This window comes from Streptomyces panaciradicis, assembly GCF_023516615.1.
GTDB lineage: Bacteria > Actinomycetota > Actinomycetes > Streptomycetales > Streptomycetaceae > Streptomyces > Streptomyces panaciradicis.
Map to the genome: position 1 here is coordinate 1 of NZ_JAMGBF010000102.1, position 57063 is coordinate 57063.

The following is a 57063-nucleotide window of genomic DNA, read 5'->3' on the forward strand; positions in this document are numbered from 1 at the left end:
GCATCCGACCCCGCGCCCGCGCGCAAGCGCCCGCCGGTCCAGCGGCGCACGCCCGCGCAGGAAGCGGCCGCAGCGCGCGCCCGGCGCACGAAGGTTCTCGCGCGCCGCCGGCGCACCACCGTGGTGCTCTTCATCGCCTTCACGCTGGGCGCGATCGTCGCCGCCGTCGGCGGCCTCGCCTTCCTCTGGGCGCCCGGCGTCCCCGCCGTGCTCCTCAGCGCGTACATCGCCTACCTGCGCTCCCAGGAGCGCCGTCGCTTCGCCTTTCAGATGGACCGGCGTCGTGCCGAGGCCGCCGCGCAGCGGCTCAGGGAGCGGGCGCGGCAGCCGCGCCGGCGCGTGACGCACGAGCTCGACGCCGACGAACCGGACGAGGGACCAGAGACCCGAACCGACACCGAGACCGATACCGACACCGGGCTGTCCGCGCTCGCCGCGGACCGGCGGGCGCTCGTGGAGCAGACCGACCACGCCGAGTGGGTCGACCAGCAGCGTGAGCGGCAGCGGCGGCCCGGGCACGGGGACAGCTGGGACCCGGTGCCGGTGCCGTTGCCGACGTACGTGACCGCGCCGGTCGCGCCGCGGGCCACCGCGGACGTGGACCTCGGGGCGCCGGACGCGTGGAGTTCGGCGCGGTCGAGTTCCGTGGCCCCCGAGCAGGAGGCGCAGGCCGGCTCCCGGGCCGAGCGGCGGGAGCCGGCGGTGACGGACGAGGAAGCTTCCGGCGAGGACGCCGCGGAGGCGAGGGCGGACGACGACGGGCGCTGTGACGCCCGCCGGGCGGCTTCCGCGCGGCGGGCCAGGGAGCGGGGGCGTACGCCGTTGTTCGACCAGTACGAGGACGGCGAGCGGCCGCGCGCCGCCAACGAGTAGCGCGCCCGGCCGCCCCACCTGTGGTGCTGCCGTCCGGCGGGCCCGGAACGGATTTCCAAGCACGCGGATCGGGGTGCTAGAGTTTCACTCGTTGCAAGGGCCTGTGGCGCAGTCCGGTAGCGCACCTCGTTCGCATCGAGGGGGCCAGGGGTTCAAATCCCCTCAGGTCCACGCAGCATGGAGCCCCTGTCGGTGATAGCCGACAGGGGCTCCTGCACGTCGTGCGGCGGACGCCGCGGGCGAACGTGCGAAGTACGCACGCCCGCCCGGGCAGTTGAGCACCTACAGCGCCCAGAGCACCCGCAGCGCCCCCATCGCCTACAGCGGCTTCGCGAAGCAGCGGCTCTCCTCGTAGTGCCGGTAGTAGCCGAACTTCCCGCAGGGTTCGTAGCCGCTGGAGGTGTACAGGGCGATGGCCTCCGGCTGCTTGGTGCCGGTCTCCAGGACCATCCGGGCCCGTCCCGCCGCGCGGGCGTCCTCCTCCAGCGCGGCCAGGATGCGCCGGGCCACGCCCCGGCCCCGCATCTGCTCCACCACGAACATGCGCTTGAGCTCGGCGTCGCCGTCCAGGTTGCCCTCGCCGTTGGAGTCCTGAGTGCGCCAGCCGCCGGTGGCCACGGGGGCGCCGTCGACGTCGTAGGCGATCAGGTAGACGCCGTTCGGCGGCTCGAAGTCGGCCGGGTCGAGGAAGGTGGCGTCGCCGCCGTCGCCGTAGCGGACGTGGTATTCGGCCTGGACCTCGTCGTTGAGCTTGACGGCGTCGGGGTGGTCGAAGGAGACCCGGCGAATGTTCATTCTGTGGACCGTACACCTATGCGAAGAGGGGAGATGGACGTCGTCCAGTGTGCCGGTATCGTTCCCGCGTGCCCACTGTGACCTCGGACAACCTGTCCAGCCGCCGAGGTCGGCCATGAGGTCGAGGAGAGTGTTGTGACGACGGTGACCTCCGTCAACGTCAACGGACTGCGTGCCGCCGCGAAGAAGGGCTTCGTGGAGTGGCTCGCGGCGACCGACGCCGACGTGCTGTGCCTGCAGGAGGTGCGCGCGGAGCCGCAGCAGCTGCCGGAGCAGGTCCGCACCCCGGACGGCTGGCACGTCGTGCACGCGCCCGCCGCCGCCAAGGGCCGGGCCGGCGTCTCCCTCTACTCCCGCCGCGAACCCGACCGCGTCCAGGTCGGCTTCGGCTCGGCCGAGTTCGACACCAGCGGGCGCTACGTCGAGGCGGACCTGCCCGGCCTCACCGTCGCCTCCCTCTATCTGCCCTCCGGCGAGGTCGGCACCGAGCGCCAGGACGAGAAGGTCCGCTTCATGGGCGAATTCCTCGCCTATCTGAAGGGGCTGCGCGAGCGGGCCGCCGCCGACGGCCGCGAGGTCGTCGTCTGCGGCGACTGGAACATCGCCCACCGGCCGGCCGACCTGAAGAACTGGCGCGCCAACCAGAAGAACTCCGGGTTCCTGCCGGAGGAGCGGGAATGGCTCTCCCGGGTCCTGGACCCCGCGGACGGCGGGTACGTCGACGTCGTGCGGGCGCTGCATCCCGAGGCGGAGGGGCCGTACTCCTGGTGGTCGTACCGGGGGCGGGCCTTCGACAACGACAGCGGCTGGCGCATCGACTACCACCTCGCCACGCCCGGGCTCGCGGCCAGGGCGGTCAAGGGGTACGTGGAGCGGGCGGCCACGCACGCCGAGCGGTGGTCGGACCACGCGCCGGTGACCGTCGTCTACGAGTGAGGCCTCCGGGGAGCGCGTGAAGAGGGGTGTTCGTCACCCCGCGGAGTCGCGCCGGCCCTTCGACTGTCCAAGCCGTCGGTCCAGCGCCAGGGACAGTTCCGCCTCCACCACGCTCCGGGCCAGCGGGCGCAGCCGGTGCAGGTCCTCCTCGGGGCCGTGAGCCAGGACCAGTTCCGCGAACATCTCGGCCAGGGCGTCGGCGTGCTCGCGGACGCGGGCGCCCGCCTGGAGGACCTCGGCGAGCGGGATGCCCTCGCGGACCAGCGCGGAGGAGACGTCGAGGAGACGCCGGCTGATGTGGACGATCTCGCCGCCGTCGGTGCCGAGGTAGCCGAGGTCGAGGGCGGCGGCGAGGTTCTCCGTGGTGACCTGGCCCTCGAAGCGGGCGGCGAGTTCCTCGGGGGTGAGCCGGACCGGCTCCTCCTCCGTCGGCTCGACGCCCAGCAGGTCGGCGACGTCACGGCCGTGGTCGAGGGCCTCGGCCAGTTCCGCGATGCCGGTGAGGGTGTGGCCGCGCTCCAGGAGCGCCGCGATGGTGCGCAGACGGGCCAGGTGGTCGTCGTTGTACCAGGCGATACGGCCCTCGCGGCGGGGTGGCGGGATCAGCTTGCGTTCGCGGTAGAAGCGCAGGGTGCGCACCGTGATGCCGGCCAGGCGGGCCAGTTCCTCCATGCGGTACTCACGCTTGTCTGCCACGCCCGAACCCTACGTTGTACCCGCGGTAACTTTCCTGGCTCCGCCCCCTACCCATCGGTACGGAGCTGCTCTACCCTCCCCATTGTGCCAGTGTTCACTGGCGCGGTCGCGTGAGGAAGGGCGTCGGCATGGCTGAGCGGGAGCATGTGCGGGTGGCGGTGATCGGGTCCGGGTTCGGCGGGCTCGGGGCCGCCGTACGGCTGCGGCGCGAGGGCGTCACGGACTTCGTGGTGCTGGAGCGGGCGAGCAGCGTCGGCGGCACCTGGCGCGACAACAGCTATCCCGGGTGTGCCTGCGACGTGCCGTCGCACCTGTACTCCTTCTCCTTCGCCCCCAACCCCGACTGGCCGCGCACCTTCTCCGGGCAGCAGCACATCCGCGCCTACCTGGAGCACGTCACGGACGTCTTCGGGTTGCGCCCGCACCTCCGCTTCGACTCCGAGGTGAAGCGGATGACCTGGGACGGCGAGAAGCTGCGCTGGGACATCGAGACGGCCGCCGGAAACCTCTCCGCCGACTTCGTCGTCTCCGCCACCGGCCCGCTGTCCGACCCCAAGATCCCCGAGATCCCGGGGCTGGACTCCTTCCCCGGCAAGGTCTTCCACTCCGCCCGCTGGGACCACGACTACGACCTGCGCGGCAAGCGCGTCGCCATGGTCGGGACGGGCGCCTCGGCCATCCAGATCGTGCCGAGCATCCAGCCCGAGGTCTCCCGCCTCACCCTCTTCCAGCGCACCCCGCCGTGGGTCATGCCCCGCGTCGACCGGGCCATCAGCGGCGCCGAGCGGGCCCTGCACCGGGCGCTGCCCTTCACTGCGCAGGCTCGTCGCGGACTGCTGTGGGGCATCCGGGAGTTGCAGGTCCAGGCGTTCACCAAGCACCCGAACGAGCTCGGTTTCGTGGAGCAGTTGGCCAAGCGGAACATGGCCCGGGCCATCAAGGACCCGGCCCTGCGCGCCAAGCTGACCCCCGACTACCGCATCGGCTGCAAGCGGATCCTGCTGAGCAGTGCGTACTACCCGGCGCTCGCCAAGCCCAACGTGGACGTCGTCGCCGGCGGGCTGAGCGAGGTCCGCGGGTCCACCCTCGTGGCCGCCGACGGCACCGAGGCCGAGGTCGACGCGATCGTCTTCGGCACCGGTTTCCACGTCACCGACATGCCGATCGCGGAGCGGGTCGTGGGCGCGGACGGCCGGACCCTCGCCGAGACCTGGAAGGGCGGCATGGAGGCGCTGCGCGGGGCGTCCGTGCCGGGCTTCCCCAACTGGATGACCGTCATCGGGCCCAACACCGGGCTCGGCAACTCCTCGATGATCCTGATGATCGAGTCGCAGCTCAACTACATGGTCGACTTCCTGCGGCAGCTGGACGTCCTGGGCGGGCGCGCGGCCCTCGACGCCCGGCCGGGCGCCGTCGACGCCTGGACGCGGCGGGTGCAGGAGCGCATGAAGCGCACGGTCTGGGACACCGGCGGCTGCACCAGCTGGTACATGGACGCCAATGGCCGCAACACCACCATCTGGCCCGGTACGACGACCGAGTTCCGGCGGGCGACGCGGCGGGTGGACCTCGCCGAGTACGAGCTCGTGCGCGAGCCGGCGGCGAAGGGGACGGCCGGGGACACGGCGAAGAAGGAGGTGTCCGCGTGAGCCGCCTCATGCACGTCTCCTCCGGGCCGTACGCCCCGCCCGAGCCGGTCCGCGTGCTCACCGCCACCTCCGCCGACGGCGCCACTCTCCACGTCGAGGTGCACGGACCCGAGGACGCGCCCGCCGTCGTCCTCGCCCACGGCTGGACCTGCTCCACCGCCTTCTGGGCCGCGCAGATCCGGGACCTCGCCGCCGACCACCGCGTCATCGCCTACGACCAGCGCGGCCACGGACGCAGCCCGGCGAGCCCCGCCTGCACCATCGACGGCCTCGCCGACGACCTCGAAGCCGTGCTGAAGGCGACCCTCGCGCCCGGCGAGAAGGCCGTGATCGCCGGTCACTCCATGGGCGGCATGACGGTGATGGCGTCCGCGACCCGGCCCGCCTTCCGGGAGCACGCGGCGGCCGTGCTGCTGTGCAGCACCGGCTCCTCCCGGCTGGTCGCCGAGTCGACCGTCGTACCGCTGCGGCCCGGCCGGCTGCGGACCTGGCTGACCCGCAACATCCTCGGGGCGCGCGCCCCGCTCGGGCCGGTGACGCCGCTCGCCCGGCGGATCCTCAAGTACGCGACGATGGGACCGGGTTCGGCACCGCACATGGTGGAGGCGTGCGCCCGGATCGTGCACGCCTGCCCGCGCAAGGTGCGCCACGCCTGGTCGAACGTGCTCGACCTGCTCGATCTCGACCACGGCGTACGGGAGTTGAGGGTGCCGACGGTCGTCGTCGTCGGGACCGCCGACCGGCTCACCCCACCCGTGCACGCGCGGTCGCTGGTGGCCGCGCTGCCGAACTGCGTGGACTCCACCGAGCTGCCGGGGCTCGGCCACATGACGCCGGTCGAGGCGCCCGACCTGGTCACCGGCCGGATCCGGGACCTCGTGACGACGTACGCAACGATCAAGGAGGGTGCATGAGCAGGGTCAGCCTCGAAGGACAGGTCGCCGTCGTCACGGGGGCCGCGCGCGGGGTGGGCGAACTGCTCGCCCGCAAGCTGTCGGCGCGCGGTGCCAAGGTGGCGCTGGTGGGCCTGGAGCCGGACGCCCTCAAGCAGGTCTCCGAACGGCTGCACAGCGAGAGCGACCACTGGTACGCCGACGTCACCGACCACGAGGCGATGGCCCGGGTCGCGCAGGAGGTCAAGGAGCGGTTCGGGAAGGCCGACATCGTGGTCGCCAACGCGGGCGTGGCGACCGGCGGGCCCTTCGTGGACTCCGACCCCGACGCGTGGCGGCGGGTCATCGAGGTGAACCTCATCGGGTCGGCGGTGACCGCCCGCGCGTTCCTGCCCGTTCTCATGGAGAGCCGCGGCTACCTGCTGCAGATCGCCTCCCTCGCCGCCATCACCCCGGCACCGATGATGACCGCGTACTGCGCCTCCAAGTCCGGTGTGGAGGCGTACGCGCACAGCCTGCGGGCCGAGGTCGGCTACAAGGGCGTGCGCGTCGGCGTCGGCTACCTGTCCTGGACCGACACGGACATGGTGCGCGGCGCCGACCAGGACGAGGTCATGCGGGAGTTGCGGCAGCGGCTGCCGTGGCCGTCCAACAAGACCTATCCGCTGGGCCCGGCCGTCGACCGCCTCGTGGCCGGCATCGAGCGGCGCTCCAGTCACGTCTACGGGCAGTGGTGGCTGCGCGGCATGCAGGGCGTGCGCGGCCACCTGCCGGGGATCATCGGGTCGGTCGGGCAGCGGGAGATGAAGCGGTTCGCGCCCCGGTTGGCGGGGATGCGGCAGGGGCTCGTCGGCGCAGGTGGGGCGGCCGACGAGGAGGCCCGCGCTACGCACCGTGACTGATCGAAATGCGCACCGTGTCCGCCCGTGTGAATCTGAGGAAGGCCCCGCTCAGGGGCTCTTCCCCCACTCGATACGGGAGTGAACCCACATGGGTATGAAGGACAAGTTCCAGGACCAGTCGGAGCAGTGGCAGCAGCAGGCCAAGCAGAAGGCCCAGGAGGCCAGGGAGCAGGGCCAGCAGCGTGGCCGGCAGGACCGGGACCGTATGCGTGACGAGCAGCCGGAGCGGATGCGCGAGGAGCAGGACAGGCTCGAGGAAGACTTCGACGCCTAGTCGCTGCGCTGGCGTTCGCCGGTGAGGTTGGAGTGGGGTGCCCTGCGTTTGCGGGGTGCCCCACTTCGCCGTTCTGTGCGCGGTTCCCCGCGCCCCTTCAAGACGCCGTACGAGGCGGGAGCTTGGGGCGGGAGCGGTCCGGGACGGCTGAATAGTCCGGCGGGGTTGCCGGGGGGTTGGACTCCAGGAGTTCTACGGCCAGTCGGACCGCGTCGTCCAGTTGGGCGTGGCGGCCCTCCGCCCAGTCCAGGGGGGTGCGCAGGATCTCCAGGTCCGGGGTGACGCCCCGGTTCTCCACGCCCCAGCCGTAGGCGTCGAACCAGGCCGCGTTCATCGGGACCGTGATCACCGTGCCGTCGCCCAGTTCGTGGCGGCCGGTCATGCCGACGACGCCGCCCCAGGTGCGCTGGCCGATGACGGGGCCGAGCTTCAGGAGCTTGAAGGCCGCCGTGATCATGTCGCCGTCGGAGGACGTCGCCTCGTCGGCGAGGGCGACGACCGGGCCGCGCGGGGCGTTGGAGGCGTACGACACCGGCTGGGCGTTGCGCGTCAGGTCCCAGCCGATGATCGTGCGGGTCAGCTTCTCCACGACCAGTTCGCTGATGTGGCCGCCCGCGTTGCCGCGCACGTCGACGATGAGGGCGGGGCGGGACACCTCCATCCGCAGGTCGCGGTTGAACTGGGCCCAGCCCGAACCGCCCATGTCCGGGATGTGCAGGTAGCCGCAGCGGCCGCCGCTCAACTCCCGTACCACCGCGCGGCGTTTGGCGACCCAGTCCTGATAGCGCAGGGGGCGTTCGTCGACCAGGGGGACCACGGCGACCCGGCGTGAGCGGCCCGCCTCGCCCTCGGCGGGCGTGAAGGTGAGCTCGACGGTCGTGCCGCCCGCGCCCGCCAGCAGCGGATACGGCCCCGTCAGCGGGTCCACCGGGCGGCCGTCGACGTGGGTGAGGACGGCGCCCTCGCGGATGCCCGTGCCCGCCAGCGGGGAGCGCGCCTTGGAGTCGGAGGAGTCGCCGGGCAGAATCCGCCTGACCACCCAGCCCTCGTCGCGGCGGACGAAGTTGGCGCCCAGCAGGCCCTGGCGGCGCTGGTAGTGGGGCGGTCCCTCGTTGCGGCGGGCGGCGGTGACGTAGGCGTGGGAGGTGCCCAGTTCGCCCAGTACCTCGCGCAGCAGGTCGGCGAACTCGTCCGGGGACGCGACGCGTTCGACCAGCGGACGGTACTGGTCGAGCACGCCGTCCCAGTCGACGCCGCACATCCCCGGGTCCCAGAAGTAGGCCCGGATCAGCCGGCCCGCCTCCTCGTAGGACTGGCGCCACTCGGCCGCCGGGTCGACCTCGTGCAGGATGCGGCGCAGGTCGATCCAGACCGTCGAGTCGCCGTCGCCCGACTCGCCGGCGGGGACCGCGCGCAGGTCGCCCTCGTCGACCACCACCAGGCGGGTGCCGTCGCCGCTCACCGCGAACCAGTCGAGGTGGTCGACCAGTTCGGTCTTCTTCGCCTTGCTGATGGTGAAGTGCTCCAGCGTCGGCCGGCCGCTGGTGTCGTCCGGGTTGACGAACGTCTCGCCGAGGGCGCCGGAGATCGGCCAGCGCAGCCAGACCAGCCCGCCGCCCGCCACCGGATACAGCGCCGAGTACTTCGAGGCGGCGACCGGGAAGGGCGTGACCCGGCTCTCCAGCCCCTCGACCTCGACGGTCACCGTGCCGTCGCCCTCCTCGTCGTCGACGGGGTCCAGCCCGCCCGCGGCCGGCCGGCCCTCCGGGTTCAGGGCGAAGGGAGAGGGGGTCGCGGAGGACAGCGGGACCAGGTAGGGACGGCAGCCGAGCGGGAAGGACAGGTCGCCGGTGTGGACGTCGTAGACCGGGTCGAAGCCGCGCCAGGACAGGAACGCCAGATAGCGGCCGTCCCTGGTGAAGACCGGGTTCTCGTCCTCGAAGCGGCCGTTGGTCACGTCCACGACCAGCCGCTCGCCCCGGCCCTTGGGGGCGACGCGGGCCATCTTGATCTGCCGCAGGGTCCGGCCGATCCCCGGGTGCGACCAGGTCAGCCACCCCCCGTCCGGCGAGAAGGCGAGGTCCCGGACGGGGCCGTTGGCCGACCGGATCAGTTCGGTCACCTCGCCGCCCGAGTCCTCGGTCGCGTCGATCAGCAGCAGGCGCCCGTCGTGCGAGGCGAGGGCGAGGCGCTCGCCCTGCGGGTCGGAGACCAGCTCCAGGACCCGGCCCAGCTCCCCGGAGGCCAGCCGGCGCGGCTCCCGGTCGCCGGTGGCGCGCGGCAGCTGGGCGATCTCGACGGCGTCCTCGCCCTCGGCGTCGGTCACGTAGGCGACCTGCCCGGTCGAGCCCAGCATCTCCGGGAGGCGGACCCGCACGCCGGGGGTGTCCGTGATGGTGCGGGCGGGGCCGTCACGGTGGGTCAGCCAGTACAGGCTGCCGCGGACGACGACGGCGCTCGCCCGGCCCGTCTCGTCGACGGAGAGACCGTTGACGTGCTGCCCGGCCGGCACCTGGTAGGTGCGGCGGCCCGCGCGCGGGCCGCTCAGCCGGACGTCGAGCCGGCGCGGCTCGCTCGCGAGGTCGTCGACGATCCACAGGTCCCCGGCGCACTGGTAGACCACCCGGGTGCCGTCGCTGGAGGCGTGCCGGGCGTAGAAGGCGTCGTGGTCGGTGTGGCGGCGCAGGCCGGAGCCGTCGTAGGCGCACGAGTACAGGTTGCCGACGCCCTCGTGGTCGGAGAGGAAGGCGATGCGGCCGCCGACGAACATGGGGGAGTGGAGGTGGCCCTCCAGGCCGTCGAGCAGCCGTTCGCCGTGGAACCACAGCCGGCCCGTCGCGCCGCCCCGGTACCGCTTCCAGGCGGCCGGCTCGTGCGGCGGGGTGCCGGTGAGCAGCAGGGTCTTGCGTTCGCCGTCGATCTCGGCGACCTGGATGTCGGAGACCGGCCCCCAGGGGAGCTTGCGGCCGGGGTCGCCGTCGGGGGAGACCTTGTAGGCCCAGGTGAAGTAGGAGAAGGGCTCGCCGTGGGAGGCGACGGCCAGGATGGTGCCCTGCGGGGTCCAGCCGCACACCTGGGTGTCGGCCGACCCCCAGTGGGTGAGCTGTCTGCCGGGTCCGCCGCCGTCCACCGGCACCACGTGGATCTCCGGCGCCAGGCTGCGCCAGCTCGTGTACGCGATGGCGGCGCCGTCCGGCGAGAAGCGCGGATGGCCGGTCTTCGTGCGGTCGACGGTGAGGCGCCAGGCGCGACCGGGGCCGTCGAGGGGGGCCAGCCAGAGGTCGTCCTCGGCCACGAAGCACAACAGGTCGCCGCTCACGTGCGGCAGGCGCAGATAGCTCACGTCCTCATGCTTTTCCGGCAATTCGGGCCGGGCAACTTATGCGCCCTTCATGTTCGTGAGCCACGACACGTACGAAACGGTTTCGTTTCGCTTGGCTGGGGGGTATCTTCATGAACGTACAAAGAAACGAACGTCCCGAGCGGGAAGGCGAGTGGCATGACCGAGGTGACAACCGCGCGTCGCAGTCGCATCACGCCCGAGCGCGAGGCCGAGTTGTACGAGGCCGTGCTCGACCTGCTCAGGGAGGTCGGCTACGACGCCCTCACCATGGACGCCGTGGCGGCCCGCACCAAGTCCAGCAAGGCGACGCTCTACCGCCAGTGGGGCGGCAAGGCCGAGCTGGTCGCGAAGGCGGTGCGGTACAACAAGCCGGGCGGCCTCGGTCTCGGCGAGATCGACACCGGGTCGCTCAGGGGCGACCTGCACGCCCTGACCATGCGTTCGGACGACTGCGAGATGGAGCAGAACTCCGCGCTGATGCGAGGTCTGGCCATGGCCATCCATGGCAACCCCGACCTGCTGAAGGCGTTCCGGGAGTATCTGATCGAGCCCGAGATGGCGGAGTTCCGCCGGGTGGTGCAGCGGGCGATCGACCGGGGCGAGGTCCGTGCGGACAACCCGGCCGTCGACTACGTGATGCACATGATGATCGGCGGGTTCGCCGCCCGCACGATGATCGACGAGCAGCCGCCGACGCAGGCGTTCCTTCTGTCGTACATCGATGCCGTGGTCCTTCCGGCCCTCGGCGTCTGACCCCTCCCCACCCCCTCCCCACCACCTGACGTCACCGCTCAAGTCGTCGGGACGGTCACCCATGCCTCCCCGCCGGGTGATCACCCCTGCTCCGAAACACCCCACGACCTGACCGGGAGTACGCCCACGTGGCCACGTTCCTCTATCGGCTCGGCCGGTTCGCCTTCCGGCGACGGCACTTCGTCGCACTGTTCTGGGTGGCGCTGCTGACGCTCGCCGGCGTCGCCGCCGCCAATGCGCCCGCCGCCGGCTCCACCTCCTTCTCCATCCCCGGCACGGAGGCGCAGAAGGCCTTCGACCTGCTGGACCAGCGCTTCCCCGGCTCCAGCTCCGGCGGTGCCACCGCCCGCGTCGTCTTCAAGGCGCCCAGTGGCGAGACGATGACCGACGCCGCCCACAAGGCGACCGTCGAGAAGACGGTGAAGGAGCTGGCCGACGGCTCCGAGGTGACCTCCGTCGCCGACCCGTACACCGCGCACGCCGTCAGCAAGGACGGCACGGTGGCGTACGCGTCCGTGCGCTACGACAAGCCCGGCATGGAGCTCAAGGACGCCTCCCGCAGCGCCCTCAAGGACACCGCCCGGCAGGCGCGGGACGCCGGGCTCACCGTCGAGATCGGCGGCGACGCGCTGCAGGCGGGCGCCGAACCGGGCGCGGCCGGCGAGGTCGTCGGCCTCGCCATCGCCGCCGTCGTCCTCGTCGTCACCCTCGGCTCACTCGTCGCAGCCGGACTGCCCCTGCTCACGGCGATCATCGGCGTCGGCATCGGCGTCTCCACCATCACCGCCCTCGCCAAGGCGCTCGACCTCGGCGACACGACGTCCACCCTCGCCCTGATGATCGGCCTCGCGGTCGGCATCGACTACGCGCTGTTCATCGTCTCCCGCTACCGCGGCGAACTCGCCGAGGGCCGTAGCCGCGAGGAGGCGGTCGGCCGGGCTGCGGGCACGGCCGGGTCCGCGGTGGTCTTCGCCGGCCTGACGGTCATGATCGCCCTGGCGGGTCTGTCGGTCGTCGGCGTCCCGATGCTGACCAAGATGGGCCTCGCGGCGGCCGGCACCGTCCTGGTCGCCGTCCTCATCGCGCTCACCATGATCCCGGCGCTGCTCGGCTACGCGGGCCGCAGGGTCCGGCCGGCGGGCGAGAAGCGCCGCAAGAGCGAGGGCGCCCGCTCCACCAGGCCCGGCCTGGGCGAGCGCTGGGCCAGCTTCGTCGTACGGCGCCCCGCCGCAGTCCTGCTGCTCGGCGTGGTCGGCCTCGGCGCGGTCGCCGTCCCGGCCACCCAGCTCGAACTGGGCCTGCCCGACGACGGCTCGCAGCCGACGTCCACCACCCAGCGGCGCGCCTACGACCTGCTGTCGGACGGCTTCGGGCCCGGCTTCAACGGCCCCCTGATGATCGTCGTCGACGCCAAGGGCAGCGACGACCCCAAGGCGGCGGCGACCCGCGTCGGCGACGGCATCAAGGGCCTGAACGACGTCGCGACGGTCACCCCGGCGATGTTCAACAAGGCCGGCGACACCGCGATGATCACCGTGGTCCCCGGCTCCAAGCCGTCCTCCGTACAGACCGAGAACCTGGTGCACGCGATCCGCGGCAAGGGCGCGGACGTCCGGGCCGACACCGGCGCCAAGGTCCTGGTCACCGGCACCACGGCCATGAACATCGACTTCTCGCAGAAGCTCAACGACGCGCTGATCCCGTACCTGGGCCTGGTGGTCGGACTCGCCTTCCTGCTGCTGATCGCGGTGTTCCGCTCGATCCTGGTCCCGCTGAAGGCGGCGCTCGGCTTCCTGCTCAGCGTGCTGGCCGCGCTCGGCGCCGTGGTCGCGGTCTTCCAGTGGGGCTGGCTCGGCGGCCTGCTCGGAGTGGAGCAGACCGGCCCGATCATGTCGATGATGCCGATCTTCATGGTGGGCGTGGTCTTCGGCCTGGCGATGGACTACGAGGTGTTCCTCGTGACCCGGATGCGCGAGGCGTACGTCCACGGCGAGACGCCCGGCCAGGCCGTCGTCACCGGATTCCGGCACAGCGCGCGGGTCGTCGCGGCCGCCGCCGTCATCATGATCGCCGTCTTCGGAGGCTTCATCACCTCCAGCGAGTCCATGATCAAGATGATCGGCTTCGGCCTGGCGATCGCCGTCTTCTTCGACGCGTTCGTCGTCCGCATGGCCATCGTCCCCGCGGTCCTGGCGCTGCTCGGCCGCAGGGCCTGGTGGCTGCCGAAGTGGCTGGACCGGGCGCTGCCCGACGTCGACGTCGAGGGTGAGGGCCTGAAGACCCTCGACACCGCCGACGGCGACCGGGATTCGGACCCGGACGAGGACAGGAAGCTGGTGAGGGCCTGAGGGTCCTCGGCGCGGCGGGCGGTCCGCCCGCCGCGCGCCGCAGACGAGGGGCCGTTGTCAGTGGCGCCGCCTAACGTGACGGCATGACCACTCTCTCCGAACGGCCCCACACCGCCCTGCTGGTGATCGACGTCCAGCAGGGCGTCGTCGCGTCCGCCCACGAGCGGGACGCCGTCGTCGCGAACATCGCCTCCCTCGTCGACAGGGCCCGCGCCGAGGACGTCCCGGTCGTCTGGGTCCAGCACTCCGACGAGGGCCTGGAGAAGGGCAGCGACGACTGGCGGTACGTCCCCGAACTGCCGCGCCGCGACTCCGAGCCGCTGGTCCACAAGAACTACGGCGACTCCTTCGAGGCCACCGACCTGGAGCGGGTCCTCGCCGAGGCGGGCGTCGGCCACCTCGTCGTCACGGGCGCGGAGACGGACGCGTGCATCCGGTCCACGATCCACGGCGCCTTCGTACGGGGCTACGACGTCACGCTCGTCGCCGACGCGCACACCGCGAACGACCAGCGGGAGTGGGGCGCCCCGCCGCCGGAGCAGGTCATCGCCCACACGAACCTGTACTGGCGCTGGCAGGGGGCGCCGGGGCGCAGGGCCGCGGTCACGGACACCAAGGACGTGCAGTTCGGCGGCTGAGACGTCGGTTTCCCGGTTCCCGCAGCTCGGAGTGACCGCTTCCGCCTACCGTGACCGATGACATTGCGTGAACGGCCGGTGACTGTCCGGCGTTTGTCTCGGACTGTCCCGGCTGTCCGCGATGCCGTTCGGGTACGGGGCGCGTTGGAGGTGGTCATGAACGAGGGCGTGGACGAGGCCGGTTGGGATGTGGAACCGGGGGACGAGATCGAGCCGATCGTGCAGGCCGTGGGACACCTGCTGAAGGTGTGCCGCGAAGGCGCGGGCATGCGGCCCGCCGAGTTCGGCGAACTCATGGGATACGGCGAGGACATGGTCCGCAAGATGGAGCGGGGCCGGCGGATTCCGCGGCCGGAGTTCCTGGACAGGGCGGACACGGTCCTCAAGGCGCAGGGTCATCTGCGGGCGTTCATGGAGGACATGCGCAGGGCGCGCTATCCGAAGAAGGTGCGGGAGCTGGCCGAGATGGAGGGCCGGGCGGTCGAGGTGCTCCTCTATCGCAATCACAACATCCACGGCCTCCTGCAGACGCCCGAGTACGCGAAGGCCCTGTTCGAGACGCACCAGCCCGCGCTCACGGCGGACGTGGTGGAGCGGGAGACGGCCGCCCGAATGTCCCGTAAGGCGATCTTCGACCGGGACCCCGCTCCGACGCTCGGATTCGTCCAGGAACAGGTGACGCTGGAGCGGCCGATCGGCGGGAGGATGGTGCTGCGTCGACAGCTCGAACACCTCCGGGAGGTGGCGCAGTTGCGGAACGTCACGTTTCAGGTCATGCCGACCGAACGCGAGGACCACGCGGGCATGCAGGGGCTGATCGACGTGATGAAGTTCGGTGACGGCACGGCCATCGGACGTTCCGACGGAGCGTTCAACGGGCGTCCCGTCTCAAGTCATCGTGATCTTCAGATCCTCGAACTGCGCTATGGGATGATCCGGGCGCAGGCTCTCACGCCGAAAGAGTCGCTGGCCTTCGTCGAACAAGTGCTGGGGAGACTATGAGCACTACGGAACTCCGCTGGTTCAAGAGCAGCTACAGCGACAGCAGTGAACCCGGCGACTGCGTCGAAGTCGCCGTCACTCCCGCCACGATCCACGTCCGCGACTCCAAGGCCCCGCGGGCCGCGCAGCTGGCCGTCGCCCCCACCACCTGGACCGTCTTCCTCACCCACGTGTCGCGCTGAACTCGGTCGCGTGGCCGGTACACCCGCCGCTAGCGTGCCGTGCATGACGAGTGCTGATGCCACCGACGGTTCCGCAGTCCACCCACGGTTCGCCGACGCCCTGCGCGGGCTGGGCCTCGACGGTCTGCACGGCCGTGTCCGCCGGTTCCCGGACGCGACGCGCACCGCGGCCGAGGCCGCGGCGGCGATCGGGTGCGAGCTGAGCCAGATCTGCAAGTCGCTGATCTTCGCGGCCGACGGCGTGCCGGTGCTGGTGCTGATGGACGGGGCGTCCCGGGTGGACGTCGAGCGGGTGCGGCACGAGCTCGGCGCGGAAAAGGTGACGCGGGCCAAGGCCGACGTCGTCAGGGAGACGACCGGGTACGCCATCGGCGGCGTACCGCCCTTCGGGCACCGTACGAGGACGCGGGTGCTCGCCGACCGGTCGCTGCTCGCGCACGAGGTGGTGTGGGCGGCCGCCGGGACGCCGTACACGGTCTTCCCCATGGAGCCCAAGGAACTGATCGCCCACGCGGGTGCGACGCTGGTGGACGTGCGCGAGCCGGCCTCGTGACCCCGCTGGTCGCCACGGCGGTCCTCTTCGCCGCGGTCACGCACGCCAGCTGGAACGCGATCGCCCACCGGATCACCGACAAGCTGGTCGGGTTCACGCTGATCGCGGGCGGCGGGATGCTGATCGGGCTGGCCATGGTGCCGTTCGTGCCGGTCCCGGCGGCGGCCGCGTGGCCGTACCTGATCTTCTCGGCCGTCATCCACGCCGTGTACTACGTGCTGCTGATGAAGTCCTTCCGGCTCGGTGACTTCGGGCAGGCGTACCCGATCGCACGCGGCACCGCGCCGCTGGTGGTCACCGTCCTCGCCGCGGCCTTCGCGCACGAGGTGCCCGACGGATGGGCGGCGGCCGGGATCGCCCTGTCCTGCGCGGGGCTGACTGGGGTCGCCCTGTGGGGGCTGCGCGGGCGCCGGCCCAACTGGGCGGCGATCGGCGCGGCTCTCGCGACGGGGCTGACCATCGCCGGGTACACGGTCGTGGACGGGCTGGGCGTGCGGGCCTCGGGGTCCTCGCTCGGGTACATCGCCTGGCTGATGGCGGTGGAGGGCGTGGCGATCCCGGCGTACGCGCTGACCCGCCTGCGCGGGGAGTTCCTCACCGTCCTGCGGCCGTTCGCCGCCGTGGGCCTGCTGGGCGCCGCCCTGTCCGTCCTGGCCTACGGGCTCGTCCTGTGGGCCCAGACCAAGGCGGAACTCGCACCGATCGCGGCCCTGCGCGAGTCGTCGATCATCGTCGGCGCGGCGATCGGCGCGGTGTTCTTCAAGGAACGCTTCGGCGCCCCCCGCATCATGGCCGCCGGCCTCCTGGTGGCGGGCATCGGGCTGATGCTGCACGCGAGTTAGGTGATGGCGGACTTCATGTCTGCCCGGCACGCATGCGCACCGCTTCCCCTCGGCCGCCGATGAGTTCCGGTGGGCCGGGCGGTCCAAGTCGGCACACCTGACAGAGGGAGAACCCGATGGCCACGTCGCGCCCGCAGCCGAGGACTCACGTCGCCCGCCGTATGTTCGAGCTCCTGGAGCCGATCTGCCTGGTCACCTATCTGGCCGACGAGTGCAACGAGGAAATGGCCGCTCTCGGCCACCGCACCTACTGGGACGGCTACTTCGCCAGTCGCGCCGCCCCCTTGGGGCGGGTGCCGGCCCAAGTCGTGCACGCGGCCTTCTACAACTTCGCCGACGGGGAGGCCGCGCGGCACATCCCCAGCGCCTGGGAGACGATTCCGCCCGAGGCCTCCGTCGCCGCGCGGGAGCGGGGCAGCGCGGCCTCCCTGCGGCGCATCCTCGGCGACGAGCTGGCCGGCTCCCCGGGCCTGGTGCGCGCCGCGGACCTCACCACCAAGGCCGCGACGAGCGCCCCCACCGAAGGCCGGGTGATGTACGCCGGGATGCGCACCCTCGAGGTACCCGGCGATCCCGTCGCCCGGCTGTGGCATTCCGCGACCATGCTGCGCGAGCACCGCGGCGACGGGCACATCGCCGCTCTCGTCGGCGCGCGCATCGGTGGCACGGAGGCCCACGTGCTCTCCGCCCTGGAACAGGGCATCCATCCCCCGGAGTCGTTCGGACGCATCCACCACCTGCCGAAGGAGCGGCTGGCCGCGGTCATGGACGGCCTGCGCGAACGCGGACTCGTCGACCCCGACGGCCACTTCACCGACGCCGGGCGCGCGGCCAAGCAACGCATCGAGACGCTCACCGACGAACTCGCCGCCCCGCCCTACGACGCCCTGTCCCCCGCCGAACTCGACGAGCTGATCACCGAACTCGGGCCCATCACCGCGACCTTGGTGGCCGCAGGCTCGCAGTGACGCCGCCCGCTCCCGCCCTTCTCCGGGACCCGGCAACGTTGTCCGGAACGTTTCGCCAAGCGTTGGCCAAGCGCGCCTCCGCATCTGGTTGTCGTGCACACGATTTGTCGATGCCTTGACGATCCGTTCCACCAACGTTCAGCCGGCCGTCTGCGCCTGGGTTGTGTGCCGTCCCTAGGGTCCCGACGGATTCCGGAAGAGGGGACTCATGGACACACGCCACGCAGTCCGGGCCCGCGCGGTCACCAAGTGCTTCGGCGAGGTCGTCGCACTCGACGCCGTCGACCTGGATGTGACGCAGGGCCGGATCCACGGCCTGGTCGGTCCGAACGGCGCCGGCAAGACGACGCTGCTCGGCCTGCTGCTGGGCCTGGCCGTCGCCGACGCGGGCGGCCTCGAGATCCTCGGAATGCCGGTCGGGCGGGCGTTCGGCGTACCCGACGGGGTCGCCGGGTTCGTGGACGGGCCCGGCCTCTACCCCTCCCTGACGGCCCGGCAGAACCTCGCCGCCCTGGCCCGGCTGCGCGGCGAGGACGCGCCGACGGCCCACGTCGAGGAAGCTCTCGACCAGGTCGGACTCACCGACGTCGCCGACGACAAGGCCCGCGGCTTCTCCCTCGGCATGCGCCAGCGGCTCGGCCTCGCCGCCGCCCTGCTCACCAGGCCCCGCCTGCTGGTCCTCGACGAGCCCGCCAACGGCCTCGATCCGGCCGGCAAGCGGCATGTGCACGGCGTCCTCGCCCGGCTCGCCGCGGACGGCACCGCCGTCGTGCTCTCCAGCCACCGTATGGACGACCTGGAGGCCCTGTGCTCCGAGGTCACCCTCCTCGCCACCGGCCGGGTCGTCTTCTCCGGCCCGCCGGCCAAGCTCGCCGCCGAGGACCGCGAACTCGACTACCGGCTGCGCACCTCCGACCAGCGGGCCGCGCGCCGGCTGGCCGCGGAGACGGCCGGCATCCGGATCGTCGACGAGCCGGGGACGCGGCAGGACACGGACGTGCTCGTCCTGCGCGCGCTCGTACCCGCCCTCGACGAACTCGTGGCCGCGGTCGTCCGCTCGGGCGTCGCGGTCCGCGAACTGGCCCCCGTTATCTCGCCGTTGGAGGCCGCCTTCCTCGCCCTCACCGACCAGCGCGAGGAGGCCGGCCGATGAGCACCGCCCTCGCCGACGACAGGGCCGTCGGCGCCCGGCCCGTCTCCCGCGGCTACCGCTTCGAACTGGTCAAACTGCTCGCGCAGTGGCGCATCCGCCTGCTGGTGCTGGCCTGCTGGATCGCGCCGGGCCTCTTCGTCGCCGGGGTCGCCCAGCAGAGCACCCTGCCCTCCGACACCCTCTTCGGCCGCTGGATGCACGCCACCGGCTGGGCCGGGCCGCTGGTGATGCTCGGCTTCGCCGGCACCTGGGCGCTGCCGCTGCTGACCTCCCTGGTCGCGGGTGACGTCTTCGCCTCCGAGGACCGGCTCGGCACCTGGCGGCACCTGCTGGTCGCCGTCCGCTCACCCCGCCGGATCTTCGTCGCGAAGACCCTGGCCAGCCTCACCGTCATCCTGGTGCTGGTCGCCGGGCTGGCCCTCTCCAGCACGGCCGGCGGGCTCGCCGCGGTCGGCGGCCGGCCCCTGGTCGGCCTCGACGGCCACCGGCTGGCGTCCGCCGACGCCGCCGTACGCGTCCTGCTCGCCTGGGCCGCCGCCCTGGCCCCCACCCTGGCCCTCGCCGCCATCGGCCTGCTCGGCTCGGTCGCGCTGGGCCGGTCCCCGACCGGCCTGCTGCTGCCCCCGCTCGTCGCCCTCGGCATGCAGGTCGCCCAGATGCTGCCGCTGCCGGTCGCCGTACGCCTCGCCCTGCCCGGCTACGCCTTCCTCTCGTGGAACGGCCTGTTCACCAGCCCGGTCCAGCTCGCCCCGCTCCTGATCGGCGTCACGGTGAGCCTCGTATGGGCGCTGCTCGCGACCGCGCTGGCGTATCTGCTGTTCCTGCGCCGGGACTTCACCAACCTCGCCTACGACGGCGCCGGGCGCCGCGCGATCACCCTCGGGCTGCTGCCCCTGGCCGGCCTGACCGCGCTCACCGTCGCCGTGGTCGCCGTGTCGACGCCGTCCACCGGCTCGGGCATCACGCGGGACAAGGTGCAGCGGTCGACGGCCACCGCCTTCGCGCACCTGTACCGCCTGCAGACCGAACAGCTCCACCGGCCCGCCGTCACCGAGGCCCGGCTGCGGACCACCGCGGCCTGCACCAAGAGCGACGGCCAGGGCGCGCAGCGCGGCGCCGGCAACGACTGGCGGTGCGTCGTCACCTGGCGTCTGCCCGGCGTGCCGGTGCCGGGCCAGGCCGTCTACCAGCTCGACGTCACCTCGGACGGGCGGTTCGTCGCCGACGGCGACGGGCCGAAGGAAGTCAACGGCTACTTCCTGCTGCGCACCCCGGCAGGCGATGCGCCGAACCCGCTGTGGCAGTTCGACGGCAACGTCGAGCTGCTCGACACCACCTCGAAGGGATAGGCCCATGCAGGTAACACGGCAGCGCCGGGTCGACGAGAAGGACCAGGTCAACCTCTTCGGCAGACGCGTCGGCCGCCGCGCCGCGCTGGTCACGGCGGGCATCGCCGTCGCCCTCGGCGTCACCGGCACGGCGGTCGCCTCGACGTGGCAGTTCGGCAGCCGGCAGGTCGCCGAGGACACCCCCGAGGGACAGGTCGTCTCCAGCGACCAGTTCCTCAAGCCGTACGGCAGCCGCACGGTGATCAACGACGGCAAGATCATGTCGTCGACGGTCAGCCCCGACGGCGGCCACCTCGCCGCCTCCGTCGCCGACGGCGACGCCTCCCTGGTCATCATGGACCTGAGCACCGGCCAGGTGATCCAGAAGGTCGGCACCAACAAGGCGGACGACCTGCGCATCAAGAGCGCCTCGGTCGGCCAGGAGGGCCCCGTCTACTCGCCCGACGGCACGCAGCTGTGGCTCGGCCAGACCGACGGCTACACCCGGTTCACCGTCGGCTCCGACGGCACCCTGTCCAACCCGGTGGCCGTCCCGATCCCGGCCGACGGCGCCAAGCACGCCCTCGTGGCCGCCGCCGTGTTCTCCGCCGACGGCTCCACCGTCTACGCGGCCGTCAACGGCCAGAACCGCGTCGTCGCCCTCGACGCGGCCACCGGAACCGTCCAGCACAGCTGGGCCGTCGGCAACGCCCCGCGCGGCCTCGCCCTGGCCGACGGCAAGCTCTACGTCAGCAACGAGGGCGGCCGCCCCGCCGAGGGCGGCGACACCACCATCAACTCGTACGGCACCGACGTACCGGCGAACCCCGACACCGGCGCCACCACCACCGGCACCGTCAGCGTCATCGACACCACCGACCCGTCCGCCGCCGTCGGCTCCATCGACGTCGGACTGCACCCCACCGCCGTCCACGCCGCGAAGGGCGCGGTGTTCGTCACCAACACCGCCGACAACAACGTCTCGGTCATCGACACCCGCAAGGACAAGGTCGTCCAGACCATCGCCACCCAGCCGTGGCCGGAGGCGAAGGTCGGCTACGAGCCGAACGCGGTCACCCTCACCGACGACGGCCGCCTGCTGGTCACCCTCGGCCGCGCGAACGCCGTCGCCGTCTACCGCTACAAGTCCCCGCAGGAACCCGCCGGTTACGTCGGCCTGCTGCCCACCGACTACTTCCCCTCCGAGATCACCACCGTCGGCGACGACGTCGTCGTCTCCAACACCCGCGGCATCGACGCCCGCCGCCCCACCACCGCCGCCGGCCACGGCACCCACGACACCACGTCCAGCATCACGCGGTTCACGCTGCCCGACGACCACGTCGTGCGGGCCCAGACCGCCAAGGTCTTCCGGCAGAACGGCTGGACGCCCGGCTCGGTCGTCACCTCGAACGGCAAGGGCCATGTGCCGGCGCTCCCCGTCCCGCTGCGCCTGGGCGACCCCTCGACGATCAAGCACGTCTTCCTGCTGGTGAAGGAGAACCGCACCTACGACCAGGTCTACGGCGACCTGCCCCAGGGCGACGGCGACTCCTCGCTGACGACGTTCGGTGAGAACGTCACCCCCAACCAGCACGCCATGGCCGACCAGTTCGGGCTCTACGACAACTTCTACGACGTCGGCACGAACTCCGCCGAGGGCCACAACTGGCTGATGCAGTCGGACAACCCGGAGTACACCGAGTCCTCCGCGGGTGAGTACCAGCGCAGCTACGACACCGAGAACGACGCCCTCGGCCACCAGAAGTCCGGCTTCATCTGGAGCGGCGCGCAGGCGGCCGGCAGGTCCGTCAAGGACTTCGGCGAGTTCCAGTCGCTGGAGAGCAAGCCGGCCGGCGCGACCTGGCAGAACCTGTACTGCGACAGCAAGAACATGGAGGCCACCGGCGCGCAGACCCAGTACCCCATCCAGACCGGCTCGGCGATCCCCTCCCTCAACAAGGTGTCCGTGCAGGGCTTCCCGATGTTCGACCTCGACGTCCCGGACATCTACAAGGAACAGATCTGGAAGCAGGACTTCGAGAAGAACGGCCCGGCGAACCTCAACATGTTCTGGTTCTCCAACGACCACACCGGCGGCCCGGCCAACGCCGCCGCCGAGGTCGCCGACAACGACCTCGCCGTCGGCCGCATGGTCGACGAGATCTCCCACAGCAGGTACTGGAAGGACTCGGCGATCTTCATCGTCGAGGACGACTCCCAGAACGGCCTCGACCACGTCGACGGCCACCGCGCCCCCGTCCAGATCATCAGCCCCTGGGCCCAGCGCGACACGGTCGACAGCCACTACTACTCGCAGATCACGATGATCCGCACGATCGAGCAGATCCTCGGGATCCACCCGATGAACCAGAAGGACAGCGCCGCCACCCCGATGTACGGCGCCTTCACCCTGAAGCCCGACGACACGCCGTTCACGGCCGTCCCCAACCGCACCTCCCTGACCCTCGGCGTCAGCCCCCAGCCGCCCTGCGGCTCCGACACCCCGGCGCCGCAGGACCCCTCGGCCGCCGCCGCCCCGACGTCCGCCGCGGTCCCGGAGGCCAAGCAGGCGCTCGCCGACGCCTGGAAGACCTGGGCCTCCCACCAGCGCCTGACCGGCCCGCACGCCGTGCCCGACTACGCCAACAACGAGCAGATGAACCGCTACACCTGGTACCAGACCCACAACTGGACCAAGCCCTACCCCGGCGACAAGAAGGTCTACACACCGAACGACGTGCCCGGCGCCTACCTCCCGTCGGCGGAGTCCGACGGCTGACCCGGCACCCCTCGCGCGAAACAGCCCCCGGGAGCACTCTGGAAGCAGGTGTTCCGGAGGTGATCGTCATGATGCACAACGCTGTGGGATGGCACGTGGAGATGGAGTTCAGCGAGGACGAGACGCACACACGCGCCGTCGCGATGGTTCGCCTGCCCGACGGGTCCGAGGTACGGGCCCACGGGCACGCGAGCCGCCACCACACCGACTCCAATCAGCCGAGGGTCGGGGAGGAGATCGCCGGCGCGCGGGCGCTGAACGAACTCGCCATGCAACTGCTCACCAAGGCGCACGGCGAGATCGACTCGGCCTCCGGCCGGACCTCCCACCCGATCCACGTCTGAGCGGCGGGCGGATCGGTACGGCCGAGCGTCAGGCGGATCCGAGGGACGCGCGCAGCGCCCGGACGAGGGCCTGCGCCCTCGGGTCCGCCGTCACGCTCTTCCTGAAGCCGTTGGTCACATAGCCGAAGGCGACGCCCGACTCGGGGTCGGCGAAGCCGAGGGCACCGCCGCGGCCCGGGTGGCCGAAGGAGGTGGGGGACAGCAGCGGGGACGCCGCTCCGTGCAGCATGTAGCCCAGGCCGTACCGGGTCGCCACGACCAGCACGCGGTCCGGCCCGGCGCTGCGCTCCGCGCGGGCCAGCTCGACCGTCTCCGGCGTGAACAGGCGGCTGCCGCCGTCCACTTCGCCGATCAGCGAGGCGTAGAAGCGGGCCAGTCCGTCCGCCGTCGCGACACCGTTGGAGGCGGGCAGGACGGCGGCCCGGTAGGCGGGGTCGTTCTCGTCGGGCAGCGGCGTGATCGCGGCGAAGGCGCGGCGGGTGAGCGAGCCGGGGTCGGCGTAGGCGTCGGAGACCTCCCGCTTGGGGCGGAGCCTGAGACCGCGCGGCTCGGCCGGGGGATCGATCTGCGCCACCCGGCCCGCGCGCGCCCGCTCACCGTCCGGCAGCCCGAGCCACAGGTCCGCGCCGAGCGGTCCCGCGATCTCAGTGGCGATCCACTCGCCGATCTCCCGCCCGGTCACCCGTCGCACCAGCTCGCCGGTCAGCCAGCTGTACGTCTGCGCGTGGTAGCCGTGGTCCGTCCCCGGCTCCCACACCGGCGCCTGTGCGGCGACCGCCTGGGCGCCGAGGAACGGGTCGGCGGCCTGCTCGGGCGTGAGCGGGGTGTCCAGCACGGGCACGCCGGCCCGGTGCGCGAGCAGGTGCCACACCCGCGTCCGCTCCTTGCCGGCGGCCTTGAACTCCGGCCAGTACGCCCCGACCGGCGCGTCCAGATCCAGCTCTCCGCGCTGGTGCAGCAGCAGGAGTACGGCGGCGGCGACGCCCTTGGTCGCCGAGCGCACGATCTGCGCGGTGCCGCGCCGCCAGGGCTCGGTGCCGTCGACGTCCTTGGTCCCGCCCCACAGGTCGACGACCTTGCGCCCGTCGCGGTAGACGGACACGGCCGCGCCCCGGTCCCCGAGCACCTCGAAGTTCCTCACGAACGCTTCCCTGACCGGCTCGAAGCCCTCGGCCACCGCACCGTTCACGTCCACGTCCGTACTCCTCCTCGCGCCGTTCCGCTCTCCTACTCAACCAAGCAGAATCGTCACGTCGATGTTCCCGCGGGTCGCGTTCGAGTACGGGCACACCTCGTGCGCCGCGTCCACCAGCTTCGCCGCGACGTCCGGGTCCAGGACCGGCAGGGAGACGCTGAGGGCGACCGCGAGGCCGTAGCCGCGGGTCTTGTTGGGGCCGATGCCCACCTTCGCTGCGACGGTCGAGCCCGTCAGGTCGTAGCCCATGCGGTTGCCGACGAGGATCAGGGCGTTGTGGAAGCAGGAGCTGTAGCCGGCCGCGAAGAGCTGCTCGGGGTTGGTGCCGTCGCCGTCGCCGCCGAGCTGCGGCGGCATCGCCACCTTGAGCTGGATGTGGCCGTCCTGGCTGGTGACGAAGCCGTTCCGGCCGCCGTGCGCGGTCGCCTCGGCGACATACATGATCTTCGTCGGACGGGTGTCCGTGCCGGTGCCGGTGTCCGTGCCGGTCTCGGTGTCGACCGTGAGGTCGTCGCTCATGGCGCTCATGGATGGCCCCCCAGAACGAGTGCGCGCGAGTACATCGTGCACAAGGTACTGGCCGGTAGGTCGGTGTGAGGGGTCGGGGGTCTGCAACCGGGGGTAACGCGAGGTGGGGGGCGTTGTGGAGGTGCGTTTCGGGGGTGCGCGGCGCGCGCCCGTCACGCGGGGCGCTCAGCCGCCCCGTGCGCCCTTTCCGTGAGCTTCCACAACTCCTCGCGCAACCGCGCGACCTCTTCGGCGCCGAGCCCCGTCGCCGTGAGCAGGGCGCCCGGCACGCACGCCGCACGCTCCCGCAGTTCCTCTCCGCGCCCCGTGCACGCGACGAGCACCGAGCGCTCGTCGTGGGCCGCGCGCTCCCGGCGCACCACCCCGGCGCTCTCCAGCCGCTTGAGCAACGGCGACACCGTGCCGTAGTCGAGCCGCAGGGCGGCGGCGAGCTCCTTCACCGTCGTCTCGCCCCGCTCCCACAGGACCAGCAGCACCAGGTACTGGGGGTAGGTGAGGCCGAGTTCCTCCAGCACCGGGCGGTAGGCGGCGGTCACCGCGCGCTGCGCCGCGTACAGCGCGAAGCAGAGCTGGTCGTCGAGCAGGGGCGAGGGCGCGGCCGGCGTGGGGTCCTCGTTCGTCACGCGCCCATTGTCACGGACGGGCCGTGCCCGCCGTCACCGAACGGGGATCGAAGCCGAAGGGAAGCTCCAGCCGGTGGGCACGCATCAGGGCGTCGTCGGAGAGGAGGTCGCCCGTCGCGCCGTCCGCGGCGATCACGCCGTCGCTGAGGATCAGGGAGCGCGGGCACAGCTCCAGCGCGTACGGCAGGTCATGGGTGACCATCAGGACCGTCACGTCCAGGGAGCGCAGGATGTCGGCCAGTTCGCGGCGCGAGGCCGGGTCGAGGTTGGAGGAGGGCTCGTCCAGGACGAGGATCTCCGGCTCCATGGCGAGGACGGTGGCGACGGCGACGCGGCGCCGCTGCCCGAAGGAGAGGTGGTGCGGGGGACGCTCCTTGAACTCCGCCATGCCGACCCGCGCGAGCGCCCGGTCGACCCGCTCCTCCAGCTCCGCGCCCCTCAGCCCGGCCGCCGCCGGCCCGAACGCCACGTCCTCGCGCACCGTCGGCATGAACAGCTGGTCGTCCGGGTCCTGGAAGACGATCCCGACCCGGCGCCGGATCTCCGCCATGTGCCGCTTGCCGACCGGCAGCCCGGCGACGGTCACCGTCCCCGCGCCGCCGGTCAGGATGCCGTTGAGGTGGAGCACGAGGGTCGTCTTGCCCGCGCCGTTCGGGCCGAGCAGCGCGACCCGTTCGCCGCGCTCGATGCGGAAGTCCACGCCGAACAGCGCCTGGTGGCCGTCCGGGTAGGCGAAGGCCAGTCCGGCCACGTCCAGGGAAGGCGTCTCGACAGTCACAGGGTCCATCCCAGCAGGCAGACGACAAGGGCGGTGAGAGGGAGGGCGAGGGCGTAGGACCACTGCGCCCGGGACGCGGTCACCTCGTCGATGACCGGCATCGAACCGGCGTACCCGCGGCTGACCATGGCCAGGTGCACGCGCTCCCCGCGCTCGTAGGAGCGGATGAACAGGGCGCCCGCGCTCTTCGCGAGCACCCCCCAGTGCCGCACGCCCCGCGCCTCGAACCCGCGCGACTCCCGCGCGATCCGCATGCGCCGCATCTCGTCGGTGATGACGTCGCCGTAGCGGATCATGAAGGAGGCGATCTGGACGAGCAGCGGCGGGAGCTTCAGCCGCTGCAGGCCAAGGAGCAGTTCGCGCAGCTCGGTGGTGGAGGCCAGCAGGACCGAGGTGGCGACGCCGAGCGTGCCCTTGGCGAGCACGTTCCACGCCCCCCACAGGCCGTTCACGCTGAGGGACACCCCCAGGACGTCGACCCGCTCGCCCTCCGCGACGAACGGCATCAGCACCGCGAACGCCACGAACGGCACCTCGATCAGCAGCCGCTTGAGGACGAAGCCGGCGGGCACGCGCGCGCGGTGCGCGACGGCGCCCAGGAGGACGGCGTACAGACCGAACGCCCACATCGCCTCCCGCGGGGTGGAGACGACGACCACCACGAAGGCGAAGGCTGCGGCGAGCTTGGTGTGCGGCGGCAGGGCGTGCACGGGGGAGTGCCCGTGCCGGTAGAGCTTGTGTGCGTGTCCCGCGCCCATGTCAGACGGCGCTCGTGCTCGTCGGCGAGACGTCCGGCGTACGCCTGCGGCGCACGACCCAGAACACCGCGCTCCCCGCGACCACCGTCACGCCGACGCCGATCACGCCCGCCAGCCCCCCGGACAGGCGGGCGTCCTCGACGTCCTTGACGCCGTAGTCGGCCAGCGGAGAGTCGGCCGAGTGGTGCCGCCGGGCCTTCTGGTCGATGCCCTTGTCGTGCGCGACCTTCTCCAGGCCGTCGGGGCTGGAGGAGGCGTAGAAGCTGACGAAGCCGGCCAGGACCAGGGAGGTCGCGAGACCGGTGATCCACAGCGCGCGGCGGGAGGTGCGCGCCGCGACGGGCGCCGTGCGCGCCCCGTCGGGCGCCGGTACGTCCACGAGCGCGCCGTTCACGCGCAGCTTCAGGCGCTGGCGCAGGCCGCGCGCGCCGTGCACGAGATCCGGGCGCACGGCGATCACCGCGCCCACCGTCAGTGCCGTGATCACCGCCTCCCCGAGCCCGATGAGCACGTGCACGCCGATCATCGCGGTGGCGACCTTGCCGAGGGAGACGTCGGTCGTCCCGCCGACGGCGTAGATGAGCGTGAACGCCACCGCCGCGGCCGGCACCGACAGCAGCGCGGCGGCGAAGGAGGCGACGGTGACCGAGCGCCGCCCGCGCGGCAGCACCTTCACCAGGAGGCGGAAGACGGCGTAGGAGACGACCGTCGTGACGATCGCCATGTCCGTGATGTTCACGCCGAGCGCGGTCAGCCCGCCGTCCGCGAACAGGATCCCCTGCATGAGCAGGACCACCGAGACGCACAGCACCCCGGTGTACGGGCCGACGAGGATCGCCGCCAGCGCCCCGCCGAGCAGGTGCCCGCTGGTACCGGCCGCGACGGGGAAGTTGAGCATCTGCACCGCGAAGATGAACGCCGCGACCAGACCGGCCAACGGGGCGGTGCGCTCGTCCAGTTCGCGTCGCGCGCCGCGCAGGCTCACGGCGACGGCGGCGGCGGCGACCACGCCGGTCGCGGCCGAGGTGGGCGCGTTGATGAATCCGTCAGGCACATGCACCGTTCGATGATAATGCCTTGTTGCGAACCTCTTGCAAGAGCGAATCAGTCGTGTGTCAGCCCGATGCTCATCCGTCAAGAGGCGTGAATCAGAAAATATGGGACATTGGAAAGGGGTGGACCCACAGATTCCACACAGGTCACGCAGCGTGAGAGGGCATCACGATGTCTGTAGTCGAACAGTACGCGCGAGCCCACATCGTCTCCGACGACGCGATACCGATCGACGAGGCGGTCCCCGTCGTCCTGCGCTACGACCCCGAGACGGACCCGCGCTCGGTGCGCTTCGACCTGCCGGGCACCCGTGAATGGACCTGCTCCCGCTCACTCCTCGAACAGGGCCTGCGCGCCCCCGTCGGCACCGGACCGGTCCGCGTGTGGCCGTGCGGCCGCGTGCAGGCGGTCGTCGAGTTCCACTCCGCGCAGGGCGTCTCGGTCGTGCAGTTCGAGACGAAGGCACTGCTCAGGTTCCTGCGCCGCACGTACATGGCGGCGGCGCCCGTCAGCCGCTGACCGGCACCGCCCGCGCCCCCGGCGCCCGGAACGCCGTCGCTCAGCCCATCTTCAGCAGCGCCGCCACGATCGGACCGGCCGTGTCGCCTCCGTGGCCGCCCGCCTGGACCACACCGGCCGCCGCGAGGTCGCCCCGGTAGGCGGTGAACCAGCCGTTCGGCTTCTTCTGGCCGTCGACCTCCGCCGAGCCCGTCTTCGCGCCGACGTCACCGCTCACCCCGGACATCGCCTTGGCCGCCGTACCGTAGCCCGCCGTGTACCGCATGACCTCCTTCAGCCAGCCCTGCGTCTGCGACGACATCGTCCGGGAGGCCTTCGCCAGGGTGCGGTGGTCCACGTCGGGCGAGACCAGGTACGGCTGGCGGAAGACGCCGGACTCCACGGTCGCCGACACCGACGCCATGTTCAGCGGGTTCATGCGCACCCCGCCCTGGCCGATCAGCGAGGCACCCATCTGCGCGCCGCTCTGCACCGGGACCGAGCCGTCGAAGGTCGGGACGCCGATGGCCCAGTTGTTCATGCCGAGGCCGTAGACCTGCTGCGCCTCCGTCGTCAGGTCGCTGTTCTTCAGCTTCGGGGCGAAGTTGATGAAGGCGTTGTTGCAGGAGGCGCCGAAGGCCAGCTTGAAGCTGCCCTGCTTGATCTCGGAGTTGTCGTCGTTGTGGAAGGTCCAGCCCGCGAGCTTGTACTTCTTCGGGCAGGGGTGCGACTGGTCCGGTTTGACGAGCCCCTTCTCGAACAGCATCGTCGACGTCACGACCTTCATCGTGGAGCCGGGGGCCAGGGAACCCTGGAAGGCCACGTTGAAGCCGGGGTTGTGGTTCGCCACGGCCAGGATCTCGCCCGTCGACGGACGCACGACCACGACCGAGGACCGGTCCTTCGCGGCGACCTGCCGCTCGGCCGCCGCCTGGAAGGCGGGGTTCAGCGTCGTCGTCACCTTGCCCGGAGTGCCCTTGGTCAGCGTCAGCAGGGTCTTGTCGGACAGCTTGGCCTTCTGCGAGGCCTTGCCGCGCACGACGTCCAGCTCGATCCCCGCCTTGCCGCCGGCGATCTTGCCGTACTTCTCGCGCAGGCCGTCCAGGACCGGGCCCAGGGACGGGTACTTGGCGGTCGTCAGCTCGCCGCCGTCACGGTCGTAGGCCTTGACCGGGGGTGTGCCCGCCTCGCCGGTGACCAGCTTGTCGCCGTCCTTCAGATCCGGGTGGACGACGGAGGAGTGCCAGTCGACCAGCGGCTTGCCGGTCTCCTTGTCGCGTACGACCGTCAGCGAACTGGCGTACGTCAGCGAGGTGCTGATGCCCTTGTAGGCGACGGTGCCCTTGACCGAGAAGGGGACCTTGTCGCCGGTCCGGGTGCCCGGGGTGAGGGCGACGCCGGTGATGTGGGCGTCCTTGGTGTAGCCGGTGAGCAGGGCGCCGGCCGCCGTCGGGTCGTTCGTGACGGCGGCGGCCTGAGCGGCCTTGCCCGCCTTCCAGGACGTCAGGAACGTCGTCGCGGTGGTCTGCACCTCGGTGGCCGACAGCGGGCCGGTCTTGACGTGCTTGTGGTCGCCCGCGGACGCCGAGGTGCTCCCGTCGTCGGCCGAGGCCCCGTGGCCGTAGAGCGCGTAGGCGCCGAGGCCGGCGCCGCCGACGACCACGGCGATCATCCCGCCGATGACGGCGGGCCCGGTCTTCCGTCGCTCGGCGACGCGCCTTCTGTTGCCCACAGTTCCCGTTCCTCCGCTACTTCCCCAGGGTCCCCGTTGCCCTCATCCATCCCAACGACTGCAACAGCCTAGAGTCCCCGAGCGGAGGGGAAACTTCAGCCCGCCGTCCGTAGCACAGCTGCGACAATCGGGCCCGCCGCCGTGCCGCCGTGGCCGCCCTCCTCGGTCATGGCCGCGGCCGCCATGTCGTTGCGGAAACCGGTGAACCAGCTGTTGGACACGGCCTGCCCGTCGACCTCCGCCGAACCGGTCTTGGCGCCGACGTCCCCGCGCAGCCCGGCCATGGCGTTCATCGCCGTCCCCTGGCTCGCGGTGAGCCGCATCATCTGCCTCAGCTGGGCGGACGTACTCGCCGACAGCCCCTTCGCGGTGGCGAGTTCGCGGTCGTCCAGGCTCGGCGGGACCAGGTACGGCTGGCGGAAGCGGCCGGTGACGGCGGTCGCGGTGACCGACGCCATGTTCAGCGGGCTCATCTGCACCTGGCCCTGGCCGATCGCGTTGGCGGCGCGGTCCGGGCCGCTGACCGCGGGGACCTTGCCGTCGAAGGAGGTGATGCCGGTCTTCCAGTCGTCCCGGCCGAGCCCGAAGCGGTCCTGGGCCTCCTGTGTGAGCGAGGAGTCGGTGAGCGGCTTCTCGTCGATGAGCTTGATGAAGGCGGTGTTGCAGGAACGCAGGAAGCTGTTGGCGAGCGTGGCGTTCTCGTTCGGCTGCATGTTCTTGAGGTTGGTGAAGGTCTGGCTCTGCCAGGTGGCGCTCGGCGGACAGGGCGCCGGGCCGTTCATCGAGGTCACGCCGTTGTCGATGAGCATCGCGGCAGTGATGATCTTCATCGTCGAGCCGGGCGCGACCTCGCCCTCGAAGGCCGCGTTGAACTGGTCCGTGCGGTTGTTGGCCACCGCCAGGACCTCACCGGTGCTGGGCTTGACGGCCACCACCGACGACTGGTCGAACTTCTTCACCGCCGTCTCGGCCGCCGCCTGCGCGCCCGCGCTGATCGTGGTCCGCAGCCGGCCCGCCTTCCCCCTGGCGAGGGTCACCAGCGAGGTGTCGGCCACCCCCTCCGCCTGGTGGTGGATGGCCAGTTCGACGCCGGGGGTGCCGCCCGCCTTGTCGCCGTACCGCTGGCGCAGGGTGTCGATGACGGGCCCCAGCGAGGGGTACTTCTCCTTGGTCAGCACGGCCCCGTCGCGGTCCACGGCCTCGATCTCGGGGCTCGCCGACTCCCCGGTGACCAGCGTGTCGCCCGTCTTGAGCTGCGGATGGACGACCGACGGCCGCCAGTCCACGAGCGCCCGCCCGGTGGTCCTGCCCCGCACGACCGTCAACTTGCTCTTGTACGTAAGCGGCTTGGACCTGCCCTCGTACGACACCGTCGCCCTGACCGTGAAGGGCACCGTCGCCCCGCTCGCCGCACCCGGGGTGATCTTCACCTTCTTGATGTGGGCGCTCTCGCCGTAGGCCGTCAGCAGCGGCTCGGCGCCCGCGTCGTCGTTCGTGTACGTCGCCGCTCTGGCCGCCTCCCCCTTGGCCCAGGCGGCCAGGAACTTCGCCGACGTCTCCTCGATCTCGTCCTTGCTCGGCGGCCCCGTCTTCACGGATGCCGCTCCGCTGTCGCCGTCACCGTTCAGCGCCGACACGATGTTGAAGGCGCCGTACCCGGCGCCGCCCACCATCACGGCGAACACGCTGCCTATGACGGCGACCTTGACCCCCTTGGCCATCTCTCTCCCCGTTCCCCATGCATCGATCCTCCGCACTGTAGGCGGCGGGAGGGGAAGCGGTGAGGGAAGTTGCCCATGTTGGCCAGGAAACCGGCTACACCCACGTATCCAGCCACATACGTGAACGCCAGTTGTCGATCGGAATAGCGGTACCGGTGTACAGCGGCCAGAAGTAGATGAAGTTCCAGGCGATCAGCAGCACCAGGACACCCGCCCCGGTCGCCCCGGCCACCCGCCGTGTGTCGCTGGAGCCGGGCGGGCCGATGACCGCGCCCAGCAGCATCGCCACCGCCAGGCACAGGAACGGCACGAAGACGACGGCGTAGAAGAAGAAGATCGTCCGCTCCTGGTACATGAACCAGGGCAGATAACCCGCCGCCACACCGCAGGCGATGGCCCCGGCCCGCCAGTCGCGGCGGAACAGCCAGCGCCACAGGACGTACAGGACCGCGAAGCAGGCCACCCACCACAGCAGCGGCGTGCCGATCGCGAGGACCTCCCGGGCGCACTTCTGGCCCGCGTCGGCGGCACAGCCGTCCGCGCCGGGCGAAGGGGACTCGTAGAAGTACGACACCGGCCGGCCGTCGACGATCCAGCTCCACGGGTTGGACATGTACGTGTGCGGCGAGGACAGGCCGATGTGGAACTTGTACACCTCGTGCTCGTAGTGCCACAGGCTGCGCAGCCAGTCCGGCAGGAAGGTGAAGTGGCCGCCCCGGCCGTCGGTCGCGGCCCAGTTGCGGAAGTAGCCGCCGGTGCCGTCGGCGGGGGAGAGGATCCAGCGAATCCAGGACGCCAGGTAGACGGTGACCGCGACGACGGACATCACCACCCACGACACGACCGACTCGGCGGCCCAGATCAGCGTGATCCGGTGGCGGGCGCCCGCCGTCCGGCGCGCCCCGACGTCCCACAGCGCGGCCATCAGGGCGAACGCGGCCAGGAAGTACAGGCCGTTCCACTTCGTGCCGATCGCGAGCCCCAGCAGCACCGCCGCCGCCCAGCGCCAGGGGCGCAGGCCCAGCCACGTGGTCTCGGCGACGTGCGCGTCGGGCCGCACCAGCCCGTCCGGGCCCGTCGGCAGCGCGGCCGCGAGTCTGGCGCGCGCCCGGTCCCGGTCGATCACCAGGCACCCGAACGCGGCCAGCACGAAGAACATCAGCACGCCGTCGAGCAGCGCGGTGCGGCTCATCACGAAGTGCAGTCCGTCCACCGCCATCAGCGCGCCGGCCAGGCAGCCGAGGAAGGTGGAGCGGAAGATCCGGCGGCCGATACGGCACAGCATCAGCACCGACAGCGTGCCGAGCACGGCGGTCATGAACCGCCAGCCGAACGGGTCGAACCCGAACATCAGCTCGCCCAGCCCGATCACGTACTTGCCGACCGGCGGATGCACGACATAGGCCGCGTCCGTCGGGATCTTGACGTGTCCGTGGGAGGAGATGATCAGGTCGTTGGCGTTCTTGTCCCAGTTGACCTCGAAGCCGCGGTGGACGATCGCCCAGGCGTCCTTGGCGTAGTACGTCTCGTCGAATATCACCGCCTTCGGGCTGCCCAGGTGCCAGAACCGCATGACACCCGCCAGCAGCGTCACCAGCAGCGGGCCGCCCCAGCCCGACCAGCGCGCGATCCGGGCGGCGAGCGCCGGCCGCACGCCCAGCACCTGCCACAGGCGCGGGCTCGGCTCGACGAACGGCTGCACCAGACGCTCATGGACGTCGCTTCTGGACCCGGCCGAGTATCCGAACCGGCGCAGCCGCAGCTGCCAGGCCGGCCGCTCGTCTTCGGGGGTCTGGCCTTGCCGGGTGTCCGGGGAGGACGCGGTACTGGTCACCGCGCCATCGTAGGGAACGGTTCTGTGTGAGTCCCGTGCATGGCAGGTAAGGGTTCGAATGCGTTCGCTTCCGTCGCCCCCTGGGAGGATGGGGGCGTGACCGGAATCCTCGTACTCGCAGGCACCCCCATCGGCGACATCGCGGACGCGCCCCCGCGGCTCGCCCAGGAACTCGCCGACGCCGACGTCGTCGCCGCCGAGGACACCCGGCGGCTCAGGCGGCTGACGCAGGCGCTGGGCGTCACCCCCAAGGGGCGCGTGGTGTCCTACTTCGAGGGCAACGAGTCCGCCCGCACCCCCGAACTGGTCGAGGAACTCGTGGGCGGCGCGCGCGTGCTGCTCGTCACGGACGCCGGCATGCCCTCCGTGTCCGACCCCGGCTACCGGCTGGTCGCCGCCGCCGTCGAGAAGGACATCCGGGTCACTGCCGTGCCGGGCCCGTCCGCCGTGCTCACCGCGCTCGCCCTGTCCGGGCTGCCCGTGGACCGGTTCTGCTTCGAGGGGTTCCTGCCGCGCAAGGCGGGGGAGCGGCTGACGCGCCTGAAGGAGGTCGCCGAGGAGCGGCGCACGCTCGTCTACTTCGAGGCCCCGCACCGGCTCGACGACACCCTCGCCGCGATGGCCGAGGCGTTCGGCGCCGACCGGCGGGCGGCCGTGTGCCGGGAGCTGACCAAGACGTACGAGGAGGTCAGGCGCGGTCCGCTGGCGGAGCTCGCGGAGTGGGCGGCCGACGGGGTGCGCGGTGAGATCACCGTGGTCGTGGAGGGGGCGCCCGAGCGGGGCGCGCAGGACCTGAGCGCCGAGGAGCTCGTGCGCCGTGTGCGCCTGCGCGAGGAGGCCGGGGAGCGCCGCAAGGAGGCGATCGCGGCCGTCGCGGTCCAGGCCGGGCTGCCCAAACGCCAGGTCTTCGACGCGGTTGTGGCCGCGAAGAACGCGCCTTCGGCGAGTGGTTCGTGAGGCTTTCGTGAACTGCGCCACACCCCCTCTGAGCAGGGCGCATCTCGCCTGAGCGAGCGCCCCACGGACAGGCAAAGGGCTGTCGTCGAAGGCAAAGCCCCAGGGCGTGAGCGGGGGCGGTATGGCAAGGAAAGTCCAAATCGGCTCCAACACTCGACAGCCCTGCTGCAATCGCGCCGCGGGAGGCGTCCACTGGTTGAAGGGACGCACCCGTCCCTTTGTCCAGCGGACAAGAGGAGCTGGCATGAGCGAGATCGAAGGACTGACCGCCCTGCGCGGCGCGGCCACCGCAGTCGTCCACGAGTCGTACTCCTTCGCCTGCATGCGCTGCGGGCACGGCTGGGAGCAGTCCTACGAGATAGAGCACCACACGGACGGCGACGGCCACGAGTTCGTGATGTACGTGGCGAACGGGCAGATCGTCCCCTCCCCGCTGTCCAGGCCCACGTGCCAGAACTGCGACGCCCACGTCGTGCGGATCATGCGGCCGGGGCGGGTCTCCGCCGCGCACGACGCCGCGCACCGGTCCCACCGGGCCGCCCCGCAGGCGGGGCCCGTGGAGGCGCCTGAGCCGGCCGCCGACGGCGCGGAGCCGAAGGAACACCACCACTGGCATCTGTCCGATCTCCTGCACCCCTTCCAGCGCAAGGCGGGCTGACGGCTCACAGACGGGCTGACAGCTCCCGAGGCCGGGAGGGCATGCCCCTTTCGTAGGATCGGGGCATGCCTTCCTCCAGCGAGAAGACCGGCGACAAGAGCGCGCCGCCGCTCCCGGCGCCCCTCGGGGTGCCCGTCGCCGACTCCCACACCCACCTCGACATGCAGTCCGGCACGGTGGAGGAGGGGCTCGCCAAGGCCGCGTCGGTGGGCGTGACCACCGTCGTCCAGGTCGGCTGCGACGTACGCGGCTCGCAGTGGGCCGCCGAGACCGCGGCGGCGTACGACGCCGTCCACGCCACCGTCGCCCTGCACCCGAACGAGGCGCCCCGCATCGTGCACGGCGACCCCGACGGCTGGTCCCGCCAGGGCGCGCGCCGACCGGGGGGCGCCACGGCGCTCGACGAGGCGCTCGCCGAGATCGACCGCCTGGCCGCGCTCCCCCACGTCAAGGGCGTCGGCGAGACCGGCCTCGACTACTTCCGCACCGGGCCCGAGGGCAAGGAGGCGCAGGAGCACTCCTTCCGCGCCCACATCGAGATCGCCAAGCGGCACGGCAAGGCGCTCGTCATCCACGACCGCGACGCCCACGCGGACGTGCTGCGCGTGCTGAAGGAGGAGGGCGCGCCCGAGCGCACCGTCTTCCACTGCTACTCCGGCGACGCCGAGATGGCCGAGGTGTGTGCCGCCGCCGGGTACTTCATGTCCTTCGCCGGCAACGTCACCTTCAAGAACGCCCAGAACCTGCGCGACGCGCTGGCGGTGGCCCCGGCGGAGCTGCTCCTGGTGGAGACCGACGCGCCCTTCCTCACCCCGGTGCCGTACCGCGGACGGCCCAACGCCCCGTATCTCATTCCGGTCACGGTGCGCGCCATGGCCGCCGTCCGGGGTGTCCACGAGGACGTCCTGGCGACGGCACTCGCCTCGAACACGGCCCGCGCCTTCGGTTACTGACCCATAACGCACGACTGTGCGTAGCCGAGTCGCTTTGGAGAGTGACGGCCGCTCCGCTAGGTTCTGTGGGCCCGATCCGGACCCCGCTGGACCCAACGGCCCCTGGAGCGTGTCGGCGTGAGCAACTCGCAGTACGAGACGTATGAGGCGTACGGCCCGGCCGGGCCGGCCGAGTCCTACCCACCGCCGGGGTACGACGGCTTCGGTGAGGCCTTCGACGACGGCTTCGGCGACGGCTTCCGTGACGCCTTCGACGACGGCTTCGGCGACCGCTTCCACGAGGACCTCGGCGGAGACCTCGATCCCGGGTTCGACGTGCACAGCGCGCTGACGCTTCCGGCGGCGCACGTGATGCCGGAGGCGACGGTGGTGTCCGGTGCGCTCGGGGCGTACGGGGATTCGTACGCGCCCGCGTACGAGGTGCACGCAAGTGGTGCCGACGGGGTGCGCGAGCCCTACGAGACGGCGCTGCCGCGCCAGGCGGGGCGCGCGGTGAACGAGGGGGCGCCCGCCGACGGTGCGCGCGCCGTCGTGGGTGGGCGCGGCGCGCGCCGGCGCAAGGTGCGCTCCATCGAGCGCGCCGACAGCTCCGTGCGCCGCCTGCTGCCGCAAGCCCTGGTCGTCGCCTTCCTCGCCGGAGGCACCTCCGCCTTCGTCGCCAACGACAAGGCGATCGAGCTGACCGTCGACGGCAAGCCCCGCACCTTGCACACCTTCGCCGACGACGTGACGGAACTCCTCGCGCAGGAAGGCGTCGCCGTCGGGGCGCACGACGTGGTCGCGCCCGCCCCCGGCACCGCGCTCGCCAGCGGTGACGAGGTCGCGGTGCACTACGGCCGCCCCGTGCGGCTCACGATCGACGGACACCGGCGCGAGGTGTGGACGACGGCGCACACCGTGCAGGGTGCGCTCGACCAGCTGGGCGTGCGTGCGGAGGGTGCGTACATGTCCGTCTCGCGCTCCCAGCCCATCGGACGCGCCGGCCTCGCCCTCGACGTCCGCACCGAGCGCGCCGTGACGATCATGGCCGACGGCCGCGCCCGCACCGTCCGCACCAACGCGGCGACCGTGCGCGAGGCGGTCGAGGAGGCCGGCGTCACCCTGCGCGGCGAGGACACGACGTCCGTCCCGGGCGACAGCTTCCCGCGCGACGGGCAGACGGTGACCGTGCTGCGCGTGACGGGGAGCGAGGAGGTCCGCGAGGAGCCGATCCCGTTCGAGACGGAGCGCAGGAACGACCCCACCCTGTTCAAGGGCACGGAGGTCGTCGAGCAGACCGGGCAGCCGGGCCTGCGGCGCGACACCTACGCCCTGCGGACCGTCAACGGCGTCCGGCAGAAGCCGCGCAGGACCGACTCCGACGTGGTGCGCGCGCCGCGCAAGCAGATCGTGCGCGTGGGCACCAAGCCGCTGCCGGCGTCCGTGCACGGGGCGGACGGCCTCGACTGGCACGGGCTGGCGGCGTGCGAGTCGGGCGGCCGGCCGGACGCGGTCGACCCCTCGGGGACGTACGGGGGCCTGTACCAGTTCGACACCCACACCTGGCACAGCCTCGGCGGCAGCGGGCGGCCGCAGGACGCGACGGCGCAGGAGCAGACGTTCCGGGCGAAGAAGCTGTACGTGCGGCGCGGGACCAGTCCCTGGCCGCACTGCGGGACGCGCCTGCACGGGTGAGCCGCGCGGACGGGGGCGCGGCGGCGCCCCCGTAGTCTTGTCCCGTGAGCAGCAGCCCCACCCCAGACGCCCTCCTCGGCCCCGCCGACGTACGTGAACTCGCGGCAGCCCTCGGTGTGCGTCCCACCAAGCAGCGCGGTCAGAACTTCGTGATCGACGCGAACACGGTCCGCCGTATCGTCCGCACCGCCGAGGTCCGGCCCGACGACGTGGTGGTGGAGGTCGGCCCCGGGCTCGGCTCGCTCACGCTCGCGCTGCTTGAGGCAGCCGACCACGTCACCGCCGTGGAGATCGACGACGTCCTGGCCGCCGCGCTGCCCGCGACCGTCGCGGCCCGCATGCCGGAGCGCGCCGGCCGTTTCGCGCTGGTCCACTCCGACGCGATGCACGTCGCCGAGCTGCCTGGCCCGGCCCCGACCGCGCTGGTGGCGAACCTGCCGTACAACGTCGCCGTACCGGTCCTGCTGCACATGCTCGACACCTTCCCGAGCATCGAGCGCACCCTGGTCATGGTGCAGTCCGAGGTCGCCGACCGCCTCGCCGCCGGGCCCGGCTCGAAGGTGTACGGCGTGCCGTCCGTGAAGGCCAACTGGTACGCCGACGTCAAGCGGGCCGGGGCCATCGGACGGAACGTCTTCTGGCCCGCGCCGAACGTCGACAGCGGCCTGGTGGCGCTCACCCGGCGCACCGAGCCGGTCAGGACCACCGCCTCCAAGGCCGAGGTGTTCGCCGTGGTCGACGCCGCCTTCGCGCAGCGCCGCAAGACGCTGCGGGCGGCGCTCGCCGGATGGGCCGGGTCGGCCGCGGCGGCGGAGGCGGCGCTGGTCGCCGCCGGGGTGTCGCCGCAGGCGCGCGGCGAGGCGCTCACCGTCGAGGAGTTCGCGCGCATCGCAGAGAACAAGGGGGCCGGCGCCGCCGGGCCCGTCGACCACAAGGAGCCCCGTCCCCAGTGAGCGTCACCGTCCGCGTCCCCGCCAAGGTCAACGTGCAGCTCGCGGTGGGGGCCGCCCGACCCGACGGCTTCCACGACCTGGCCAACGTCTTCCTCGCGGTCGGCCTCTACGACGAGGTGACCGTGACGCCGGCCGAGGAACTGCGCGTGACCTGCGAGGGCGCCGACGCCGAGCAGGTCCCGCTGGACCGTACGAACCTCGCCGCGCGGGCCGCGATCGCCCTCGCCGAACGGCGCGGCATCGAGCCGGCCGTGCACCTCCACATCGCCAAGGACATCCCGGTCGCCGGCGGCATGGCGGGCGGCAGCGCGGACGGCGCGGGCGCGCTGCTGGCCTGCGACGCGCTGTGGCGTACGGGCGCCTCGCGGGCCGAACTGCTGGCGATCTGCGCCGAGTTGGGCAGCGATGTGCCGTTCAGCCTGGTCGGCGGGGCGGCGCTGGGCACCGGGCGCGGCGAGCAGCTGACCGCGCTGGAGGTGGGCGGCACCTTCCACTGGGTGTTCGCGATGGCCGGGCGGGGCCTGTCGACGCCGGCCGTGTTCCGGGAGTTCGACCGGCTCACGGAAGGTCTCGAGGTCCCCGAGCCGGTCGCCTCGCAGGAACTGCTCGACGCCCTCGCGAAGGGCGACGCGGACGCGCTCGCCGCCGCCGTCTCCAACGACCTGCAGCCCGCCGCCCTCTCGCTCTTCCCGGAGCTCGCCGACACCCTGGCCACGGGCCGGGCGGCCGGCGCCCTCGCCGCGCTCGTCTCCGGCTCGGGTCCGACGACGGCGTTCCTCGCCCGGGACGCCCGGTCGGCGGCGAAGGTGGCCGAGGCGCTGGAGGCCTCGGGCACGTGCCGCACGGTCCGGACGACATCGGGTCCGGCACCGGGCGCGACGGTGCTCGGGGGCGCGTCGGCGTAGGGCGGCGGTGCTCGGGGCGCGTCGGTGTAAGGGGCGGTGGTGCTCGGGGCGCGTCGGCGTGGGAGGCCACGGCGCTCGGGGGCCCGTCGTCGTAGGGCGCGACGGTCCTCCGGTGGACCGTCGGCGTAGGGCGCGACGGTCCTCGGGGGCGCGTCGGCGTGGGGCGCGACGGTCCTCCGGGGGCGCGTCGGCGTAGGGGCGCGCCCGCGCGGGGATCTTCGCCCGATCTCCACAGCGGCCTCCCACGGCCGCGGTACGGGTGGGGTGCGTGCGGCCGATAGGGTCCGTTGACACTTCAAGCGCCTGCTGTTGCGCGTCACGACCTCTGCACAGCCGAAGGATCACCCGTGCCCGAGTCCGAACCCCCCACCCCCGCACCGGCCGTCTCGCACCGGCGCAAGCGGTCCCTGTCCCGCCGCGGCGCGCTCGGCGCCGGCGTGGCCGTGGCCGGGGCCGCCGTCCTGACGCCGGCCGTCTTCGCGGCCACCGAGTCCGACCCCGACCCCGCTTCCGCGCCGGACGCCGGGTCCCGTTCCGGCTCCGCCTCCGGGGGCGACCCCGCCACCACGCCGGAGAGGTTCCCGGCCACCCGCTCGGCCGCCGCCACCGGCACCGGTACCGCCACCACTCCCTTCGCCGCCGCATGGGTCGGCGTGCGCTGGAGCGGCGACCCGGGCGGCGCGGACATCCGCTTCCCCGGCGACACCGGCTTCCGGCCGCTCACCGGCGGCTGCGCGACCGTCGAAGGCGGCGGCACGGCCCTGGTGGCGGCCGGCGACGCCAGGACGTACGAGGTGCGGGCGGCGGACGGCGCGACCGACGTGCGCTCGCTCGCGATCGACACCGCCCACGGGCCGGCCCGCACCGTCCAGGTGCCCTCGCAGCCCACGCGCGTGCGTGGCGTGCGCTACCTGTCCCGGCCGGCCTGGGGCGCCGACGAGTCCAAGCGGTACAAGGACGGGAAGGTCAACTCCCCGGAGAAGTACTACGCGTTGCAGTCGGTCACGGTCCACCACACGGACACCCCGAACGGCGACGCCGACCCGGCGGCGACCGTGCGCGCGATCTACGAGTACCACGCGGTCACCCTGGACTGGGGCGACATCGGCTACCACTTCCTGATCGACGAGGCCGGCGACGTCTACGAGGGCCGCTACTCCGGCGACGACGGCATCCCCGCGTTCAACGCCGACGGCGACCTGGTCACCGCCTTCCACACCGCCGGCTACAACTCCGGCAACCTCGGCATCGCCCTCCTCGGCACCCTGACCGACCAGGGCCCCACCGACGCGGCCAAAGCCTCGCTGACCCGCCTGATCAAGGTGATCGCCCGCTTCAAGGGCCTCGACCCCAAGGCGCAGATCACCTACACCAACCCGGTCAACGGCGTCACCAAGACCGTCACGACGGTCGGCGGCCACCGCGACTGGCTCCAGACCGACTGCCCCGGCCAGACGATGTACGACCTCCTGACCGAGGTCCGCGCGGCCGCCTCCCGCTGACCGAGGGGGTTGTCCACAGTCCGACCTGCGGGGGGATCGGCCACCGAACCAGGCGCATTACGCTGGGAGGCTGATCGATCCCCCCGGGCAGGAGAGAAATGGCCGTCAATCTGGTCAATGTCGAGAACGTCAGCAAGGTGTACGGCACTCGTGCCCTCCTCGACGGCGTGTCCCTCGGCGTCTCCGAAGGCGACCGGATCGGGGTCGTGGGGCGCAACGGCGACGGCAAGACCACGCTCATCCGCATGCTGGCCAAGCTGGAGGAGGCCGACACCGGGCGCGTCACCCACTCCGGAGGGCTGCGCCTGGGGGTGCTCACCCAGCACGACTCCCTGGACCCGAACGCCACCGTGCGGCACGAGGTCATCCGGGACATGGCCGACCACGAGTGGGCGGGCAACTCCAAGATCCGCGACGTGCTCACCGGGCTGTTCGGCGGGCTGGACCTGCCCGGTTTCCCCCAGGGCCTCGACACCGTCATCGCGCCCCTCTCCGGCGGCGAGCGCCGCCGTATCGCCCTCGCCAAGCTGCTCATCGAGGAACAGGACCTGATCGTCCTCGACGAGCCGACCAACCACCTCGACGTCGAGGGCATCGCCTGGCTCGCCCGCCACCTGCGCGAGCGCCGCTCCGCGCTGGTCTGCGTCACGCACGACCGCTGGTTCCTGGACCAGGTGTGCACCCGCATGTGGGACGTGCAGAAGGGCGACGTCTACGAGTACGAGGGCGGCTACTCCGACTACGTCTTCGCGCGCGCCGAGCGCGAGCGCATCGCCGCCACCGAGGAGGCCAAGCGGCAGAACCTCGTCCGCAAGGAGCTGGCCTGGCTGCGCCGCGGAGCTCCCGCCCGTACCTCCAAGCCGCGCTTCCGCGTCGAGGCGGCCAACGAGCTGATCAAGGACGTGCCGCCGCCCCGGGACAGCTCCGAGCTGATGAAGTTCGCCTCCTCGCGGCTCGGCAAGACGGTCTTCGACCTGGAGGACGTGACCGTCCAGGCCGGCCCCAAGCTGCTGCTCAAGCACGTCACCTGGCAGCTCGGCCCCGGCGACCGCATCGGCCTGGTCGGCGTGAACGGCGCCGGCAAGACCTCCCTGCTGCGGGCGATGGCACAGGCGGCCCGCAGCGAGGGCGAGACCCAGCCCGCCGGCGGCCGGATCGCCGTCGGCAAGACGGTCAAGCTCGCCTACCTCTCCCAGGAGGTCGCCGAACTGGACCCGAACCTGCGGGTGCTGGAAGCGGTCCAGGAGGTGCGCGAGCGCGTCGACCTCGGCAAGGGACGCGAGATGACCGCCGGGCAGCTGTGCGAGACGTTCGGCTTCAACAAGGAGAAGCAGTGGACGCCGGTCGGCGACCTCTCCGGCGGTGAGCGCCGCCGGCTCCAGCTGCTGCGGCTGCTCATGGACGAGCCCAACGTCCTCTTCCTCGACGAGCCCACCAACGACCTCGACATCGAGACGCTGACCCAGCTGGAGGACCTCCTCGACGGCTGGCCCGGCTCGATGATCGTCATCTCCCACGACCGGTTCTTCGTCGAGCGCACCACCGACCGCGTCTTCGCGCTGCTGGGCGACGCCACGCTGCGGATGCTGCCGCGCGGCATCGACGAGTACCTGGAGCGGCGCCTGCGGATGGAGGAGGCGGTCGCCGCGGCCGCGCCCGTCGCGGTCAAGCCCGCCGCCGAGAAGAGCTCCGCCGACCAGCGCGCCGCCAAGAAGGAACTGCAGAAGGTCGAGCGGCAGTTGGACAAGATCTCCGAGCGGGAGACCAAGCTGCACGCCCAGATCACCGAGAACGCCACGGACTTCGCGAAGGTGGCCGAACTGGACGCGGAGCTGCGGGACTTGGCCGGCCAGCGGGAGGAACTGGAGCTGCGCTGGCTCGAACTCGCCGAGGATGCGTGAAGCTCGTGTGAAGGTGTAACGGCGGTATCACGGGCCGGTCGTCCCTTGGGAACAGCGGACGAACCGGCCCGGTGCGTTGTCGGTGCCGAGTGATAGAAAGGGCCGTCTGGGAACTGTCTGAGTACGAATCCGGCTCATCAAGCGCCTCGGGCGTGGCTGGAAATCAGTGATCGAACGGGGGAAGGCGCTGATGACACAGCCGCCGCAGGAAGGTTTCGGACCGCCGCAGGACCCGCCGCCCCAGGGCGGCTTCGGGGCCCCGCCGCCTCCGCAGTCCCCGCCGCCCCAGCAGCAGCCCGGCTACGGCTACCCGCAGCCCCCTCAACAGCCCGCGCAGCCGCCCCAGCAGCCGGGCCCGTACGCCCAGCAGCCCGGTCCGTACGCGCAGCCGGGTCCGTACGGCCCGCCCGGCCCCTACGGCCAGCCGCAGCAGCCCGGCCCGTACGGGGCGCAGCCCGGGTACGGCTATCCGCAGGCCCCCTACCCGGGCGGTCCCGGCATCCCGCCGACCGGCCCCCGCAAGGGCAGGACGGCGCTGATCGCCGTGGCGGTCGTCGCCGCGCTGGCCGTCATCGGCGGCGTCGCGTACGCGGTGACCCGCGGCGACGACGGCAAGAAGCCGGTCGCCGGGAAGAGCGACGACCCCAAGCCCACCGCGACCGGCACCTCGGGCGGCTCCGGCGGGACGAAGGGCTCCGACCCCGAGGACCTCAACGCGGACCGCCAGGACGGCGAGGCGAAGGTCCTCTGGTACAAGTCGCCGCCGGACGCGCCCGGTTCGGGTGCCGACGCCCCCGGTATGTGGATCACCGGCAAGACGGTGGTGAAGGCGGCGTACAAGCAGGTCTTCGCCTACGGCGTGGCCGACGGCGCGACCGCCTGGGGCCCGCTGGCCTTCCCGGAGAAGATCTGCTCGGTCACCCCGCAGAAGTCGGCCGACGACAAGGTCGTGGTGGCGTACGAGAGCGGCACCGGCGAGCGCGCCAAGTGCAACAAGCTCCAGCAGCTCGACCTGAACACCGGCGCGAAGGGCTGGAGCGGCACGCTCGGCGACGGCGCCCTGTTCGACAACACCATCAACGTCTCGCTGTCCATCACCGGCAAGACGGTGATGGCGGGCCGCGCCCAGTCCGGGGTGGCCTTCGACATCGACAGCGGCAAGAAGCTGTTCGACAAGACGAAGTACGGCAGCGCCTGCTTCCCGACCGCGTTCGCGGGCGGCGACCGGCTGATCTCCGTCGCCTCCTGCGACGCCTCCCAGGCGAACGAGCACGAGGAGATCCAGGAGCTCGACCCGAAGACCGGCAAGGCCAAGTGGACGCAGAAGTTCGACAAGGGCTGGACCGTCTCACGGACGTACTCGGTCGACCCGCTCGTCGTCTACAGCACCAACCAGGACAAGAAGGCCTGGAACATCTCCACGTTCGACGCCAAGGGCCGCTTCCGCTCCCAGGTCGGTTTCGACGAGAACTTCGCCCCGCAGTGCGGCTGGCAGATCCTCGACCGCGACCTGCAGGGCTGTGAGGGCGTGGCGGCCGACGCGGACACGCTCTACCTGCCGACCAAGGCGACCACCGGGCCGAACGAGATCGTCGCGATCAACCTCGCCAACGGCAAGGAGAAGTGGCGCGTGAAGTCCCCGGCGGACGAGTCGATGCTGCCGATGAAGGTGGAGGGCGGCAAGCTCATCGCCTACGTCGAGCCGTCGTACGACGCCGGCGGCCAGGTCGTGTCGATCGCGACGAGCGGCTCGGACCACAAGCCGGCCAAGCTGCTGCGCAACCCGGCGGGCACGGCCGACCTGGAGAACGGCTTCTACTCCAAGGCCTACGACTGGGTGGACGGCCGCTTCTACCTCTCCTCGACCCGGCTGACCGGCAACGACGACTCGAAGGGGAAGCTGATTCTCGCCTTCGGCAACTGACGCCGTCCCACGGCCCCCCACGTCCCCGTCGCCCCGCCGTCCGCCCCGAGGTGCCCCGCCATGAGCCAGCCCCCGCCCCCGCCGAACCAGCCGCCGAACCAGCCCCCGCAGCAGCCCGGCTTCGGCCCGCCCCAGGGCCAGCAGCCGCCGCAGACACCCCCGCAGCAGCCGGGCTTCGGCGCCCCGCAGACCCCGCCGCAGCCGCAGCCGCCCTACGGCGCCCCGCAGCCACCCCCGCAGCCGGGCTACGGCTACCCCCAGGCCCCCCAGCCCCCGCAGCAACCCGGTTACGGCTATCCGACGCAGCCGCAACCGCCGTACGGCCAGCCGCCCAACCCCTACGGCCAGCAGCCCGGTTACGGCTACCCGCAGCAGCCCGTGCCGCCGTACCCGCAGGCCGGCGGGCGGAAGAACAACACGCCGCTGATCGTCGTCGCGGCGGTCGCCGCGCTCGCGCTGGTCGTCGGCGGCATCTGGTACTTCGCGTCCGCCGGTGGCGACGGCAAGAAGGACCAGACCGCGAACTCCAGCGGAGGCACCGGCGGCACCGGTGGTGGCGGTGACACCGGCAAGGGCGGCGTCGACGGCAAGGGCGAGGAGAAGGTGCCCGCCGACACCGCCTCCAAGCTGCTGTACAAGCTCCCCTCGCCCAAGGTCGACGACACCACCGTGGTGTCCGGGTCCTGGCTGACCGACAAGGCGTACGTCAAGAGCGGCGTCGCCGAGATCAGCGCGTACGACCTCGACCAGGGCACCAAGCAGTGGACGATCAAGCTGCCCGGCCCGGTCTGCACGGTCAGCCAGCACACCACCGACGACCACCGCACGGCCGTCCTCTTCCAGCCGAAGATGCCCGCGAAGAACAGGTCGGCCGGATGCAGCCAGGTCGCGGCGATCGACCTGGACGCCGGAAAGAAGCTGTGGACGAAGTCGGTCGGTGACGGCGCCGGCGGGACGATCACGTTCAGCAACGTCACCGTCAGCGCGAACACGGTCGCCGCGGGCGGCCTGCAGGGAGGTGCCGCGTTCGACGTCGCCAGTGGCAAGCCGCTGTGGGCCCCGAAGGCCGACGACACCTGCTACGACGCCGGGTACGGCGGCGGCGAGAAGCTGGTCGCGGTCCTCAAGTGCGGCCAGTACGGCGAGCGCCTGCTGCACATCCAGACCATCGACCCGCGCACGGGGAAGGTGATCTCGGACTACAAGATGGCCAAGGGCATCGAGTACGCCTCCGTCGTCTCGACGAACCCGCTGGTCGTGGCGGCCGACGCGGGCGACAGCGCCGGTGACGGCAGCGAGATCTCGGACTTCTACTCCATCGACAACAAGACCGGCAAGCTCAACAACCGGATCTCGGCGCCGGGCAAGCAGTACGCGGCGCGCTGCGACGGCATCACGAAGATCGAGGGCTGCACCGGTCTCGCCGTCGGCAACGACCGGCTGTACGTGCCCACCGAGGAGCACAGCGGCACCAAGGACTACAGCCAGACCAACGAGATCGTCGCCTTCGACCTGGCCACCGGCAAGCAGACCGGGCAGCGCGCCGACGCCGGCGACGGCTACACGATCACGCCGCTGCGCATGGACAACGGCAACGTGATCGCGTACAAGCGCCCGCCGTACGACAAGGGCGGCCAGATCGTCAGCATCGACGGCGGCTCCTTCAAGGAGACGACGCTGCTGGAGAACCCGGCGGCGGGGGCGGCGCGGTCGGCGGAGTCCACGATGTCACCGGACTACTCCGAGATCCTCTACTCCCAGGGCCACCTGTTCATGGCCTCCCAGTTCGCCGACAAGTCCTCGTCGGCGGGGGACAAGTACCTGGCCCTGGCGTTCGGTACGAGTAGCTGAATCACCCATGTATGAGAGAAAAACAAGATATTCCGTCGATCCGGGGCAGTTCTCACCGGTAGGGGGAGCGCAACGTCGAACAAGCGTGTAGCTTCCGGGGGCATGAGGAGCGGGGGAGCCGGAGGGGGGCTCCTGTCCGCGCGGACCGGTGGGCATCCATGGTGGGGCATGCCTGGGGATCCACTGGGGGGAGTGGGGGGTTTGCTCGATGGGAGTGCGGCTCATGGTGGTCGACGACCACCGACTGCTCGCCGAGGCGCTGGCCTCGGCGCTGAAGCTGCGGGGGCACCGGGTGCTGGCGGCGGCGGCGCCGGCCGCGGGCGCGGCGGAGCTGGTGATCTCACGCGCGCCGGAGGTGTGCCTGCTGGGGACGGCGACACCGGCGGAGCCGGGCATGTTCGACCCGGTGGTGCGGATCAAGCGGGAGCGTCCGCAGGTGGCGGTGCTGGTGCTGGGCCCGGTGCCCAGTCCGCGCGGGATAGCCGCGGCCTTCGCGGCGGGCGCCTCGGGCTACGTACGCCACGACGAGCGCATCGAGGGCGTCGAGCGGGCGATCATGAAGGCGCGGGCGGGTGAGGCGGCGGTCGCTCCGCAGCTGCTCCAGGGGGCCTTCAGCGAGTTGCTCAACCCGGCCGCCCAGCCCGACGACGAGGGCCAGCGTCTGCTGCAGATGCTCACGCCCCGGGAGGTCGAGGTGCTGGTCCGGGTCGCCGACGGCGAGGACACCCGGCTGATCGCGGCCGGCATGGGCATCGCCCCGTCGACCGCGCGCACCCATGTGCAGCGCGTGCTGATGAAACTGGGCGTCGGCTCCCGTCTGGAGGCGGCGGCCCTGGCGGCCCGCACGGGCCTGCTGGACCGGGCGGGGCCGCTGTCGCATCCGGCGCCGGACGCGGGAGCGGGGCCGGAGGCGTCGTAGCCCCGCGGCCCCGCGGCCGTCATTCGGCGCTCTGGTCCGGCAGGTCCTCGGCCGTGACCTCGGGGACCGTCGGCGGGGTGGGCCGCAGCTTCAGCCAGACCAGGAAGAAGATGCCCAGCAGCAGCATCCCGATCCCGGTCCACAGGTTGATGTTGATGCCCTGGGCCTTGTCGATGGCGGCCTGGTCGTCGGTGATGCCGGCGATGGTGACGATCACGCCGTACAGGACGAACAGGCCGCCGATGATGCGGCGCAGGTCGAAGATGCGGGCCGCGGTGGCCGACTGCTTCTGCAGCTCGGAGACCTCGCGCTGCACGTCCTGCTCGGAGTAGGCGTGCGGCTCGGGGCGGTCGGAGGGGCTGGAAAACTCGGACATGGTCTCTCGATCCTCCCGCGATCAGAACGAGAACGGGATGTAGCAGGCGGCGGCGATGACGACCGCGCCCCAGCCCAGCAGGGCGGGCTTGCGGTACCAGGCCTCGTCGCCGGGGGCGGGCGGCTCGGTCATGCCGGGGGAGGTGGTGCCGTAGACCAGGCCCTGGAGTTCCTCGGCCGGCTTGGGCTCGGTGAACAGGGAGACGGCGAACATCACCACGGCGCCGGCGGCGAAGCCGACCATGGCGGAGACGAAGTTGGCTCCCTGGTCGGTGGGGATGTCGATGATGCCCTGCTTGTAGATCACGAAGTAGTTCACCATCGCGGCCACGGTGCCGGCGAGCAGGCCCCAGAAGCCGGACTTCACGGACGCGCGCTTCCAGAACATGCCGATGATGAAGACGACGAACATCGGCACGTTGAAGAAGGAGAACAGCGTCTGCAGGTAGCTCATGATGTTCGAGAAGGACGAGGCCAGGAAGGCCGTGCCGACCGAGGCGCAGACGCCGATCACGGTGATCAGCCGGCCGAAGCGGACGTAGTACCCGTCCTCGCGGCCCTTGACGACGTACCGGCCCCAGATGTCGTTGGTGAACACCGTGTTGAAGGACGACACGTTGGCCGCCATGCCGGCCATGAAGGCGGCGAGCAGGCCGGTGATCGCGATGCCGAGGACGCCGTTGGGCAGCAGCCCGTGCATCAGGTACAGGATGGCGTCGTTGTACTGGTAGCCCGACTTGGCGGTGCCGAAGCCCGGGACCAGGGCCGCGGCGACGAGGCCGGGGATCATCACCAGGAAGACGATGAAGATCTTCGGGTACGCCGCGATCAGCGGGGTGCGCTGGGCGGCGGAGAGGTTCTTCGCGGACAGGGCGCGCTGCACCTCGGCGAAGTTCGTCGTCCAGTAGCCGAAGGAGAGCACGAAGCCGAGGCCCAGGACGATGGTCAGCCAGTTGGCGCCGAGCGGGTTGGAGCTGCCGATGCCGGTGCCGCCCCAGGCGGTGGTGAAGTTGGCGCCGTGCTGCGCGGTGAGCTTGTCGGTCAGGCCGCCCCAGCCGCCGACCTTCTTCAGGCCCAGGACGACGATCGGGATGAGGGCCGCGAGGATCACGAAGAACTGCAGCACCTCGTTGTAGATCGCGGAGGACAGGCCGCCGAGGGTGATGTACGCGAGCACGAAGGCGCCGGCGACCACGATCGCCACCCACTGCGGCCAGCCCAGCAGGGCCTCGACGACGAGCGCGAGGGCGTAGAGGTTCACACCGGCGATCAGGATGGCGGCAAAGGCGAACAGCAACGAACTGAGCAGATGTGCCCATTTGTCGAAGCGCAGCAGCAGCATCTCGGGAACCGAGCGGACCTTGCTGCCGTAGTAGAAGGGCATCATCACCAGGCCGAGGAAGACCATGGCCGGGATGGCGCCGATCCAGTACCAGTGCACGGTGTACGCGCCGTACTGCGCGCTGTTGGCGGCCATGCCGAGGATCTCGGTGGCGGCCAGGTTGGCGGAGATGAAGGCGAGGCCCGTGATCCAGGCGGGCAGGGAGCGTCCGGAGAGAAAGAAGTCGAGGCTGGTCTTCACCGATCTACGGGCGGCGAAGCCGATGCCGAGGACGACGACGAAGTAGATGCCGAGGATCGTGTAGTCGAGCCAGGACGTGGGGAGTCGTAGCTCGGCGGCGAGGGGGACAGCCATGTTTGTGGGGGTTTGCATGAGAACTCGCTTCGTTGCGTGAACTGATCCAGAGCGGAAACTACGCCTCCGTGTTCAGTAATTGAACACGTCGGTTGATGCTCTTTGTTGGATTGTGATGTTGACGACTCTGGGTGATCGTGTTCCAATGTGTTTGGTTATGTTTGATGGCTGTGCAGCTGAGTGAGTGGCTCGGATAGGGAGTCCGCAGTGAAGAAGACCTCGACCCGACTGGCCGACGGTCGCGAGCTGATCTACTACGACCTGCGCGACGACGTCGTGCGCGACGCGGTGGACAAGCGACCCCTGGAGCGGACCCACACCACCTCCGAGATCCGCCGCGACCCGCTGCTCGGCGACAGCGTCGCCGTCGCCTCGCACCGTCAGGGCCGCATTTACCACCCGCCGGCCGACGAGTGCCCCCTGTGCCCCTCCCAGGACGGGCGGCTCAGCGAGATCCCGGACTCGTCGTACGACGTCGTGGTCTTCGAGAACCGTTTCCCCTCGCTCGCCGGGGACTCGGGCCGCTGCGAGGTCGTCTGCTTCACCTCCGACCACAACGCGTCCTTCGCCGACCTCACCGAGGAGCAGGCCGCCCTTGTGCTGGACGCGTGGACGGACCGCACGTCGGAGCTGTCGCATCTGGCCTCCGTGGAGCAGGTGTTCTGCTTCGAGAACAGGGGCGCCGAGATCGGCGTGACTCTGGGTCACCCGCACGGCCAGATCTACGCCTACCCCTTCACCACTCCGCGCACCGCACTGATGCTCCGCCAGCTCGCCCAGCACAAGGAGGCGACCGGCGGGGAGAACCTCTTCGATCATGTTCTCGAGCGTGAACTCGCCGACGAGCGGGTCGTCCTCGAGGGTGAACACTGGGTGGCGTTCGTGCCGTACGCGGCGCACTGGCCGTACGAGGTGCACCTGTACCCCAAGCGCCGGGTGCCGGACCTGCTGGGCCTGGACGAGGCGGCGCGCACAGAGTTCCCCCAGGTCTATCTGGAACTGTTGAGGCGCTTCGACCGGATCTTCGGTGAGAACGAGCCGCCGACGCCCTACATCGCGGGCTGGCACCAGGCCCCGTTCGGCCAGCTCGCGGACTTCGAGGGCGTCAACCGCGACGACTTCGCGCTGCACCTCGAGCTTTTCACCATCCGCCGCACTTCCGGCAAGCTGAAGTTCCTCGCGGGTTCCGAGTCCGGCATGAACGTGTTCATCAACGACGTGCCGCCGGAGCGCGCGGCCGAGCGACTGCGAGAGGTAGCGAGTTGATGAGCGGCAAGTATCTGGTCACCGGTGGCGCGGGTTATGTCGGCAGCGTGGTCGCCCAGCACCTGCTGGAGGCGGGTCACGAGGTCACCGTCCTCGACAACCTGACCACCGGGTTCCGCGAGGGGGTCCCGGCGGGCGCCACCTTCGTCGAGGGCGACATCCGCGACGCCGCCAAGTGGCTGGACTCCTCCTACGAGGCCGTCCTGCACTTCGCCGCCTTCTCGCAGGTCGGCGAGTCGGTCGTGAAGCCCGAGAAGTACTGGGACAACAACGTCGGCGGCACCATGGCGCTGCTCGGCGCGATGCGCGAGGCCGGCGTGCGCAAGCTCGTCTTCTCCTCCACCGCGGCCACCTACGGCGAGCCGGAGCAGGTCCCGATCGTCGAGACCGCCCCGACCAAGCCGACCAACCCCTACGGCGCCACCAAGCTCGCCGTCGACCACATGATCACCGGCGAGGCGGCCGCCCACGGCCTGGGCGCGGTCTCCCTGCGCTACTTCAACGTGGCGGGCGCCTACGGCGCGTGCGGCGAGCGCCACGACCCCGAGTCGCACCTGATCCCCCTCGTCCTGCAGGTCGCCCAGGGCCGACGCGAGGCCATCTCGGTGTACGGCGACGACTACCCGACGCCCGACGGCACCTGTGTGCGCGACTACATCCACGTCGCCGACCTCGCCGAGGCCCACCTGCTCGCCCTGAAGGCCGCCACCTCCGGCGAGCACCTGATCTGCAACCTCGGCAACGGCGAGGGCTTCTCGGTCCGCCAGGTCATCGAGACCGTCCGCCAGGTCACCGGCCACCCGATCCCCGAGGTCGTGGCCCCGCGCCGCGGCGGCGACCCGGCGGTGCTGGTGGCCTCCGCGCGAAGCGCCCGCGAGAAGCTGGGCTGGAAGCCGTCCCGCGCGGATCTCGCGGGAATCGTCGCGGACGCGTGGGAGTTCGCGCAGAACATCTCCAGGGAGCAGTAGTGGGTGCACAGCAGGTCCGGGAAGGCTTCGCCGCGCTGTACGGGGCCGCACCGGAGGGCGTCTGGTCGGCGCCGGGCCGCGTCAACCTCATCGGTGAGCACACCGACTACAACGACGGCTTCGTGATGCCCTTCGCGCTGCCGCACACCGCGGTCGCCGCCCTCTCACGCCGCACCGACGGCGTGCTGCGCCTGCACTCGGCGGACGTCGAGGGCGGCGTGGTGGAGCTGCGCCTGGACGACCTGGCCCCGGAGACCGACCGGAACTGGACGGCGTACCCGGCGGGTGTCGTGTGGGCGCTGCGCGAGGCCGGCCACGCGGTGACCGGCGCCGACGTGCACCTGGCCTCCACGGTCCCCTCCGGCGCGGGCCTGTCCTCCTCGGCGGCGCTGGAGGTCGTGATCGCCCTGGCGCTCAACGACCTGTTCGAACTGGGTCTGCAGCGCTGGCAGCTGGCCCGCCTGTGCCAGCGCGCCGAGAACGTCTACGTCGGCGCGCCCACCGGCATCATGGACCAGACGGCCTCGGCCTGCTGCGAGGAGGGCCACGCCCTGTTCCTCGACACCCGGGACCTGTCCCAGCGGCAGATCCCCTTCGACCTCGCGGCCGAGGGCATGCGCCTGCTGGTGGTGGACACCCAGGTCAAGCACGCCCACAGCGAGGGCGAGTACGGCAAGCGCCGCGCGGGCTGCGAGCGGGGAGCGGCGCTGCTCGGCGTCGACGCCCTGCGCGACGTCCCGTACGCCGAACTCGACGACGCGCTCGCGCGGTTGGGCGACGACGAGGAGGCGGTCCGCCTGGTGCGGCACGTCGTCACCGAGGACGAGCGGGTGGAGAAGGTCGTCGCCCTGCTGGAGTCGGGCGACACGCGCGCCATCGGCCCGGTGCTGGTCGCCGGTCACGCCTCCCTGCGCGACGACTTCCGCATCTCCTGCCCCGAGCTGGACCTCGCGGTCGACACGGCGCTCGCGGCCGGCGCCCTGGGCGCGCGGATGACGGGCGGCGGCTTCGGCGGCTCGGCGATCGTCCTCGCGGAGGCCGCCGACGTCGAGACCATCACCAAGGCGGTCGAAGAGGCCTTCGCGACGGCGCAGTTCACCGCCCCGCGGGTCTTCGAGGCGGTCCCGGCGGCCGGCGCCCGCAGGCTCAGCTGAGCCGCTTGGTCAGGGTGTACTCGGTGATCCCCGGCGGATAGTCGGGGATCACGCACACCACGTCGTACCCCTGCTTCCGGTAGAAGTCCGGCGCCTGGAAGTCCCAGGTCTCCAGGCGTACGGAAGCGCAGCCCCGCTCGCGCTTCGCGATGCGCTCCGCCGTCGCGAGCAGTTGCGAACCCAGCCCCGCTCCCCGGTGGCGCGCGTCGACCCACAGATAGGTCACGTGCAGCCAGGTCGTCCAGGTGTGGCCGACCAGTCCGCCCGCGAGCGCGCCGGTGTCGTCCAACGCCCATACGTGGAGCGGAAGTTCCCGTTCACCTGGGGTTCCGCGCAGGGCGCGCAGCACGGGGGAGGCCGCCGTGTTGGTCTCGTGCAGCCGGGTTCGGAGAAGATCGCGCCGGGTCCTGTCGACTTCTGTCTCAAGACGAAACATGCGGCTCACGATAAACGCGTCGGACCGCCAGTTCTGCAAATAACCTTCCCCTCCCGGCCCCCAGCCGTACCCTGATGAGCAGCACCGGTGGGGGCCGGTGCCGATCAGGGGGCGAGACAGTCGGGTACGACACCCGAAGTGGGGGTAGCAGTTTCCGCACGGCGGCGGCCGTGCCGGGCCATCGCGCCGGGCGTCGTACCCGCGCCCGTACCGTCTCCCGGACAAAGGGGTCCCCTGCTCTTCAGGAGCCTGGGGAAGGGGGTTTCGTGGTTCGCATCCGAGTCCTGGTCGTCGACGACCACCGCATCTTCGCCGAGTCGCTCGCCGCAGCCCTTGCGGCCGAGCCCGACGTCGACGTCTCCGCCGCGGGCAGCGGTCCCGCCGCGCTGCGCAGCCTGGAGCGGGCGGCGGCCGAGGGGCGCCGCTTCGACGTGCTGCTGGTCGACGCCGACCTGGGCGGCAACCTGCCCGGCGTGCGGCCCGCCGTGCCCGTCCAGGAGGTGGGCGAGGACGGTCTCGTCGACGGGATCTCGCTGGTCGCCGGGGTGCGCACCGCGCAGCCGGGCGTACGGATCGTCGTCCTCGCCGAGAAGGACGATCCGCGGCGCGCCGCGCTCGCCCTGCAGGCCGGGGCCTCGGGCTGGGTCGCCAAGGACTGCTCGCTGTCGAGACTGCTGAACGTCATCCGGGGCGTCCTGCGCGACGAGACCCATCTGCCGCCCGCCCTGCTCACGGGTGTGCTCAGGGAGCTGACGGCGGCGCGCAAGCACCGCACCGAGAGCGAGCGGCTGGTGGAGTCCCTCACGCCGAGGGAGCGCGAGGTGCTGCGCTGCATGGTGGCCGGGCTGGGCCGCAAGGCGGTCGCCGAGCGGCTGTTCCTCTCCCCGCACACCGTGCGCACCCATATGCAGAACGTCCTGGGCAAGCTGGGCGTGCACAGCACGCTGGCCGCCGTCGCCCTGGCCCGCCGGGCCGGCGTCGGGCCGGTGGACCTAGCCGGGGATGTTGTCGAACGGGGCGGTCAGCTGGCGTAGCAGCCCGGCGAGTTCACCGCGCTGGGCGCGGGAGAGCTCGGCGAGGATCGCCCGCTCCTGGTCGAGCAGGCCGGCCAGGGCCTGGTCCGCGCGGTCCCGGCCCTCGGCCGTCAGCCGCACCAGCACCCCGCGCCGGTCGCTGGGGTCGGGCAACCGCTCCACCAGGCCCTTCTTCGTGAGCCGGTCGATGCGGTTGGTCATCGTGCCGGAGGTGACCAGGGTCTGCGTCAGCAACTGCCCCGGCGAGAGCTGGTACGGCGTCCCCGCGCGCCGGAGCGCGGTCAGCACGTCGAACTCCCAGGGCTCCAGGCTGTGCTCGGCGAACGCCAGCCTGCGGGCCCGGTCCAGGTGCCGGGCCAGTCTGCTCACCCGGCTGAGCACCTCGAGCGGTTCCACGTCGAGGTCCGGGCGCTCCCGGCGCCACGCAGCGACCAGCCGATCGACCTCGTCCTCCATGGCGATCAGTGTAGTGGTTGTGTCGACATGAAGTCTCTTGATGTCGAGTCTCTTGACATCAAGAGAAGCTGGCGGGGAAGGTAGCGGTCATGAGCAGCCCCGCCTGGGACCCCGCCCAGTACCTCCGCCACGCCGGCCACCGCGCCCGCCCGTTCACCGACCTCCTCGCGCGCGTCCCGGACCCGCCGTCCGCCGCGCCGGCCGTCGCGGACCTCGGCTGCGGCCCCGGCAACGTCACCGTCCTGCTCGCCGAACGCTGGCCCACCGCGCACATCACCGGCTACGACAACTCGCCCGAGATGCTCGACCGGGCCGTCACCGAGCACGCGGGGCCCACACCCGGCGGCGGACACCTCGACTTCGCCCCCGCCGACGTCCGCACCTGGGCGCCCGAACGGCCGTACGACCTGATCGTCAGCAACGCCACCCTGCAGTGGGTCCCCGGGCACGCGGAGCGGTTCGGCGAGTGGATCGCCGGGCTCGCCCCGGGCGGCACCTTCGCCTTCCAGGTGCCCGGCAACTTCTCCGCCCCCAGCCACCGGCTGATGCGCGAGATCGCCCGCTCCCCCCGCTTCGAAGACCGCCTCGCCGACCTCCTGCGGCACGACGACGCCGTCCTCGCCCCGGAGACCTACCTGGAGCGGCTGACCGCGCTCGGCTGCGAGGCCGACGTGTGGGAGACGACATACCTGCATCTGCTGACCGGCGAGGACCCCGTGCTGGACTGGGTCAAGGGAACCGGGCTGCGGCCCGTCCTGACCGCCCTCGCCGACGACCCCGAGGCCCGCGAGGAGTTCCTCGCCGAGTACCGCGCGGCCCTGCGCACGGCCTACCCGGCCACCGCCCACGGCACCCCGTTCCCCTTCCGCCGCATCTTCGCCGTCGCCCGCAAGGAGGCCTGATGCTCACCGCCGTCGACCACGTCCAGCTCGCCGCCCCCGCCGGCTGCGAGGACCTGCTGCGCGCCTACTACACGGACGTCCTCGGCATGACCGAGATCCCCAAGCCGCCGGTGCTCGCCGCGCGCGGCGGCTGCTGGTTCCAGACCGGCGCCGTCCAGCTGCACCTGGGAGTGGAAGAGAACTTCCGGCCCGCGAGGAAGGCGCATCCCGGGCTGCGGGTCACCGGCATCGAGGCGTACGCCGCCCGGCTGGAGGCCAAGGGCGCGCAGGTGGCGTGGGACGGGAACCTGCCGGGGCACCGGCGTTTCTACTCCGAGGACCCCGTGGGCAACCGGCTGGAGTTCCTGGAACCGGACGGCGACGTTTGCCCGGCCCCATGAGGGTTACCAGGTGTGTCAAGGAATGACGTCTCGCGTCACTGGGAGTGATGACTGATGGCCGGCGATCAGAAGGCCAAGGGCAAGACGGAACAGGCCAAGGGCAAGGTCAAGGAGACGGTGGGCCGCGCCGTCGGCAACGAGCGCATGGAGGCCGAGGGCCGCGCCGAACAGTCCAAGGGCGACGCCCGCCAGGCCAAGGAGAAGGCCAAGGACGTCTTCAAGCAC

53 protein-coding genes and 1 tRNA gene (1 of these 54 only partly in view) are annotated in these 57063 nt (G+C 71.7%); 38 read left to right on the forward strand and 16 right to left on the reverse strand.

The features are described 5' to 3' along the window. Positions 1 to 873 (forward strand): divisome protein SepX/GlpR (sepX, locus tag M8J74_RS29260; protein WP_249839325.1); only part of this gene is annotated, 873 nt, incomplete at its 5' end. A 97-nt stretch (positions 874 to 970) separates the two neighbouring features. Then, a tRNA-Ala gene (locus M8J74_RS29265) sits at positions 971 to 1044 on the forward strand. A gap of 147 nt (positions 1045 to 1191) precedes the next feature. Here the strand turns inward: M8J74_RS29265 and M8J74_RS29270 are convergent. After that, positions 1192 to 1668 carry a GNAT family N-acetyltransferase gene (locus tag M8J74_RS29270; RefSeq protein ID WP_058924812.1) on the reverse strand — a complete coding sequence of 159 codons (477 nt, stop codon included), beginning with the start codon at positions 1666 to 1668 and terminating at the stop codon, positions 1192 to 1194. Between the two features lie 135 nt (positions 1669 to 1803). Here M8J74_RS29270 and M8J74_RS29275 point away from each other — a divergent pair, with 135 nt between their 5' ends. Continuing rightward, complete coding sequence (locus M8J74_RS29275) at positions 1804 to 2604, forward strand: exodeoxyribonuclease III (RefSeq protein ID WP_058924813.1); 801 nt, start codon at positions 1804 to 1806, stop codon at positions 2602 to 2604. Positions 2605 to 2637: 33 nt separating this feature from the next. On the opposite strand, the gene M8J74_RS29280 is transcribed toward M8J74_RS29275, so the two are convergent. After that, a complete protein-coding gene (locus M8J74_RS29280) occupies positions 2638 to 3300 on the reverse strand; it encodes a MerR family transcriptional regulator (protein ID WP_249839326.1) in 663 nt (220 codons plus the stop codon). A 128-nt stretch (positions 3301 to 3428) separates the two neighbouring features. On the opposite strand from M8J74_RS29280, the gene M8J74_RS29285 reads away from it, so the two are divergent. The 4 genes from M8J74_RS29285 to M8J74_RS29300 all read left to right on the forward strand — a co-directional run bounded on the left by M8J74_RS29285 (position 3429) and on the right by M8J74_RS29300 (position 7018). After that, positions 3429 to 4949, forward strand: coding sequence for a flavin-containing monooxygenase (locus M8J74_RS29285; RefSeq protein WP_249839327.1), 1521 nt, complete (start codon positions 3429 to 3431; stop codon positions 4947 to 4949). Continuing rightward, entirely contained in the window at positions 4946 to 5863 is a 918-nt protein-coding gene (locus tag M8J74_RS29290) for an alpha/beta fold hydrolase (protein WP_249839328.1), read from the forward strand. Before M8J74_RS29285 ends, M8J74_RS29290 begins: the two co-directional genes overlap by 4 nt. Next, positions 5860 to 6744, forward strand: coding sequence for an SDR family oxidoreductase (locus M8J74_RS29295; protein ID WP_249839329.1), 885 nt, complete (start codon positions 5860 to 5862; stop codon positions 6742 to 6744). Before M8J74_RS29290 ends, M8J74_RS29295 begins: the two co-directional genes overlap by 4 nt. Positions 6745 to 6832: 88 nt before the next feature. Continuing rightward, on the forward strand, positions 6833 to 7018 hold the full coding sequence (locus tag M8J74_RS29300; RefSeq protein WP_058924817.1) for a hypothetical protein: 186 nt from the start codon (positions 6833 to 6835) through the stop codon (positions 7016 to 7018). A gap of 97 nt (positions 7019 to 7115) precedes the next feature. Here the strand turns inward: M8J74_RS29300 and M8J74_RS29305 are convergent, their stop codons facing one another. Further along, on the reverse strand, positions 7116 to 10361 hold the full coding sequence (locus M8J74_RS29305) for a S41 family peptidase (RefSeq protein WP_249839330.1): 3246 nt from the start codon (positions 10359 to 10361) through the stop codon (positions 7116 to 7118). A gap of 156 nt (positions 10362 to 10517) precedes the next feature. Here M8J74_RS29305 and M8J74_RS29310 point away from each other — a divergent pair, with 156 nt between their 5' ends. The 12 genes from M8J74_RS29310 to M8J74_RS29365 all read left to right on the forward strand — a co-directional run bounded on the left by M8J74_RS29310 (position 10518) and on the right by M8J74_RS29365 (position 23254). Then, a complete protein-coding gene (locus M8J74_RS29310; RefSeq protein WP_249839331.1) occupies positions 10518 to 11114 on the forward strand; it encodes a TetR/AcrR family transcriptional regulator in 597 nt (198 codons plus the stop codon). Positions 11115 to 11242: 128 nt separating this feature from the next. Then, positions 11243 to 13462 (forward strand): MMPL family transporter, encoded by a 2220-nt coding sequence (locus M8J74_RS29315; RefSeq protein ID WP_249839332.1) that lies wholly within the window; start codon positions 11243 to 11245, stop codon positions 13460 to 13462. 83 nt (positions 13463 to 13545) lie between these two features. Beyond that, a complete protein-coding gene (locus tag M8J74_RS29320) occupies positions 13546 to 14100 on the forward strand; it encodes an isochorismatase family protein (RefSeq protein ID WP_249839333.1) in 555 nt (184 codons plus the stop codon). Positions 14101 to 14256: 156 nt separating this feature from the next. After that, positions 14257 to 15102, forward strand: a complete 846-nt coding sequence (locus tag M8J74_RS29325; RefSeq protein ID WP_249839379.1) for a helix-turn-helix domain-containing protein — start codon at positions 14257 to 14259, stop codon at positions 15100 to 15102. Next, complete coding sequence (locus M8J74_RS29330; RefSeq protein ID WP_249839334.1) at positions 15099 to 15284, forward strand: DUF397 domain-containing protein; 186 nt, start codon at positions 15099 to 15101, stop codon at positions 15282 to 15284. Before M8J74_RS29325 ends, M8J74_RS29330 begins: the two co-directional genes overlap by 4 nt. A 43-nt stretch (positions 15285 to 15327) precedes the next feature. Then, a complete protein-coding gene (locus M8J74_RS29335) occupies positions 15328 to 15837 on the forward strand; it encodes a YbaK/EbsC family protein (protein WP_249839335.1) in 510 nt (169 codons plus the stop codon). Continuing rightward, the gene (locus M8J74_RS29340) at positions 15834 to 16679 is read left to right on the forward strand and encodes an EamA family transporter (RefSeq protein ID WP_249839336.1); all 846 of its coding nucleotides are present in this window, start codon (positions 15834 to 15836) and stop codon (positions 16677 to 16679) included. The genes M8J74_RS29335 and M8J74_RS29340 overlap by 4 nt, the downstream gene beginning before the upstream one ends. Before the next feature lie 116 nt (positions 16680 to 16795). Beyond that, positions 16796 to 17647 carry an SCO6745 family protein gene (locus M8J74_RS29345; protein WP_249839337.1) on the forward strand — a complete coding sequence of 284 codons (852 nt, stop codon included), beginning with the start codon at positions 16796 to 16798 and terminating at the stop codon, positions 17645 to 17647. Positions 17648 to 17855: 208 nt separating this feature from the next. After that, on the forward strand, positions 17856 to 18800 hold the full coding sequence (locus tag M8J74_RS29350) for an ABC transporter ATP-binding protein (RefSeq protein ID WP_249839338.1): 945 nt from the start codon (positions 17856 to 17858) through the stop codon (positions 18798 to 18800). Next, a complete protein-coding gene (locus tag M8J74_RS29355) occupies positions 18797 to 20149 on the forward strand; it encodes an ABC transporter permease (protein WP_249839339.1) in 1353 nt (450 codons plus the stop codon). The genes M8J74_RS29350 and M8J74_RS29355 overlap by 4 nt, the downstream gene beginning before the upstream one ends. 4 nt (positions 20150 to 20153) lie before the next feature. Next, positions 20154 to 22910: a bifunctional YncE family protein/alkaline phosphatase family protein gene (locus M8J74_RS29360; protein WP_249839340.1), complete on the forward strand. Its 2757-nt coding sequence runs from the start codon at positions 20154 to 20156 to the stop codon at positions 22908 to 22910. Between the two features lie 68 nt (positions 22911 to 22978). Then, positions 22979 to 23254 (forward strand): DUF1876 domain-containing protein, encoded by a 276-nt coding sequence (locus tag M8J74_RS29365; protein ID WP_249839341.1) that lies wholly within the window; start codon positions 22979 to 22981, stop codon positions 23252 to 23254. A 28-nt stretch (positions 23255 to 23282) separates the two neighbouring features. Here M8J74_RS29365 and M8J74_RS29370 read toward each other — a convergent pair whose 3' ends face one another. The 6 genes from M8J74_RS29370 to M8J74_RS29395 form a co-directional block, all read right to left on the reverse strand. Further along, the gene (locus tag M8J74_RS29370) at positions 23283 to 24449 is read right to left on the reverse strand and encodes a serine hydrolase domain-containing protein (RefSeq protein ID WP_249839342.1); all 1167 of its coding nucleotides are present in this window, start codon (positions 24447 to 24449) and stop codon (positions 23283 to 23285) included. 36 nt (positions 24450 to 24485) lie between these two features. Then, the gene (locus tag M8J74_RS29375; RefSeq protein ID WP_283948741.1) at positions 24486 to 24968 is read right to left on the reverse strand and encodes an organic hydroperoxide resistance protein; all 483 of its coding nucleotides are present in this window, start codon (positions 24966 to 24968) and stop codon (positions 24486 to 24488) included. Positions 24969 to 25129: 161 nt separating this feature from the next. Then, a complete protein-coding gene (locus tag M8J74_RS29380; protein WP_249839343.1) occupies positions 25130 to 25600 on the reverse strand; it encodes a MarR family winged helix-turn-helix transcriptional regulator in 471 nt (156 codons plus the stop codon). Positions 25601 to 25610: 10 nt separating this feature from the next. Further along, on the reverse strand, positions 25611 to 26387 hold the full coding sequence (locus tag M8J74_RS29385) for an energy-coupling factor ABC transporter ATP-binding protein (RefSeq protein ID WP_249839344.1): 777 nt from the start codon (positions 26385 to 26387) through the stop codon (positions 25611 to 25613). After that, positions 26375 to 27136 (reverse strand): cobalt ECF transporter T component CbiQ, encoded by a 762-nt coding sequence (gene cbiQ, locus M8J74_RS29390; protein WP_249839345.1) that lies wholly within the window; start codon positions 27134 to 27136, stop codon positions 26375 to 26377. Before cbiQ ends, M8J74_RS29385 begins: the two co-directional genes overlap by 13 nt. A 1-nt stretch (position 27137) precedes the next feature. After that, the gene (locus M8J74_RS29395; RefSeq protein WP_249839346.1) at positions 27138 to 28196 is read right to left on the reverse strand and encodes an energy-coupling factor ABC transporter permease; all 1059 of its coding nucleotides are present in this window, start codon (positions 28194 to 28196) and stop codon (positions 27138 to 27140) included. A 164-nt stretch (positions 28197 to 28360) separates the two neighbouring features. Here M8J74_RS29395 and M8J74_RS29400 point away from each other — a divergent pair, with 164 nt between their 5' ends. Next, complete coding sequence (locus tag M8J74_RS29400; protein ID WP_058924835.1) at positions 28361 to 28708, forward strand: SsgA family sporulation/cell division regulator; 348 nt, start codon at positions 28361 to 28363, stop codon at positions 28706 to 28708. A gap of 40 nt (positions 28709 to 28748) precedes the next feature. Here the strand turns inward: M8J74_RS29400 and M8J74_RS29405 are convergent, their stop codons facing one another. The 3 genes from M8J74_RS29405 to M8J74_RS29415 form a co-directional block, all read right to left on the reverse strand. Then, positions 28749 to 30419, reverse strand: a complete 1671-nt coding sequence (locus M8J74_RS29405) for a penicillin-binding transpeptidase domain-containing protein (protein ID WP_249839347.1) — start codon at positions 30417 to 30419, stop codon at positions 28749 to 28751. Between the two features lie 95 nt (positions 30420 to 30514). Next, positions 30515 to 32140: a penicillin-binding transpeptidase domain-containing protein gene (locus tag M8J74_RS29410; protein WP_249839348.1), complete on the reverse strand. Its 1626-nt coding sequence runs from the start codon at positions 32138 to 32140 to the stop codon at positions 30515 to 30517. Between the two features lie 94 nt (positions 32141 to 32234). After that, positions 32235 to 33974 (reverse strand): dolichyl-phosphate-mannose--protein mannosyltransferase, encoded by a 1740-nt coding sequence (locus M8J74_RS29415; protein ID WP_249839349.1) that lies wholly within the window; start codon positions 33972 to 33974, stop codon positions 32235 to 32237. Positions 33975 to 34070: 96 nt separating this feature from the next. On the opposite strand from M8J74_RS29415, the gene rsmI reads away from it, so the two are divergent. From rsmI to M8J74_RS29470, 11 genes are all read left to right on the forward strand, one after another. Continuing rightward, on the forward strand, positions 34071 to 34931 hold the full coding sequence (gene rsmI / locus M8J74_RS29420; protein WP_249839350.1) for a 16S rRNA (cytidine(1402)-2'-O)-methyltransferase: 861 nt from the start codon (positions 34071 to 34073) through the stop codon (positions 34929 to 34931). A 244-nt stretch (positions 34932 to 35175) separates the two neighbouring features. Then, positions 35176 to 35589: a hypothetical protein gene (locus M8J74_RS29425; RefSeq protein WP_249839351.1), complete on the forward strand. Its 414-nt coding sequence runs from the start codon at positions 35176 to 35178 to the stop codon at positions 35587 to 35589. A gap of 65 nt (positions 35590 to 35654) precedes the next feature. After that, on the forward strand, positions 35655 to 36542 hold the full coding sequence (locus M8J74_RS29430; protein WP_249839352.1) for a TatD family hydrolase: 888 nt from the start codon (positions 35655 to 35657) through the stop codon (positions 36540 to 36542). Positions 36543 to 36659: 117 nt separating this feature from the next. Then, a complete protein-coding gene (locus tag M8J74_RS29435; RefSeq protein WP_308406120.1) occupies positions 36660 to 38216 on the forward strand; it encodes a resuscitation-promoting factor in 1557 nt (518 codons plus the stop codon). A gap of 44 nt (positions 38217 to 38260) precedes the next feature. Continuing rightward, positions 38261 to 39169, forward strand: coding sequence for a 16S rRNA (adenine(1518)-N(6)/adenine(1519)-N(6))-dimethyltransferase RsmA (rsmA, locus tag M8J74_RS29440; protein WP_249839353.1), 909 nt, complete (start codon positions 38261 to 38263; stop codon positions 39167 to 39169). Next, the gene (locus M8J74_RS29445; protein WP_249839354.1) at positions 39166 to 40074 is read left to right on the forward strand and encodes a 4-(cytidine 5'-diphospho)-2-C-methyl-D-erythritol kinase; all 909 of its coding nucleotides are present in this window, start codon (positions 39166 to 39168) and stop codon (positions 40072 to 40074) included. The genes rsmA and M8J74_RS29445 overlap by 4 nt, the downstream gene beginning before the upstream one ends. A gap of 347 nt (positions 40075 to 40421) precedes the next feature. Further along, entirely contained in the window at positions 40422 to 41576 is a 1155-nt protein-coding gene (locus M8J74_RS29450; protein WP_249839355.1) for a peptidoglycan recognition protein family protein, read from the forward strand. Positions 41577 to 41674: 98 nt separating this feature from the next. Continuing rightward, entirely contained in the window at positions 41675 to 43477 is a 1803-nt protein-coding gene (locus M8J74_RS29455; protein ID WP_249839356.1) for an ABC-F family ATP-binding cassette domain-containing protein, read from the forward strand. 190 nt (positions 43478 to 43667) lie between these two features. Next, positions 43668 to 45401, forward strand: coding sequence for an outer membrane protein assembly factor BamB family protein (locus tag M8J74_RS29460; protein WP_249839357.1), 1734 nt, complete (start codon positions 43668 to 43670; stop codon positions 45399 to 45401). Positions 45402 to 45461: 60 nt separating this feature from the next. Further along, positions 45462 to 47252 (forward strand): outer membrane protein assembly factor BamB family protein, encoded by a 1791-nt coding sequence (locus M8J74_RS29465; protein WP_249839358.1) that lies wholly within the window; start codon positions 45462 to 45464, stop codon positions 47250 to 47252. Positions 47253 to 47460: 208 nt separating this feature from the next. After that, positions 47461 to 48171, forward strand: coding sequence for a helix-turn-helix transcriptional regulator (locus M8J74_RS29470; protein WP_249839359.1), 711 nt, complete (start codon positions 47461 to 47463; stop codon positions 48169 to 48171). A gap of 19 nt (positions 48172 to 48190) precedes the next feature. On the opposite strand, the gene M8J74_RS29475 is transcribed toward M8J74_RS29470, so the two are convergent. Together M8J74_RS29475 and M8J74_RS29480 are read right to left on the reverse strand one after the other, a co-directional pair. Continuing rightward, complete coding sequence (locus tag M8J74_RS29475) at positions 48191 to 48547, reverse strand: hypothetical protein (protein ID WP_249839360.1); 357 nt, start codon at positions 48545 to 48547, stop codon at positions 48191 to 48193. A gap of 21 nt (positions 48548 to 48568) precedes the next feature. Continuing rightward, positions 48569 to 50260: a sodium:solute symporter family protein gene (locus tag M8J74_RS29480; protein WP_249839361.1), complete on the reverse strand. Its 1692-nt coding sequence runs from the start codon at positions 50258 to 50260 to the stop codon at positions 48569 to 48571. Between the two features lie 189 nt (positions 50261 to 50449). On the opposite strand from M8J74_RS29480, the gene galT reads away from it, so the two are divergent. Genes galT through galK form a run of 3 tightly spaced genes read left to right on the forward strand, consistent with a single transcriptional unit; the run spans position 50450 to position 53630 of the window. Further along, positions 50450 to 51508 (forward strand): galactose-1-phosphate uridylyltransferase, encoded by a 1059-nt coding sequence (gene galT, locus M8J74_RS29485; RefSeq protein WP_249839362.1) that lies wholly within the window; start codon positions 50450 to 50452, stop codon positions 51506 to 51508. Beyond that, on the forward strand, positions 51508 to 52476 hold the full coding sequence (gene galE / locus M8J74_RS29490; RefSeq protein ID WP_249839363.1) for a UDP-glucose 4-epimerase GalE: 969 nt from the start codon (positions 51508 to 51510) through the stop codon (positions 52474 to 52476). The genes galT and galE overlap by 1 nt, the downstream gene beginning before the upstream one ends. Further along, positions 52476 to 53630 (forward strand): galactokinase, encoded by a 1155-nt coding sequence (galK, locus tag M8J74_RS29495; protein ID WP_249839364.1) that lies wholly within the window; start codon positions 52476 to 52478, stop codon positions 53628 to 53630. Before galE ends, galK begins: the two co-directional genes overlap by 1 nt. Here galK and M8J74_RS29500 read toward each other — a convergent pair. Next, entirely contained in the window at positions 53623 to 54078 is a 456-nt protein-coding gene (locus tag M8J74_RS29500) for a GNAT family N-acetyltransferase (protein WP_249839380.1), read from the reverse strand. The two genes, galK and M8J74_RS29500, sit on opposite strands and share 8 nt — an antisense overlap. 254 nt (positions 54079 to 54332) lie before the next feature. Here M8J74_RS29500 and M8J74_RS29505 point away from each other — a divergent pair, with 254 nt between their 5' ends. Then, positions 54333 to 55100 (forward strand): LuxR C-terminal-related transcriptional regulator, encoded by a 768-nt coding sequence (locus M8J74_RS29505; RefSeq protein ID WP_058924853.1) that lies wholly within the window; start codon positions 54333 to 54335, stop codon positions 55098 to 55100. Here the strand turns inward: M8J74_RS29505 and tamR are convergent. Further along, positions 55059 to 55556: a MarR family transcriptional regulator TamR gene (gene tamR / locus M8J74_RS29510; RefSeq protein WP_058924854.1), complete on the reverse strand. Its 498-nt coding sequence runs from the start codon at positions 55554 to 55556 to the stop codon at positions 55059 to 55061. The two genes, M8J74_RS29505 and tamR, sit on opposite strands and share 42 nt — an antisense overlap. An 89-nt stretch (positions 55557 to 55645) precedes the next feature. Between tamR and M8J74_RS29515 the strand changes: the two genes are divergently transcribed. The 3 genes in view from M8J74_RS29515 to M8J74_RS29525 are tightly spaced (at most 54 nt apart) and all read left to right on the forward strand, a layout consistent with a single transcriptional unit that may run on beyond the window. After that, positions 55646 to 56458 carry a trans-aconitate 2-methyltransferase gene (locus tag M8J74_RS29515; protein WP_249839365.1) on the forward strand — a complete coding sequence of 271 codons (813 nt, stop codon included), beginning with the start codon at positions 55646 to 55648 and terminating at the stop codon, positions 56456 to 56458. Continuing rightward, the gene (locus M8J74_RS29520; RefSeq protein WP_249839366.1) at positions 56458 to 56838 is read left to right on the forward strand and encodes a VOC family protein; all 381 of its coding nucleotides are present in this window, start codon (positions 56458 to 56460) and stop codon (positions 56836 to 56838) included. Before M8J74_RS29515 ends, M8J74_RS29520 begins: the two co-directional genes overlap by 1 nt. 54 nt (positions 56839 to 56892) lie before the next feature. Continuing rightward, positions 56893 to 57063 carry the 5' portion of a CsbD family protein gene (locus M8J74_RS29525; protein ID WP_079078106.1) on the forward strand. Its footprint extends 3 nt past the window's final position, so the window shows 171 of its 174 coding nt (coding positions 1–171); its start codon is at positions 56893 to 56895; its stop codon lies off the right edge, out of view.

Bases quoted from the DNA above. Each gene is read 5' to 3' on its own strand.
- M8J74_RS29270 (WP_058924812.1), bottom strand. From the start codon at position 1,668: ATGAACATTCGCCGGGTCTCCTTCGACCACCCCGACGCCGTCAAGCTC.
- M8J74_RS29285 (WP_249839327.1), top strand. From the start codon at position 3,429: ATGGCTGAGCGGGAGCATGTGCGGGTGGCGGTGATCGGGTCCGGGTTC.
- M8J74_RS29295 (WP_249839329.1), top strand. From the start codon at position 5,860: ATGAGCAGGGTCAGCCTCGAAGGACAGGTCGCCGTCGTCACGGGGGCC.
- M8J74_RS29300 (WP_058924817.1), top strand. From the start codon at position 6,833: ATGGGTATGAAGGACAAGTTCCAGGACCAGTCGGAGCAGTGGCAGCAG.
- M8J74_RS29310 (WP_249839331.1), top strand. From the start codon at position 10,518: ATGACCGAGGTGACAACCGCGCGTCGCAGTCGCATCACGCCCGAGCGC.
- M8J74_RS29320 (WP_249839333.1), top strand. From the start codon at position 13,546: ATGACCACTCTCTCCGAACGGCCCCACACCGCCCTGCTGGTGATCGAC.
- M8J74_RS29325 (WP_249839379.1), top strand. From the start codon at position 14,257: ATGAACGAGGGCGTGGACGAGGCCGGTTGGGATGTGGAACCGGGGGAC.
- M8J74_RS29330 (WP_249839334.1), top strand. From the start codon at position 15,099: ATGAGCACTACGGAACTCCGCTGGTTCAAGAGCAGCTACAGCGACAGC.
- M8J74_RS29335 (WP_249839335.1), top strand. From the start codon at position 15,328: ATGACGAGTGCTGATGCCACCGACGGTTCCGCAGTCCACCCACGGTTC.
- M8J74_RS29345 (WP_249839337.1), top strand. From the start codon at position 16,796: ATGGCCACGTCGCGCCCGCAGCCGAGGACTCACGTCGCCCGCCGTATG.
- M8J74_RS29350 (WP_249839338.1), top strand. From the start codon at position 17,856: ATGGACACACGCCACGCAGTCCGGGCCCGCGCGGTCACCAAGTGCTTC.
- M8J74_RS29355 (WP_249839339.1), top strand. From the start codon at position 18,797: ATGAGCACCGCCCTCGCCGACGACAGGGCCGTCGGCGCCCGGCCCGTC.
- M8J74_RS29360 (WP_249839340.1), top strand. From the start codon at position 20,154: ATGCAGGTAACACGGCAGCGCCGGGTCGACGAGAAGGACCAGGTCAAC.
- M8J74_RS29365 (WP_249839341.1), top strand. From the start codon at position 22,979: ATGATGCACAACGCTGTGGGATGGCACGTGGAGATGGAGTTCAGCGAG.
- M8J74_RS29375 (WP_283948741.1), bottom strand. From the start codon at position 24,968: ATGAGCGACGACCTCACGGTCGACACCGAGACCGGCACGGACACCGGC.
- M8J74_RS29385 (WP_249839344.1), bottom strand. From the start codon at position 26,387: ATGGACCCTGTGACTGTCGAGACGCCTTCCCTGGACGTGGCCGGACTG.
- cbiQ (WP_249839345.1), bottom strand. From the start codon at position 27,136: ATGGGCGCGGGACACGCACACAAGCTCTACCGGCACGGGCACTCCCCC.
- M8J74_RS29400 (WP_058924835.1), top strand. From the start codon at position 28,361: ATGTCTGTAGTCGAACAGTACGCGCGAGCCCACATCGTCTCCGACGAC.
- M8J74_RS29410 (WP_249839348.1), bottom strand. From the start codon at position 32,140: ATGGCCAAGGGGGTCAAGGTCGCCGTCATAGGCAGCGTGTTCGCCGTG.
- M8J74_RS29425 (WP_249839351.1), top strand. From the start codon at position 35,176: ATGAGCGAGATCGAAGGACTGACCGCCCTGCGCGGCGCGGCCACCGCA.
- M8J74_RS29430 (WP_249839352.1), top strand. From the start codon at position 35,655: ATGCCTTCCTCCAGCGAGAAGACCGGCGACAAGAGCGCGCCGCCGCTC.
- M8J74_RS29455 (WP_249839356.1), top strand. From the start codon at position 41,675: ATGGCCGTCAATCTGGTCAATGTCGAGAACGTCAGCAAGGTGTACGGC.
- M8J74_RS29460 (WP_249839357.1), top strand. From the start codon at position 43,668: ATGACACAGCCGCCGCAGGAAGGTTTCGGACCGCCGCAGGACCCGCCG.
- M8J74_RS29465 (WP_249839358.1), top strand. From the start codon at position 45,462: ATGAGCCAGCCCCCGCCCCCGCCGAACCAGCCGCCGAACCAGCCCCCG.
- M8J74_RS29470 (WP_249839359.1), top strand. From the start codon at position 47,461: ATGGGAGTGCGGCTCATGGTGGTCGACGACCACCGACTGCTCGCCGAG.
- M8J74_RS29475 (WP_249839360.1), bottom strand. From the start codon at position 48,547: ATGTCCGAGTTTTCCAGCCCCTCCGACCGCCCCGAGCCGCACGCCTAC.
- M8J74_RS29480 (WP_249839361.1), bottom strand. From the start codon at position 50,260: ATGCAAACCCCCACAAACATGGCTGTCCCCCTCGCCGCCGAGCTACGA.
- galE (WP_249839363.1), top strand. From the start codon at position 51,508: ATGAGCGGCAAGTATCTGGTCACCGGTGGCGCGGGTTATGTCGGCAGC.
- tamR (WP_058924854.1), bottom strand. From the start codon at position 55,556: ATGGAGGACGAGGTCGATCGGCTGGTCGCTGCGTGGCGCCGGGAGCGC.
- M8J74_RS29515 (WP_249839365.1), top strand. From the start codon at position 55,646: ATGAGCAGCCCCGCCTGGGACCCCGCCCAGTACCTCCGCCACGCCGGC.
- M8J74_RS29520 (WP_249839366.1), top strand. From the start codon at position 56,458: ATGCTCACCGCCGTCGACCACGTCCAGCTCGCCGCCCCCGCCGGCTGC.